Below are 55,844 nucleotides of genomic sequence, written 5' to 3'. Positions count from 1 at the left end.
CTGGAGATCGCCGTCGGAGTTGCCGAAGGCGAGAATCGGGCGCCTGCCGATGAAGCGGTTGATGCCGACCGGCTTGCCCGGTCCGTCATCGATAAACTCGACCTTTCGGTCCTTGACCAGCTCCGGCTTGCCATTGGCTCCGATCCGGAACTTGACGGCGCCGGACGAGCCGACGACCTGCTCGGGCGGGATGCCATAGGCCTTTTCGGCAAAGACCCGCATGAACTCGACCCCGCCGCCGGAGACGATGAAGGTCTTGAAGCCATTGGCGCGCAGATAGGCGAGCAGCTCGAGCTGCGGCTGGTAGACCAGTTCGTCGTAGCGCCGCTGCTTGGTCGGATGGCGGGCCGAACTCAGCCAGTTGGCGACCGAAGCTTCGAACGCTTCGGTGGTCATGCCGGAATGGGTCAGGGCCACGACCTGAAGCAGACCCTTGTTCCCGTCGGCCGCCAGCGCCTTGAGATCGCGCGCGATTACGGAACGATAAGGCTCCTTGCCTTTCAGCTCGGGCTTCTCCGCCACTTGCCGCTTGATCTCGTCGAACGCGAAAAGCAGCTGGAAATAGGCTGGCTGCTCCGCCCAGAGCGTCCCGTCATTGTCGAAGGTGGCGATGCGCTCGGCCGGCTTGACGAAATCCGGGCCGCCATCCCGCGTCACCTTGCCGACGAAATCGACGATAGCGGCCTTGGCCTTGCCGTCATTCCAGGAGGGGAGCGGGTCGTTCTGAGCCCAGGCGACCGAGGCGACCGAGAGAAACAACAACAGCGCCGCCCCGCCAAGCGAGCGCCTTGTCATCGCAGTCGGCAACTCGCAGGCCATGGCAGGCTCCTTCCCATGCGGGGCATCTGGAGCGAGCCGGCCGCCGGGGCCGGCTCGCTCGTCGGCAGGTTACTTCGTCGCCCGGCTGGCGGCCTGGTCGAGGTTGCGCATGAGCGCATCGACCATCTGGTCGACGCTGAAGCTCGCCGGCCGCTGGCTCGGCGGATACTCCTTGAAGGTCTGCAGGAAGGGCGCGACCTTCCAGACGCCGTACTGGATCAGATAGGCGTTCTTGGCGAGCCAGTCGTAATACTGGTCGGAGACGACATCCGCCCGCTCCATCGGGTCCATGCGCAGGTTGAAGACCTTGGGCGCCCGCAGGCAGGTGAACGGATTGGCCCAGACGACGAACCCACCCGGCGCGCGCTGCTCGCAGAAGACGATCTTCCAGTCATTGTAGCGATAGGCGACGAGCTCGCCGTCATCGTTGAAATAGTGGAACTCGTTGCGCGCGGATTTCGGCTGCTGGCCGGTGAGATAAGGCAGCTGATTGTAGCCATCGAGATGGACCTTGGCCTGCTTGCCGTCGAGCGGCGTGCCCTTGGCCAGCTTGTCCTTGATCTCGGCATCGCCGGCCGCCGCGACCAGGGTCGGGAACCAGTCGAGCCCCGAGATCATCTCGTTCGAGACCTCCCCCGCCTTAACCTTGCCCGGCCAGCGGATCATCGCCGGGACGCGGAAGGCGCCTTCCCAGTTGGTGTCCTTCTCGCTGCGGAACTGGGTGGTGGCGGCGTCCGGCCAGGACCACTGGTTCGGGCCGTTATCGGTCGTGTAGATGACGATGGTATTGTTGGCGACACCGAGATCGTCGATTGCCTTCAAGAGCTTGCCGACATCGCCGTCATGCTCGATCATGCCGTCGGCGTAGTCATTGCCAGGCATGCCGCTGATGCCCTTGTTGGCCTCGCGGATATGGGTGAACACATGCATGCGCGTCGTGTTCATCCAGGTAAAGAACGGCTTGTTGGCCCGGACCTGGCGCTGCATGAAATCGATCGCGCCGGCCGTGGTCTCGTCGTCGATCGTTTCCATCCGCTTGCGGGTCAGCGGCCCGGTATCTTCGATCTTGCCGTCGGACGAAGTCTTCAGCACGCCTCGCGGCGAGTTCGACTTGACGAAGGCAGTATCGTTCTTCGGGTAGTAAATGCGCTCCGGCTCCTCCTCGGCGTTGAGGTGATAGAGATTGCCGAAGAACTCGTCGAAGCCGTGCCGGGTCGGCAGATATTCGTCGCGATCGCCGAGATGGTTCTTGCCGAACTGCCCCGTGGCATAGCCGAGAGGCTTCAGTGCCTGGGCGATGGTGACGTCGCGATCCTGCAGACCGACCGTCGCGCCGGGGATGCCGACCTTGCAGAGACCGGTGCGCAGGCAGGCCTGACCGGTGATGAAGGTCGAGCGGCCGGCCGTGCAGCTGTTCTCCGCATAATAGTCGGTGAACATCATGCCTTCCTTGGCGATCCGGTCGATATTGGGCGTGCGGTAGCCCATGAGACCGTGCGAGTAGGCGCTGATGTTCGACTGGCCGATATCGTCGCCGAAGATCACCAGGATGTTCGGTCTGGCGGTGTTCTGGCTCGGCGCCGGCTGGGCCTGCGCCGGCATCGCCGACAGCCCCAACCCGACCACGAGACCCACTGCGGCGAGGAATTTATGGCGTCCCATGAGACACTCCCGGTTCCGGATCGGCGCCAGGCGCTAGGCGTCTTCAAGACCGCAAACCTGGGCACGCGCGGCGAGAAGCTCGCATGGGGGTAGGCCCGGCATAAGCGTGTAACTGTATCAGCTTTGCTGGCGGGCGGCCGACGTCACCGAAGCGCAAGCACTGCCGTGATCGATCTCGCCGCGTCCTGGGCCAGTTCATCGATCAACTCGAAACCCGCCACTGCCCTGGCGAAGTAATCGCGGAAGTCCGAAGCCAGCACCTCGCCGTTGCGCAGGTCGCTGAAGCGCCAGGAATAGCGGCTGCGCTCCGCCAGCGGACGCACCGCGATATCGAGCAGGTAGGATTCGCCGGGCTTCTCGAACAGGGCCTGGATCGAGCCCGACGCTGCCGCTCGCTCCGCCGGCGGCACGACGAGCGTCTTGAAGCGCGCCTTGCGCAGCAGAACGAGCAGTGCATCGGTGAAGAGCTCGCCGCGCAATTCGGCCTCCGGATCGGCATGGCCGGAATGGTCGTGAATCACCACGGTGGCCGCCGGCGCGGCATTGGCCTCACCCGCTGTCATAGCCTTGGCTGCGACCATGCTGTCCGCGACGTCGGGCGACCAGGCGAAGCTCGGCACATACCCCCCGCGCGGCATGGCGATCCTGATGCGGTCCCCTGCCCCGGCGCCTTCATAATAGGCCGTCAGGGCCGAGCGCAGGCGCGTCGCCTCGATCCGGACGATCGGGTCGACCGTCGGGTCGAAGCTGTCATCCCGGCCGAAGACATCGACACCGATCGAATAGGCTTTGATACGGTCCGAGCGACCTTCGATGGTCTGCGTTACCACGAAGGACAGAAAGCGCCTGTTGCGCTCCGACAATCGTAGCGCGTCGTTAGCGAGTAGAATTTGGAGCGATTCAAATATCTCGCCAGGTGGCGGCTCAGCGCCGTGGGCCGAAACACTTTCGTCCATTGCTCCGCCTCCAAAGCCTGGACTGAAAAACAGCTTCCCCGATCACTATGACAATGGCGCAACGACAGTTCACTTGGCAAGGTGCACCGCAGGTCCGGACGCTGCACCGGAAGCCGTGAAGTTAGGAAATCCTCTCCAGAATATCTTGTTCTGTCGCGGATGCGAGCGCGTTGTATTCCTCTGCCCGCTGCTTGCCGACCGCCGCGGCGGATTTCGCCCAGTAGGCAGCGGCTTCGCAGGCGGCCTCATAGGCCTCGCAAAGCTCCACGAGACGCTGATCGCGGGCAAACTTCTCGCGCAGCTCCGTGCGCCTGTTCGGCCAGCGAAGCATGAGGCGTGCGAGCCCGCGTCTTTGCGCCTGTTCCATAGCCACGCGTTCACCATTTCGTGAGGCGTAGAGGGGGAGCATATCGGTGAAGTGCCGTCGGGTGCAGCCGTAACAGTTGCGCCGCGATCGAGCTTTCAAACCCGGCCTGTTTGCGCCTCGGCTTGACGGTTACGGCCAAAGCACCCCAGGCTTCGTCACGACGCATGGGAGGCCGGTAATGCAGCGACTCAAGGCCGCTCTGCTTGGCGCATCTGCCTGCCTTTGCGGCAGCCTGATCCATACGCCGCTGGCCGCGACGGAAGGCGGGGCGAGCCTCTTCGTTCCCGGACTGCATGGCCCCGGCGCCGGCATCATTCCGCCGCCGGGCTTCTATTTCGAGAACGATTTCTACTCCTATTCCGGCCGTCTCTCGGCCCGCAAGCAGACCCAGTTCGGCGGCGCCATCCTCTCGAATGTCGAAGTCGAGGCCAGGATCAACTTCGCGACTCCGACCTGGGTGACGCCTTTCGAGATTCTCGGCGGCAACCTTGCCTTCGCAGTCTCGATCCCGTTCGGGACGCCCAGGGTCAGCGCGGGCGCAGTGATCGCGGCGCCCCGCTTCGGCCGCGCAGTCGGCCTCAGCCTGCGCGACGCGACCTTCAACATCGGCGACCCGGTGGTCACCAGCTCACTCGGCTGGCATGCCGGGAACTTCCACTGGCTGGTCGGCGGCGCCGTCAGCATTCCCGCGGGCGCCTATCAGGATGGCCAGCTCTCCAACGTCGCATTCAACCGCTGGATCGGCGACGTCTACGCCGCGGCGACCTGGCTCGATCCGAAGATCGGCCTCGATATCTCGACGACCGTCGGCTTCGAAATCAACGGCACGAACCAGGCTACCGACTACAGAAGCGGCAACGCCTTCCACGCCGATCTGGCGATCACCCAGTATCTGAGCAAGGAATTCTCGATCGGCGTCCTCGCCTCGCATTACCATCAGGTCAGCGGCGATGGCGGCGCCGGCGCCTCGCTCGGTCCCTATAAGGGGCGCGTCACCGCTGTCGGCGGCACGATCGGCTACAATCTCGACATCGCGGGAACGCCGGTGTCGACCCGCCTGAAGATCATGCGCGAGGTCAGCGTCGAGAACCGGCCGCAGGGCACGAGCGTGCTGGTGAGCGTCGCCTTCCCGCTCGGGCCTGCGCCATCGCCCAAGGCCGCGCCCGAGCCAAAAGTCGTCAAGCACTAGATCCGGCGGGACCAGGCAAGGGTCCGGCGCCGCTAGCGCCGGAAACCGCCGCCGTGGAAACCTCCTCCATGGAATCCCCCGCCATGGAAGCCGCCTCCAAAGCCCCCTCCACCGTGGAAGCCACCGCCGCGAAAGCCGCCGCCGGCGAAGCCTCCACCGCCGAAACCGCCGCCGCCACGGAAATGCTCCAGGCCCTCGCCGCGGAAACGCGCCGCCTGCTCGCGGTCGAAATGCCTGAAATCGCCGCCGCCGGCATTCTGCCAACGGCCGTTCTCGTGCCTCTGCCAACCATCGGCGCCGCGGCGCATGACCTCGCCATTGCGCCCGGCATAGAGATCGTTGGCGCGGGGATGGTTCTGCCGCAGGTTCGACGCCGCCTCGCGCGTGCGAGCCCCACCGGCGAGATTGCCGCGCTCGCCGGCACGGTTCTCGAGGCGATTGCCGGCGCGGCCATCGACCCGGTTGCCGATCCGACCGTCGGTACGATTGCCGATGCGGTTATCGATCCGCGAATGCACGGAGTTGTTGGTCCAGCGATTATAGATGTTGGCCTGGTTGAAGTTGAAATTGTTGACGACGACATTGCCGCCACCATGCCAGCCCCAACCGCCCCAGCCCCAGCCGGGCCCTGCCCAGGCCCCGCCGGCCCAGGCCGCCCCGGCAACGGCGCCCAGGGTGAAACCGGTGACGGCGCCCCAGCCGAAGGCTGAGCCATAGCCATAGGTCAATGGCGCCGGGTACCAGGCCGAGCCGATCCAGGCCGGATAGGCATAGCCGGTGCCGTAGACCACGACGCCGCCAGGCGCGACGACGGTGCCGAAATAGCCCGGCGTGTAGCCGACATAGACGGTGTCGGGCGTCGCGCGGTAGACCTTGGCGTAGGTCACGTAATGCAGCGGCGAGTCTGCCGGGATCGCATAGATCGCGGCCGGCACCTCGGTCGCGACCAGCCAGGGGCCGGAAAGACTGGCCGAGGTGAACCAGACCCCGTTCTCGACGACATAATAAGCCTCGCCAGCCTTGATGACCGGCAGCGAAGCGTTGATGACATAGTCTAGCCCAGCCCCCGGAATCGGCTTGAGCTCCGGCTTGCCGTCATAGTGAACTGTGGCCTTGGCCTTCTTGCGATCGACGGCCGCCGTCTGCGGGATCTGGTTGTCGATCAGCGATTCCTGCGCCTGTACCGTTCCGCTCACCGAAGCGAGCACCTCGCCCTTGGGATGGCTTTCGGCAATCTTGGCAAAGTCGGCCGGCAGCTTGTCGCTGGCGACGAACTCCCACGGCCCGTTCTGCAGCGACTTGCCGCGGAACCACCTGCCGGAGACCAGGAGGTAATTCTCCTGGCTGGCGACATCGACGACGAGCTGGCTCCCCGTGTTCTTGACGTAGAGCAGCTGCGTGCCGGGAATCGGCGCGTATTCGGGATGCCCGACCGTCTGGATCAGTTCGGCCGGTTCGAGACTGACATGCAGCGCCGGGGTCGCGCCCGCCGCGACGGCCTCGGCGATGTCGGGCGGCGCCTCGTCCATCAGATTGGCGCGCGAGCCCGCAGCCTTCAGCGCCGCCGCGAGGCTCGCCGGCGGCTGGCTCGCGACACTCCAGCTGCCTTCCGGCGCCTTCGCCGTCCACCAATGCCCGAGCGCGCGCAGATAATAGCTCGCGCCCGCCTCGTCGAAGAGCATCAGCGCCGGCGTATTGATCACGCGCAGCAATTTGCTGCCGGTCATCTGGCGCAATTGCGGCTTGCCGTCGACCAGGACCAGCATGGCCGGGTTCTCGCTGTAGATGATCTTCGGCGGGTCGTTCCTGACCGCGACCTCCTTCACCCCGGTCTCGGCCTCGGACACTGCGAGGCTAGCCTGCAGGCGCGACAGCGAGAGGGTTCGCAGGCCGCCGCCGGCGTGCTGGCGCAAGGCTGCGGCATAGGCCTCGGCGTTGGCTGCATCGGAGGGGAAACTCGCCCGGACAACCTCGATATTGCCGAGGGTCACCAGATCGTTCTCGCGGTCGACGTCGGTGTGGGCCTTCAGCCAGACCACGCCGAGCGTCGGCGACGCAGCACCCGGGCGCTCCACCGAAACAGCGGCCCGGGCCTCCAGCGTGCCGTCCTGCCAGCGCTCGATCTGCGGCTGATAGACGGTGATGTCGCGCTCGCCATCGGGAACGACGCGCGGCCAGCCGATCTCGGCCTCGTCTGCGACCGGGCTCGGCGCCGCGGCGGCACCTGGCGCTGCTGCGGGACGCGCGCCCTGCGCAAAGCCCGCTGTCGGCGGCAGGACGAGGCCGATGACCGCAACCAGCGCGACCGTTCCCGACAATCTGGCTCTCAAGCTGGCTCGCATCCCGGATCCCTCCTGTTTCGGCAGCCTGCCAGGAAACCCGATGGCACCTCAGGCCGGCTCGGCGCCCCTCATGTCACCCGTCGCAGCGGTGATAAGGCGTCTCGACCTCGGGAAACTCCGGATCGAAACGGACGAGCCCGCCATCGGGCTTGAAGCGGACCGAGACGCTCACATTCTCGAAGATGATCTCGCTTTCGCAGCCGAGCAGGAAGGTCAGCACATCGCCCTTCTGCTTCGACGAAATCACGTCGCAGCTCGCATTGGGGCTACGGATATGCTTGCCCGTCGCGATGAAGCCCGACCAACCCTCGGCCGAATTCTTGTTGAAGACCAACCTGCCGGTGCGCTTGGTGAAGACCTGATCGCAGGTCGCGGCATTGGTCGCCCAGGCGCCCTGCAGGCGCTCCGGCGAAGCCTGGGCCGACGCTTCCTCGGATGCGGTCGCGGCGCCGGCAAGCAGCAACACCGCCAATAGCCCTTGGCCTCGCCTCATGGTTCACCTGCCTCGCTCTCTTGCTCGAATCACGCAGCTCGCGCGGATCGCCCGAAGGCCCGCATGCCCGATGGGAACAGCCTGCAATGTCTGACGGATCGTCACAAGCGGGAAGCGAGCCTGGGGCCTGTAACGGTTACAGCCGGCGGAGGCCGCGCGGAACTCGATCGCCACATTGGCGGCCCGCCGAGGCCCAGGGCTGGATCGCCGCCCCTCCAGTCGGACGCGGGCGATCCAGCTTCTTGTCAGAGCATCGGCTCTCTGCGGAGAACGGGCTCCGCTTTTCGGCCCACGGTCCTAGAAGCCGAGGGCGATGCCATCGCCGCGCGGATCGGCGCCGCCTTCATAGGTTCCGTTTTCGTGGTCGATGCGGATCGCCTGGGCATGGCCCAGGGTGCCGTCCCAACCGTCCACGATCTTCACCGGGTGCCCACGCAGGCGCAGCTCGCGCTTCACCTCGTCGGGCATGCGGGCCTCCAGCGCGAGATCGCGCGACGCCGTCCCCCAGGTCCGCCCCATCAGCCAGCGCGGCGCCTCGATCGCCTGCTGCACGTTGAAGCCGAAGTCGATGATCCGGGTGAGCAGCGCAGCCTGGGTCTGCGGCTGTCCCTCGCCGCCCATGGTGCCATAGGCCAGCGCCGGCTTGCCGTCCTTCATCAACATCGCCGGAATGATGGTGTGGAAGGTACGCTTGCCCGGTTCGAGGCTGTTCGGATGCGAGGCATCGAGCGAGAAGAACGAGCCCCGGTTCTGCATGACGATGCCGGTATCGCCGGCCACCACCGCCGCGCCGAAGTCGTGATAGATCGACTGGATGTTCGAGACCACGAGCCCGTCGGAATCGGCGGCGCAGAAGTAGACGGTGTCGCCCGAGGGGGCCTGTCGCTTGGCCGCGCTGCCGAAGCTGATACCCGGCTCGATCGTGTCGAAGGGACGGGCGGCAACGGGATCGATCAGCTTCCTGCGCTCATCGGCGTAGTCCTTGGAGAGGAGCCGTTCGAGCGGGATGTCGACATGGGCGGGGTCGCTCAGCCACTCGTCGCGATCCGCGAAGGCGACTTTGATGGCCTCGACGAGGTGGTGGTAATAGGCCGCCGTGTCATTGCCCCAGCTCTTTACGTCATAGCCTTCGAGCAGGTTGAGAATCTGCAGGGCCGCGAAGCCCTGCGTCGACGGCGGCAGCTGGAACACCTCGTAGCCACGATAGCCGGTCGAGATCGGCTGGGCCCAGCGTGCCCGATAGCCGGTGATATCCTCGAGCCGCAGCGGCGAACCTTGCGCCTCGAGCGACCTCGCCATTTCCTGCGCGATCGGCCCCTCGTAGAAGCCTTCGCGCGGACCATGCTCGGCGAGGAAGGCGAAGGTCCTGGCCAGGTCGGCCTGGGCCAGCATCTCGCCGTCGCGCTGCGGCCTGCCCTTCGGCAGGAAGATGCGCGCCATATCCTTGTCGTTGTTGAGGATGGCCTCGTCCGTCACCAGCCAGTCGGCAAGCGAGCGGGAGATCGCCATGCCGTCGCGGGCATAGGCGATCGCGTCGGCGAACAGGTCCTTCCACGGCAGCTTGCCATGACGCTCATGCGCGAGACGCCAGCCATCGACGACGCCGGGCGCAGTCAGCGCCGCAAGCGGGCCTCGCATTGGAATCTGCTCGCTATGGCCGTTTGCCTTGTAGAATTCGCGTGTCGCAAGACGCGCGGCAGGGCCGCTCGCCTCGATCGCTTCGACGCCCTTGGCGCTGCCGCCGGCGATCAGCCAGAAGGCGTCGCCGCCAAGGCCGGCCATATGGGGATAGACCACGCAGAGCGTCGCATTGATGGCGATCGCCGCGTCGACCGCGCTGCCGCCACGGCGCAGCGCGTCCTGCCCGGAGGCGGAGGCGAGGTAGTGAGGCGAGCTCACCATTCCCCTCGCCGCGTGGATTGCCGGTCGGCCGGTCCTCGGCCCGTTCGCGTTTATCATGATGTCCTTTCTTCGCTTTTCGTGGACGAAGCAGCGTCGTCAGTTGGGCTTCGGCGGGAAGAGGAGGCGCTGCAGCGGCGGGATCACGGCCGCGATGCTGAGGGCGACCATTCCGGCGGTCGAAACCAGGCGCCAGTCATTGGTCGTTCCGATGCTGATCAGCGGCAGCGCCGCGAGGAACAGCAGGAACGAAACGCTGAGATACGACAGGCGATTCTGCAGGATTCGCTTGATCATCGGTTGTCTCCGTTCACTGGGTCACGAGGACGAGGACGACCGTGGCGACGCCGGTGACGACGAAGGCCAGGATGGTCCAGGGGATCGTCTTGCGAAGGATCGCGCCCTCCTGCCCGTTGATGCCGGTGGTGCTGGCGCCCATCACCACATTGGCCGGGGCGATGGCGTTGCCGATGGCGCCGCCGGCGCTCTGCGCGGCCAGGATCGTTGCTTCCGGCAGGCCCTTGGCGCGCGCCAGCGTGACCTGCAGCTCCGAGAACAGCACCTGGGACGACGTGCTGCTGGAGGTGATGAAGGCGCCGAGCACGCCGATGCCGTTCGCCAGGAAGGCGAAGACATAGGCCGGAGCGACTTCGGCGATGCCGAGCGCCAGCATCGTGTTCTGCCCGGAATGCTTCATGATCGAGGCCATGGTCAGGAAGGCGAGGATCGGCACCGAGGCCGGCACGGCGCTGGCGATCAGGCCCCAGACAACACCGGGCTGCGCCTTGCCGGTCCGCTGCGCCCACTGCGCGAAGTAGCCCTTGCCCGCAAAGATCATCCAGACGATCAGCGCAGTCAGCAGGATGGTCGCGCCGGGATGGCTGAGGAAGCGCAGGGCTGAGTACTGCTCCGTCGCAGCCGTGGTGACGCCGAGCCCGGTGGCCACGGCCGGGAAGGCCCAGCCAACAGCCGGCCCATCGAGGAACTGGCGCAGAGGCTCGATCAGCGAGGTGCCCGTGGCCAGCACGGTCAGCAGGCCATAGGGGGCGAGCGCCGTCAGGGTGCCCATGGGCGGCTCGGCACCGCGATCGTCCAGATGCGCGTCCTCGCGCATGGCCGGACGTTCGGTAATGCCCTCGACCGGCCGGCTGTAGCGAGACCAGCGCGACAGCGGGTAGAGCGCGAGCAGCGCGACCGTCGCCGGCAGGAACGCCGCCAGCACCGGGTCGATCCAGACCGTGGCGACCTGGCCGAAGCCCTGGATGGCGGCGATGATCAGGACCAGCGGCCAGCCGGCGCGCACGGCCGGCCAACGGCCATAGAGCCAGACGACGGCGAAGCCGCCGAGCACGGCCTGGATGACGATCAACAGGGCCGCCTGGACGCCGGTCGAGAACACGGTCGCCGCGTCGAGATCGACGACCTGCAGGGTCGCGAGCCAGCCAACGCCGAGCGTGCCGTAAAACTTCGCCCAGATATGCGCGATGATCGGGATCGCGACCGCGTAGACCGGCTTCATGCCGAAGGCGACGAGCAGCGGGGCGACCACGGCGATCGGCGTGCCGAAGCCGTCAATGCCCTGCAGGAACGAGGTGAAGACCCAGCCGAGCGCGACGATGATGAACAGCTCGTTGCGGGACATCCGGGCAATGCCATGGCGCAGCGCGTCGTAGCCGCCGGACTGGTTCATGATCTGGTAGAGCAGCAGTGCCGGCCAGATGACGTAGAGGATCGGGATCGCATCCCAGATGCCCTTGGCCGAGGCCACCGCCAGGGTCCGAGCCGGCGTCTCGAAGGAGAAAGCGGCAACCGCGGCCGCGATGAAGATGCCAGTGGTGCCCGCCTGTTGTGCCGTCCAGCCAAGGCCGACCATGAGGACAATGAGGAGCACGATGGGAACCGATGCCAGCACCCAACCCAGCAGATCAACACTCAACAATATGTAATACCTTTCTACTTTGTGATGAGATGAAAATTGATCTCGCACCAACGCAGAAAAATGATCATCCCCACCACGGTAAAACAACAAGCATGATGCTTGTTTGAATCGAGACTGAACGCAGATATGCGCTGATCCTCAGCATTGGTTACGATAGCGAGGCAAGCCATGGGTTGATTCAAATCAACCAGGGAGGCATCCATTCCTTGAGAACAACCTGACCATTGGGCAGATGGAGACGGGCGCCAGAGCCCCCCTGAACGCGTCCCGTCACAGGCCCGCCGCAGTCTTGTACCTGCAGCGCAACGGTCGGGGCGCGCGCGCCCGAGCATGAAGCGCGCTTCGCGGGTCACGACCGCCTGCGGCCTCCTGGACTAGGCCTTGCTGGAGATTTCCGGTTGATCAGCCCAGGCGGCGCGCAGGGCCTTCGGCATGACGACGCCGAAGGAGGCGCGGGCCACCTTCATCTCCGTCGGGGCGAGGCGGGAACTCCGCTCTCCTCTCAGCCTGCCGCGGCTGGAATCAGCAATGGACGAGCTACGACTGACGCATAAGGCAAGCCATGCCTAGAGGCCAAGCATCGGCGGCAGGTCTGTTAGCAATTTCAGTTATTTAGAAACGACAGCCAAAAGAATGGCTGGGGGACTAGGATTCGAACCTAGACAACCAGAGTCAGAGTCTGGGGTCCTACCGTTAGACGATCCCCCAACGGGCGCGCTGTGCGTCGCGTCGGATGGCGCGGGTCTAAACAACCTCGGCGCCGGTTGCAAGCCTTGTGTGACAGATTTCGACAAGTCGCGTGCGGGGACGGACAAGCCTCACGCCGAACGGCGCGAAACGGCCATGACGGAAAGCGCCGGGCCAGCAGGGTTCCGGCGCCGGGATTGCGGAAGGCGGTCCACAGCGCCTGCCCGGCAGGGTTCGCCGCTGCCTGCTATAGGGCCTGAAAAGGGGCACGCACGCGCAGGCGATGCGCGGGGCGCCTCCGCCGAGCCTGATTCGAAGCGCTCGCCTGCGGCCTTGCGCAACCGAGAGGAAGCGCATCCAGGCGGCTTACGCGCCTGGATGCGGGAGATCGGGCGAGACTGCGCGCAAAGCCCCCTGCCCGGCCCTGAACTGTGGCGCATCGACCCGGGTTCCGCGCGACCGAGCAGCGGCGATGGCCGCCTCATGCCGAGCGGCAAGAATCAGCTGGCGCTCAGCGTCCGGCGCACCGCATCGCGCCAGCCGGCGACGGCCGAGCGGCGTGCAGTCTCGGCCAGCTCGGGCGAGAAGCGCCGCTCCAGCCGCCAGCGATCGCCGAACTGCGCCGGCTCCGGCAGCAGGCCGGCGTCGAGCCCGGCGAGATAGGCGGCGCCCAGCGCCGTGGTCTCGAGAACCTCCGGCCGGTCGACCGGAGCCGCGAGGATGTCGGCGAGGCGCTGCATCGTCCAGTCGGAGGCGACCATGCCGCCATCGACGCGCAGCACCGTGCCGGCGCCCTCGGCTTCCGGCCAGTCGGCGCGCATCGCCTCGAGCAGGTCGAGGGTCTGGAAACAGACCGAATCGAGGGCGGCGCGGGCGAATTCGCGCGGGCCGGTGTTTCGGGTCAGGCCGAACATCGCGCCGCGCGCATTGGCGTCCCAATGCGGCGCGCCGAGCCCGGTGAAGGCCGGCACGAGATAGACATGCTGGCCGGGGTCGGCATTGGCCGCGAGCTGCCCGCTTTGCGAGGCCCGCTCGATGATCCCGAGCCCGTCCCTGAGCCATTGCACGGCCGCGCCGGCGATGAAGATCGAGCCTTCCAGCGCATAGCAGCGCTCGCCGCCGAGCTGGTAGGCGATGGTGGTCAAGAGCCGATTCTTCGAGGCAACCGCCTTGCTGCCGGTGTTGAGCAGGGCGAAGCAGCCGGTGCCATAGGTCGATTTCAGCATGCCCGGCGAGAAGCAGGCCTGGCCGACGGTGGCGGCCTGCTGGTCGCCGGCGATGCCGCGAATCGGGATGGCGCCGCCGAACAGCTCCGGCTCGCTCTCGCCGAACAGGGTGGCGCAATCGCGGACCTCGGGCAGCAGCGAGGCGGGAATATCGAGCAGGGTGAGCAGGTCCGCGTCCCAGCATCCCTTGTGGATGTCGAACAGCATGGTGCGCGAGGCATTGGTCGCGTCCGTAGCGTGGACGCGCCCGCCGGTCAGCCGCCAGAGCAGGAAGGAATCGACCGTGCCGAAGGCAAGCTCGCCGCGGTCCGCCCGTTCGCGCGCGCCGGGGACATTGTCGAGAATCCAGGCGATCTTGCTGCCGGAGAAATAGGGGTCGAGCCGCAGGCCGGTGCGGGCGGCGACAAGGTCGCCATGGCCTTGTGCCTCCAGCGCGGCGCAGCGCTCCGAGGTCCGCCGGTCCTGCCAGACGATGGCCCGGTGGATAGCCTCGCCGGTGCGCCGGTCCCAGACGAGCGTGGTCTCGCGCTGGTTGGTGATGCCGATAGCCGCGACCTCGGCCGCGCTCACCTGCGCCTTGGCGAGGGCCTGGCGGCAGACGGCGAGCGTACTCTCCCAAAGATCCTCCGGCTCGTGCTCGACCCAGCCGGAGGCGGGAAAGTGCTGTGCGAACTCCTGCTGGGCATTGGAGACGGGGTGGAGGTGATCGTCGAAGAGAATGGCACGCGATGAAGTGGTGCCCTGGTCGATCGCCAGGATCATGCGCCGCGCCGCCATACCGTCTCTCCCTAGCCATTCCCGCCGCGATGCTGATGCCCGGCGCTGCGGGAGCTTTGCCGCCAAGCCGGCTTCCAGGCAAGCGGCCAGCTTCCCCGCCTACAATGCTTTGCTTTCGCAGGTTCTGCTTGGCAGGCGCGAGGCGCTGTTGTTACGCTGCCCGAGAATGGAAACGTTCCGGCCTCGTGCCGGGCTCCCGGCAGGCTGCCGCGACGGCCTGACCGGCGAAGGATTGCAAAGTGACGGTCGAGGACCGCCAGGAATCGGACCGACCCGCCGTGGCAGCGGTCGCTGCGACGACGGATCGCGCCGCGACCACCCCCGGTGGATTCGCCACTCCGGCGTTCCAACGCCGCAGTTCTGCGACCTATGCCGCCCTCGACCTCGGCACCAATAATTGCCGGCTGCTGATCGCACGGCCGGCCCAGCACGGCTTCCGCGTCGTCGACGCCTTCTCGCGAATCGTCCGGCTGGGCGAAGGGCTTTCGGCCAGCGGCCGGCTCTGCGAGGGAGCGATGGAACGCGCCGTCGAGGCGCTGAAGATCTGCAAGAGCAAGATGGACCATCGCGGCGTCACCCGCGCCAGGCTGATCACCACCGAGGCCTGCCGCTCCGCGACCAACGGGGTCGATTTCGTGCAGCGAGTCGGCCGCGAGGCGGAACTCGAGCTGGAGATCGTCGACCAGCGCACCGAGGCCTCGCTCGCTGTCACCGGCTGCGCCGCCCTGGCAGCACCGGAAGCGAATGCGGTCATCGTCTTCGACATCGGCGGCGGCTCGACCGAGATCGTCTGGCTCGGCGGGCGCGAGTCTGGCCGCGATCCGGCCTCCCGAATCCGCGAATGGGCTTCGCTGCCGATCGGCGTGGTCTCGGTCGCCGAGCGCTATGGCGGCGTCGAGGTCGGGCGCGACCTGTTCGAGCGCATGGTCACCGATTGCAGCGCCGCTCTGAAACCCTTCGCCGACAAGGCGGCAGCGGCGCGCCAGGCGCCCGGTTTCCACCTGCTCGGCACCTCCGGCACCGTCACCACCGTCGCCGGCATCCATCTGCGCCTGCCGCGCTATGACCGGCGCCAGGTCGATGGACTCTGGATGCGCGAAGCCGACGTGCTGAGCGTGATCGATGAGCTCGTCGCGATGGACTACGCGCAAAGACAGGCCAATGCCTGCATCGGCCGCGACCGGGCCGATCTCGTGCTCGCGGGCTGCGCCATCTTCGAGGCGATCCGGCGCGCCTTCCCGAGCCCGATGGTACGGATCGCCGATCGCGGCCTGCGCGAAGGCATCCTCCTGCGCATGATGCATGAAGACCGGGCTTGGTGGCGACGCCGGCAATGAGCTAAGTCGAAGCCATGAACCCGTCAAAACCGAGCGGTGGCGCCCGCGACCTGCGCGTCAAGGTCAAGAAGCCGGCCAAGCGCAGCCATTCCTCGCAGCTCTGGCTCGAGCGCCAGCTCAACGACCCCTATGTGAAGCGCGCCCGCGAGATGGGCTATCGCTCGCGGGCCGCCTTCAAGCTCGCCGAGATGGACGAGCGCTTCAAATTCCTGAAGCCCGGCCAGAAGCTGATCGATCTCGGCTGCGCGCCGGGCGGCTGGTGCCAGGTCGCATCTGCGAAGATCGGCCTCGACAAGGGCAAGGGCCGGATCGTCGGCATCGACCTGCTGGCCGTCGATCCGATCCCGGGCGTCGAGTTGATCCAGCTCGACTTCATGGCGGAGGAGGCCCCGGCGATCCTCACCGAGAAGCTCGGCGGCAAGGCCGATGGCGTGATGTCGGACATGGCGGCCAACACCACCGGCCACAAGAAGACCGACCACCTCAAGATCATCGCGCTGGCCGAAGCCGCACTCGAATTCGCCAACGACGTGTTGGCGCCGGGCGGGTTCTTCCTCGCCAAGCTGTTCCAGGGCGGCGACAGCGCCGAGCTGCTCGGCCAGCTGAAGCGCGACTTCAGCAGCGTGCGCAATCTCAAGCCGGCGGCGAGTCGGGCGGATTCCTCCGAGCTCTACGTGCTGGCGACGGGCTTTCGCCGCAAAAGCGAGCCTGCGGCGGAAGACTGAGCCGCGCAGCGCGCCTCAGCTCTCGGCCAGCCTGCCGTCGACGAGATGGATGCGCCGGGTCGCCCTTGCGGCCATCTCGGTGTCGTGGGTCACGGCGATCACCGTCTTGCCGCGCTCGCGCACCAGCGCATCGAGGATCGCGAAGACCTGCTCGGAGTTCCGACTGTCGAGGCTGCCGGTGGGCTCGTCCGCCAGCACGAGCGGCGGATCGTTCGCGAGCGACCGGGCGACTGCGACCCGCTGGCGCTGGCCTCCGGAGAGCTGGTCGGGCCGCTTGTCGAGATGGCCGGCCAGGCCGAGCGCCTCGAGCAGTTGCGTCGAGCGCTCGCGCATCGCGCCTGCACCAAGGCGGCCGAGTCGACGCATCGGGATCTCGACATTCTCGCGCACGGTGAACTCCGGCAGCAGGAAGTGGAACTGGAAGACGAAGCCGAGCGTCGCCAGCCTGATCTGCGCCCGCTCGCGCTCGCTGAGGTCGGCAGTGTCGCGCCCGCCGATGCGCAGCGCGCCGGCACTCGGCCGGTCGAGCAGACCGAGCAGGTAAAGCAGCGAGGACTTGCCGGAGCCGGACGGGCCGGTGATCGCGACGAACTCGCCCTCGCCGATCGACAGCGTCACATCCTGAACCAGCGTCACCGGTACGGCGGCGGGCAGGATGCGGGTCAGGCCCGTGGTCTCGACGAGCGAACTCATGTCGCCCCCCGGATGATGTCGACCGGGTTGAGCCGCGCCGCCTGCCGGGCCGGCAGGTAGCCGGCGATGCCGGCCGAGGTCAGCGCGAAGCCGGCGGCGATCAGATAGTGCCAGATGCTCCAGGCCAGAGGCAGGCGCGTGATCTCCTGCGCGACCGCCGCGCCCGACAACTCGAAGCGTATGAGCGAGAGCGCAAAGCAGAGTCCGAAGCCGACGGCCCAACCGATCAGCGAGCCGCAGGCCCCCAGCGCCAGCCCTTCCAGCAGGAAAAGCCGGCGCATATCGGCCTCGGTGAACCCCAGCGATTTGAGAATGGCGATATCGCGCGCCTTCTCATGGGTGATCGTCGAGATGATGTTGAAGATGCCGAAGCCGGCGACGAGGAGGATGGCGCCGACAACGGTGTACATGATGACGTTGCGGATCACCAAAGCCTCGAGCAGCGATTCGTTCGCCTCCTGCCAGGCCACGGCCTTGTAGCCGATTTGCGCCTCGGCGCGCCGTGCCACCTGCGGCGCAGCATTCGGATCGTCGAGCTTCAGCCGGATCTCGTTGATCGCGTTCGGCCGCTCGCTCAGGATCTGGGCGTTCTTGAGCAGCACATAGCCCTCGCCCTCGTCGCGGGCGGTCGTGCCGGTATGGAACAGGCCGACGATCTTGAAGGCGCGGCTCTGGCCGGTCGCGGAGACGACCGTGACCGTCGTGCCCAGCCCGGCGCCGAGACGCTGGGCCAGCCGGCTGCCGACAACGATGTTGTTGCCGCCCGCGATCAGCGAGGCAAAACTGCCTTCGCGAAAATCCTTGGTCAGCGAGGATATCTGCATCTCGGCCAGCGGTTCGACGCCGATGATGCCGATGCCGACATCACGCCCGGCATAGCGCACCACGCCCTGCGTCTTCAGGCTGAGCGCCATCTTGCCGGGCACCCAGGCGCGCAGCATCGCGGTCGCTTCGGTCGGATTCAGGATGCCGCGCCGATCGTCCCTCGGCCGCAAACCGGCGATGTGAAGCGTCGCGAACGCGTCCTCTGCCGGCTGGCGGCGCGCCGCGCGGCGCTCGTCGGTGATGTCGACATGCGGCATGGTGTCGACGAGCTTGGCGACGAAGTCGTCCTCGCCGCCCTGCATCAGCGAGGCCATGGCGATCGAGAAGCCGACGCCGAGCGCGACGCCGAGCACGGCGACCAGCGTCTGCCGCCCCCGCCCCAGGATATGCGTCAGCGCAAGTGTCAGGATCAGCCGCATGGCTCAGCCATCCCGCAGCCGGATGCGGCTACCGTCGCCGAGCTTGTCCGGATAGGGCGCGATGACGCGCGCGCCTTCGGGCAAGCCCGACAGGACCTCGACCTCGCCGGTGCCGCGAATGCCGATCGTGAGCTCGCGACGCCGCGCGACATCGCCCTCGGCGAGCACGACGGCATTGCCCTGGACGGCGTTGACGGGCAGCAGCAGCGCGTTGCGCGCGACGCGCACGATGATGTTGAGTTCGGCGGTCATGCCGATCAGCAGCGGCGTGTCGTCAGGCAGAGCAAGATAGACGCGGTAATTCTTGGCGACCGGGTCGCCCTTGGGCGTGATGCTGTCGACGGTCGCCTCCAGCGTCCGTCCGGGAAACGCGTCGGCGCGGATCAGGGCGCGCTGGCCCGGCCTGACCTGCGGGATATCCTCCTCGTTCACCTCGGCGACGATCCGCAGAGGCTTCGCCTCGCCGATCCAGAACAGCACTGTACCGGGTTCGGCGATCTCGCCGACTTCGCCATCGCGGCGCAGGACAGTGCCGCTCATCGGCGCCCGCAGGATGTAGTTCTCGAGCCGGGCGGTCTGGCCGGCAACCAGCGCGGCGGCCTGCCCGACCTCGCTGCGGACCCGGTCGAGCGCCTGCTGGCTCATGACATTGCGCTCGACCAGAACGGCCTGGCGCTCATGCTCGGCGGCGGCCAGCTTGTGGCGCGCCTTGAGTTCGGCAAGGGCGGTCTCGGCGAGGACGCTGTCCAGCCTGGCCAGAATCTCGCCCTTCTCGACCCGGCGGCCCTCGCAATCGCAGCGCTCGACGATGCGCTCGCGCACGAGCGGCGTAACCTTGGCCCAGTTGCGAGGCTCGACCACGCCCGTCGCGTAGACGATATCGGCGGCGTCGCCGCGCTTGGCGGTCACGGTCGCGACAGCCGCGGGCCTGCTATAGGACCAGAAGGCCGCGCCCGCCCCTGACAGCGCGACGAGCACGACGAGGCTGCGAACGATCTTCACGGCATACTCCTCGCGGGCATCGACCTCAGCCTGACGAAATCGTGCTTCCAGACAGGCCACTCGATGCCGCATCGCCGTTGCATCGGGCCCTGTCTCAGACCTATCTTATATCAGACCGACCGTCGGTCATTTTACAGACCGACGGTCGGTCGTCAAGAAAATGCGAGATCGGAGCTCTATGCCGCGCATCGTCAAACATCCGGAGGATCGCAGAAGCGAGCTACTCGACTGCGCGCAGGCGCTGTTCTTCGAGCAGGGCTATGAGCGCACGACGATCAATGACGTCATCGCGAAGGCGGGGATTTCGAAGGGCGGCTTCTACCACCACTTCGCTTCGAAGGAGGAGTTGCTGGAGGCGCTCGCCGTCCGTCTGGCTCACGAGGCGGTCGCCCGGGTCCGCGACGTGCTCGACGACCCCGCCCTTGGCGCCCTCGCCCGTCTGAACAGCTTCCTCGCCCGCTCGCGCCAGACCAATCTGGAGGATGCGCCGAAGCTGCGGGCGGCATTCGACGTCGTCTTCCGCCCGGAGAACATCGTGCTCTACCACCGGGTCAACGCCGCCTCGATCGCGGTGATGCTGCCGGTGCTCGCCGGCATCATTGCGGAGGGGGCAACTGAGGGGGTGTTCGCCGTGTCGGAGCCGGAGGATGCGGCGGAGACGATCCTGCATCTGGGCGCCAGCGCCCATGATGCCTGGGCGCGCGCTATCGCGGTCTCGGGTACCGCGGAGGAGGAAGCCGCGATCGAAGCGCTGGAGCGGCGCTTCGAATTTCTGGGTCTCGCAGTCAACCGGATCCTCGGCCTGCCGGACGGCAGCGTGATCTTCGTCGAGCCGGGCTTCATGCGGGCGGTGATGACGGCGCGCTGAACCCGCCGTCATCACCGCAACCCGCGTCTCAATCGAGGTTGAACTTCGCGAATTCGCGATGCTCGCCATAGATCCGCCGGACGGTGCCGGTGATCGAGCGGTAGACAATCGTCTCGGTCTCGATCACCTCGGGCCCGAAGCGCACGCCCGAGAGCATGCCGCCATCGGTGACGCCGGTGGCGCAGACGATGACGTCGCCGGAGGCCATCTCGGCCATGTCGTACTTCTTGTTGGGGTCCTTGACGCCCATGGTAGCGGCGCGGGCCCGCTTCTCCTCGGTGTCGAGGATCAGGCGGCCCTGCATCTGGCCGCCGACGCAGCGCAGCGCCGCCGCGGCGAGGACGCCTTCCGGGGCGCCGCCGATGCCGAGATAGAGGTCGATGCCGGTCTTCTCCGGCTCGGTGCAGAAGATCACGCCGGCGACGTCGCCATCGGTGATCAGGCGGATCGAGGCGCCGGTCTTGCGGACTTCGGCGATCAGCTTCTCATGGCGCGGGCGGTCCATGATCAGCGTGTTGATCTCATGCGGCTTCACGCCCTTGGCCTTGGCCAGTGCGTTGATGTTGTCCGCGGCCGAGGCGTCGAGGTCGACGACACCGGTCGGGTAGCCCGGGCCGATGGCGATCTTGTCCATGTAGACGTCGGGCGCATAGAGCAGATGGCCAGCGCCGGCCATCGCCATCACCGCGATGGAGCCGGGCATGTCCTTGGCGCAAAGCGTCGTGCCTTCCAGCGGATCGACGGCGATATGGACCTTCGGGCCCTGCTTGTTGCCGACCTTCTCGCCGATATAGAGCATCGGCGCCTCGTCGCGCTCACCCTCGCCGATGACGATCTCGCCGTCGATCGGCAGGCGGTTGAGTTCGCGCCGCATCGCGTCGACGGCAGCCTGGTCGGCGGCCTTCTCGTCGCCATGGCCGCGCAGACGGGCGGCGGCGACGGCGGCGCGCTCGGTGACGCGCACGAGTTCCATCGAGAGATAGCGCTCGATGATCTGGTCGGGCGAGATGCGAAGATCGACGGACATGGGCTTTCCTCTGTTTCGGCAGGCGGCAACCGGGCGATCGGCAGCGGGGCGCCCCGCCGCCGGCCGGCCACGACCCTATTCGCGTTCGATGCGGATGACCTGCGGCGCTTCCGAAATATGCCCGTCGGCGCCAACCTTCTCCAGCGCGCCGCGGATCGCCTGCTCGCTGGTCGCATAGGTGATCAGGACGACCGGGACCGGAGCGCCGGAGCGCCCACCGGGGTCGCGTGCCGCGGCAGCTTCCGAGCGGCGCTGGACGATGCTCTCCAGCGAGATGTTCGCCTCGGCCATGCGGGTCGCGATGGCGGCGGCGGCGCCGGGCCGGTCGGCGACGGCGAGGCGGATATAATAGCCTCCCTCATGGCGCTGCATCGGCGCCCGCGTCGGCTGCTCGAGCCGGGCGACCGGCATGCCGAAAGGCAGGCCGGCGGTGCCGCGGGCGATGTCGGCGATGTCGGCGATCACCGCCGAGGCGGTCGGGCCGCCACCGGCGCCGGGGCCGACCAGGGTGATCTCGCGGACCGCATCGGCATCGATGGTGACGGCATTGGTGACGCCCATGACCTGGGCGATGGCAGACGACTTCGGCACCATGGTCGGGTGCACGCGCTGCTCGATGCCGGTCTTGGTGCGCTCGGCGACACCGAGCAACTTGATCCGGTAGCCGAGCTCGTCGGCCATCTTCAGATCGAGCGGCGTGATCGAGGAAATGCCTTCGACATGAATCGCTTCGGCGTCGATCTTCGTACCGAAGGCGAGGCTGGTCAGGATGGCGAGCTTGTGCGCGGTGTCGAAGCCCTCGACGTCGAAGGTCGGGTCGGCCTCGGCATAGCCTAGACGTTGCGCGTCCTTCAGACAGGCCTCGAAGGTCAGCCCTTCCAGCTCCATCCGCGAGAGGATGTAATTGCAGGTGCCGTTGAGGATGCCGTAGAGCCGGCTGACATTGTTGCCCGAAAGCGCCTCGCGCAGCGTCTTGACCACCGGGATGCCGCCGGCCGAAGAGGCTTCGAAGGCGAGCGCCGCGCCCTTGCTCTCGGCGAGTTCGGCGAGCGCGACGCCATGGGCGGCGAGCAGCGCCTTGTTGGCGGTGACGACATGCTTGCCGGCGGAAAGCGCCGCCTCGACCGCCTGCTTCGCCGGCCCGTCCGAGCCGCCGATCAATTCGATCAGGCAGTCGATCTCGGGGGAAGCGGCCAGCGCGACCGGATCGTCGAACCAGCTCATGCCGGAAATATCGATACCGCGATCGCGGTTGCGGTCCCGTGCCGAAACGGCGGTGACCCGCACCGGCCGGCCGCAGCGGGCGGCGAGCGCGTTCTCCTGACGCTTCAGGATGGTGGCGACCGCCGCACCGACGGTGCCGAGGCCGGCGATACCGACGCGAAGGGGTCGGGAGTCAGGGGGCGGAGCGTGCATGGTCATGCCGCGCGGGGTCGCATGGGGCGTGCCCCGAGTCAACGGCGCAACCGCATGCGGACTCAGTCGAAGCGGCAGATCACCTCGGCCGCGAGCCGCTTGAGCTTGCCCTCTTCGAAGCCCAGGAAGACGCGCAGCACCTGATTGCCGAAGGCCGTGATCTTGATGGTGCGCAGCGCCTCGAGGCTGTCACCGTTCGAGACGATCGAGTTCTCGTTGACCGGCTTCCAGAACCAAGGCTTCGGCGGATTGATCACCGTCTCCGCGAGGATCTTTTCGGCTTCGGCCTGGCCGATCCCGATCGGCAGATAGCGCGCAACGATCTCGGTGGCGTCGCGGCCGCATTCGCGTGCCTTGGTCGCGCTCAGCAACTCGCCCACCAGCGGCGAAGCCGATTCGGTCGCGCGTCCACGCGAGAAATCATAGGTCGCGAACAGGCAGACCAGGGCGAAGAGACCGAAGATGACTCCGATCACGCGGCCTTTCGAGACCATATCCGCCCGCCTCTCCTCAGCCGGCCACTCCGGCAGCCCCCGGTTCACATGTTTTAGGGGAGCGGTCCAGCCCCGTCACCTTCCGGGCGCGTTTAGGTCGCACCGGTTTCGCCGTGCCAGACAGATTCCGGAGCGGCGCAGGGCGCCGCTCCGTTGCCCGGAAGGCGCCAGGCGCCCTGCCCTCAGCCGGCCTTCGGAATCTGGATCACATTGTGCAGTGTCTGGTCGGCCGTCTTGAGGAAGCGCCCGATATTGCGCGCAGCCTGGCGGATGCGCTGCTCGTTCTCGACGATGGCGATGCGGACGAAATCGTCGCCATGCTCGCCGAAGCCGATGCCCGGGGCGACCGCGACCTCGGCCTTCTCGATCAGCAGCTTCGAGAATTCGAGCGAGCCGAGATGGCGGAACTTCTCCGGAATCGGCACCCAGGCGAACATCGAGGCCTGCGGCGCCGGGAAGTCCCAGCCCGCCTTGGTGAAGCTCTCGACCAGCGCGTCGCGACGCTTGCGATAGATCTCGCGCATCTCGCGGATGCAGTCGTCGGGGCCGTTGAGCGCCGCCGCGGCCGCGACCTGGATCGGCGTGTAGGCGCCATAGTCGAGATAGGACTTCACGCGCGCGAGCGCGGCGAGCAGGCGCTCGTTGCCGACGGCGAAGCCCATGCGCCAGCCGGCCATGGAGAAGGTCTTCGACATCGAGGTGAACTCGACGGTGACATCCATCCCGCCCTGGACCTGCAGCATCGAGGGCGGCGGGTTCTTCTCGTCGAAATAGACCTCGGCATAGGCGAGATCGGAGAGCAGGATCAGCTCATGCTTCTTCGCGAAGGCGACGAGGTCGCGATAGAAATCGAGCGAGGCGGTATAGGCGGTCGGGTTCGCCGGGTAGCAGGTGACGAGCGCTATCGGCTTCGGCACCGAATGCGCCATCGCCCGCTCGAGCGCCGGGAAGAAGGCGGGCGTCGGCTCGGCCGGAACCGAGCGGATCACGCCGCCGGCCATCAGGAAGCCGAAGGCGTGGATCGGATAGCTCGGATTGGGCACCAGCACGACGTCGCCGGGCCCGGTGATCGCCTGCGCCATGTTGGCGAAGCCTTCCTTCGACCCGAGCGTCGCGACCACCTGGGTGTCGGGATTGAGCTTCACCCCGAAGCGGCGCTCGTAATAGTTCGCCTGGGCGCGGCGCAGGCCGGCAATGCCCTTGGAGGCGGAGTAACGGTCGGTACGGGCCTTGCCGGCGGTCTCCACCAGCTTCTCGATGACGTGCTTGGGAGCCGGCAGGTCGGGATTGCCCATGCCGAGATCGATGATGTCGACGCCCTTGGCGCGTTCGGCTGCCTTGATCTTGTTGACCTGCTCGAAAACGTAAGGCGGCAAACGCTTGATGCGGTGAAAGTCGGTCATCTTACTAATCGGTCCCTGGCCGAGCCGGCATTGAGGCGCCAGAAATGCGGCAAATCACATTCCTTGCGTCGGGATGCTCTAGCATCGCAGCTTCCGTCATGACAGGCCCAAAAACGCAAGATTCATCGAACAGGAACGCAGGCCGCGGGCTTGCATCCGCCTCGCCGAAGCCACGGTAGCGACGCGGGCAATATCGTTGCCGCAAAGCCTGTCGGCTGCGGCCGGCGCCTGACCGAAGATTAACCCCTTGGCCAACGTCCCTATATCTGCAGGCGCCTACCAATCCGGATGGTGGGGAAGGCTCGCAGACTGCACAGTCACAGATCTGGCATCGTTCAGGCGCAGTTCGGCGACACCCTGCCGGGGATAGCCATGCGAGGAACGACCGGCATGAGATTATCCGACCGGATCCTGTACTGGTGCGGATACCGGCTCTCCGGGTTTCTCCTGCGCGAGAGACCCGGCCGAGAGCCCTTCGTTCCATCCGATCCCGACGAGATGCGCCGTACGCTGCGACCCGGCGATGTGGTGCTGGTGGCGGGCTCCAACAGGGTTTCGACCGCGATCAAATATCTGACGCATTCGACCTGGTCGCATGCAGCGCTCTATGTCGGGCCCATTCCGGGGGCGACGGACGGCCCCGAACCGCATACGCTCATCGAGGTCGTTCTGGACGCGGGCTGCCGGTCCTTTCCGCTGTCCCGCCTCGACCATTTTCACACGCGCATCTGCCGGCCCATCGGCCTGACCGACGCCGACCGCAGCAAGCTGGTCGACTTCATGATCTCGCGAATCGGCATCCGCTACGACACGCGCAACATCGTCGATCTCGCGCGCTATCTGCTGCCGACACTACCCGTGCCTTCGCACTGGCGGCGGCATATGATCGCACTCGGATCGGGAGAGCCGACCCGGGCGATCTGCTCGACCCTGATCGCGCAGGCGTTCGAGCGCGTCGGGTATCCGATCCTGCCGCGCATCGAGCTGCGCCCGGCAGCGGAGCGCGGCGCCAATGACTGGCGCCACCGGGAACTGCTGCATATCCGGCACTTCAGCCTCTATGCACCGGCCGATTTCGACATCTCGCCCTATTTCCAGATCGTCAAGCCGACCCTCGAGGAGGGTTTCAACTACAAGGCCCTGACCTGGAGCGACGAACCCTGACGGCAGGAGGCGGCAACCCTGCCCTCGCCTGACCCGTCCGCGCCGCCCCGGCTGTCTGCCCAGAGGGACCGTCCCCAAATCAGGTCAGTTGGTCGGCTGGGCCTGCGCAGGAGCCGGCGGCGGCGTCTTGCCGAGGCTCTGAGCCTGCGTGCCGGCAGCCTCGTTCGAGATCCGCTTCGCCTCGAGCTCGGCCTCGAGCTTCTTGAATTCGTCGACGGTCTTGCGCTTCGCATCGCGCTTTATGGTGGATCCGACGGGGACGTAGTTCGGGTTCTGCGGCCTCGTCTCGAGGACGAAGGGCTTCGGCTCGGCCGGCTTGGTGGCCATGTCTGTGAACTCCGCGACGCCGCGTGCGGCCTCGCAGCCACCGAGGAGCATGCCGAGCAGCGCCGCTGCGCAAACGACCTTCGGCGAGGTCCGGATCAGGGCTTGAGGCATTGCCGGGGCTTTCACGATTTTCCTTTGTCTCTCTTATCGGTTAGGTCCTTAATAGGTCCGAAATGGGGAGTTCAACTCCCGCTGGCAAGCAATCGCTAGGGAGCAATACCATGAGCCCACCTGCCGGCAGCAAGGCCAAGGGCGCACAAGGCCCGGCGGAGCCGCCGGTCTTCGATGCGCCTGCGCTGCCGGATTTCGACGCGATGGCGCAGAACATGGGCAGGCTGGTGGAACAGGCCGGCAAGGTGACCGCCGCCTATCTGAAGCCGATCGAGCGCGGCGAAGCCAAGACCGGCGCCGCCGACGAGGCGAGCGAGATGGTCAAGGTGCTGGGCCGGGTGGCCGAGCGCTGGGTCAGCGATCCCCAGAAGATCATCGAGGCGCAGGCCTCGCTCACCACCGACTTCCTGAGCCTGTGGAGCGCGACGCTGAAGCGCCTCGGCGGCGAGCCGGCCGAACCGGTGATCGAGCCGGAAAAGCGCGACGCCCGCTTCGCCGATCCCGAATGGGAGAGCCATCCGGTCTTCGATTTCGTCAAGCAGGCCTATCTGTTGTCTTCCCGCTGGGCGGAAAGCATGGTCGAGCAGGCGGAAGACCTCGACCCTCATACGCGCGACAGGGCCCGCTTCTACGTCAAGCAGATCGCCGGAGCCCTCTCCCCCTCCAATTTCGTCGCGACCAACCCCGAGTTGCTCCGCGAGACACTGGCGCAGAACGGCGAGAACCTTGTGCGCGGCATGAAGATGCTGGCGGAAGATATCGAGGCCGGCGGCGGCGAGCTGAAGATTCGCCAGTCCGACAACCGCGCCTTCGAGATCGGCGTGAACATCGCGACGACCCCCGGCAAGGTCATCTATCGCAACGACATCATCGAGCTGATCCAGTACGCGCCCTCGACCGAGAAGGTGCTGAAGCGGCCGCTGCTGATCGTGCCGCCCTGGATCAACAAGTTCTACATCCTCGACCTCAACCCCGAGAAGAGCTTCATCCGCTGGTGTGTCGCACAGGGGCTGACGGTCTTCTGCATCTCCTGGGTCAACCCCGACCATCGCCACGCCCTCAAGGACTTCGAGAGCTACATGCGCGAGGGCATCTTCGCGGCGCTCGAAGCGATCGAGCAGGCGACGGGCGAGAAGCAGGTCTCGGCGATCGGCTATTGCGTCGGCGGCACCCTGCTGGGCGTCACCCTCGCCTATATGGCGGCGACGCAGGACAAGCGCATCGCCAGCGCCACCTTCTTCACCACGCAAGTCGACTTCTCCAAGGCCGGCGAGCTCTCGGTCTTCGTCGACGAGCAGCAGATCCGCACCCTCGAGGAGCAGATGGCCGAGCGCGGCTATCTCGACGGGGCGCGCATGGCAGGCGCCTTCAACATGCTGCGGCCGAACGACCTGATCTGGTCCTATGCGGTCAACAACTACCTGAAGGGCAAGGCCCCGACCGCGTTCGACCTGCTCTACTGGAACTCGGACTCGACGCGGATGCCGGCGGCGAACCACTCCTTCTATCTGCGCAACTGCTATCTCGACAACAAGCTGACCAAGGGCGAGATGCGCATCGGCGGCAAGCTGCTCGATCTCGGCAAGGTCACCATCCCAATCTACAATCTGGCGACGCGCGAGGACCATATCGCGCCGGCGAATTCGGTCTTCATCGGCTCGCAGTCCTTTGGCGGGCCGGTCTCCTACGTGATGGCCGGCTCCGGGCACATCGCCGGCGTGGTCAACCCGCCGAGCAAGGTAAAATACCAGTACTGGACCGGGGCGAAGCCGGAAGGCGCGTTCGAGAACTGGGTGAAGCGCGCCGAGGAGCATCCCGGCTCATGGTGGCCGCACTGGGTCGCCTGGCTTCAGGAACAGGCGCCGAAGCAGGTGAAGGCGCGCATCCCCGGCGACGGCAAGCTCAAGCCGCTGGAGGACGCACCGGGCAGCTATGTGAAGGTCAAGGCCTGAGCGCAGCCCCCGCCAAGGCCTGCGCGACCTTCGCACCGCCTGCTTGAACCCGCCCCGTGGAGGCCACCATGCGGGCGGCCTCCGCGCGCTTTTCCAAGCACTCCCGCCGAACGAAAAAAGCCGGCCCGAAGGCCGGCTTTCGCGTCTCGCCTAGGCGAGGATCAGTACTTGCGGACGACCGGGCGAACCGGGACCGTCTCCACCGGGTTGTCCCAGCGATAGGTGAGTCCGGCCGAGACGATGTGAACGAAAGGCTCGGCCTCGGCGGTGTAGGAAATCGCCCGCAAGGCCGGATTCACGACCTGCTGCGGATGATTGCCGGTGTAGTTCACCTTGGCGTTGTTGACGTGGATATAGGTGTAGCCGACGTCGATTTTCAGCTTCTCGGTGAGCTGGTAGCTCGCACCGGCGCTGAGCCACAGACGATCGTTATCCGAAATGAAGATCTGGCGATTGTAATCGTTCACCGCCGAGAGCTCGTAGGCGATACCGGCGCGCAGCGTCAGGTCGCGATTGTACTTATACTCGGCGCCGGCCGAGAAAAACCAGCTGTCGTCATACTGGAAATTCAGGCTCGTGACCGGCGCTCCGTTGAGCTGGCTGACCACCGGAATGTTGCGGAAGCGGCTCCAATTGGTCCACTCCACACCGAGATGGGCCTGCCACTGGTCGTTGATGACCTGCGAGACACCGAAGACCACGGAATCGGGCAGGTTCAGGTTGGCCTTGACCGGGAAGGCCGCCGTCGGCGTCGGCCCTGTCGAGATACGCATGGTGCCGTCCAGGGTCTGCCGAACCGAGGAGCGATAGCCCAGACCGATCGTGGTGCCGTCGAACGGCGTCAGCGTGAGACCGAGGCGATAGCCGAAGTCGATCGTGTCGCCTTCGATGATGATCGGCGCGGCATTCGCAGCGATGCCGTTGGCCTGCTTCAGGCTGGCGTTGAACCACTGGATCTGCATGGCAGCACCAACGGAGAGCCAGTCATTGACCTTGTAGCCGATCGTCGGCGCGACGTTGACGGTCTGCACCTTCGCCGAACGGCCGAAGGCCTGCGCGGCGTTGACCTGGTTGTCGGGCTTCGAGCGCAGGCCGAAGGGCGCGCCGGTGGTCATACCGATCCAGAGCCGGTCGGTGAGCTGCCAAGCGGAATAGGAAGCGGGGATGAAACCGCCGTCACCGCCGATATTGCCGGTTCCGAGCGGGCTACCTCCGGCCGCCTGGATCGGCACGGGGCCGCGCGGCGTCATGACCGTGGTCGGCGAGGTCGGCTGATAGTCGCCGCTGGCATAGAGATAGGTGAAATTCCAGTTGCTGTGGCGACCGGGAAACATGGTGATCGTTGCCGGGTTCCAGGCCATCGAGGCCATGCCGATGCCGCCGGCGGCGGCGCCCGCATAGGCCATGCCGAGACCTTCTGCGCCCTGCCCGCTGCGGATCGCGAAGGAGCTGGCGGAGGCGGCGCCGGCCGTCAGCAAGGCCGCGAGCGAGACCGTGGCGGCGGCAGTGAGTTTCCGGAAGCTCGTCATCGCGGCGTCTTTCCCCAGGGTGAGGTTCTCGTTGGCGCCCATCTCGGCCAGGGCCAGACGGAATCTTCCAGCACAATGCCGACAGGTCATCTTTGCCGCAATCCCGCCGCGATCGCCCATTTTTGGCCATGCTTGGCAAGGCTTCCGCAAGGTTAACGTCGGAATCGAGAGATTTATCGCCTTTTTTCGCGGGCGAGCCTTAACGGCGCGCCGGAAAAGATCGTTTACATGAGAACTATCGCCGATTTCTCATTGTGCATCGCAACATAGGACGTTCGGTCACCTCCAATACCAACTGTTCTTTGCTGAACAGCGTTGCAAAAGCGTCACAGCCCCAGGCTCCCGGCGAAGCAGGCATGCCATGCGCACACACGGGCTTGCGCAGGAGACGCCATCCGCACAGGATCGGCGCGGCCCTCGGCCGATGCCGGCCGTCCTTTTGAAACGTTTGAATTGGGGGAAACGCAGTGAAATTGGTTCGTTATGGCGCGTTCGGTCAAGAGAAGCCTGGTCTGATCGACTCCGCCGGCAAGCTGCGCGATCTCTCAGCGCATGTTCCCGACATCGCCGGCGCGGCGCTGACCTCGGCTTCGCTTGCGAAGCTGAAGGCCCTCGCTCCCGAATCGCTGCCGCTCGTCTCCGGCGATCCGCGCATTGGCGCCTGCGTCGGCGACGTGCGCAACTTCATCGCCGTCGGCCTGAACTTCGCCGACCATGCGGAAGAGACCGGCTCGCCGATCCCGAAAGAACCGATCCTGTTCAACAAGGCGCCGAACTGCATCGTCGGCCCGAACGACGACGTCATTATCCCGAAGGGCTCCGAGAAGACCGACTGGGAAGTCGAGCTCGCGATCGTCATCGGCAATGGCGGCTCCTATATCGAGGAGAAGGACGCGATGGCGGCGATCGCCGGCTTCTGCGTCTGCAACGACGTCTCCGAGCGCGCCTTCCAGATCGAGCGCGGCGGCCAGTGGGCCAAGGGCAAGGGCTGCCCGACCTTCGGCCCGCTCGGCCCGTGGCTGGTGACGCCGGACGAGATCGCCGACGTGCAGAACCTCGCCATGTGGCTCGAAGTCGATGGCGAGCGCGTCCAGAACGGCTCGTCGAAGACGATGATCTTCGGCGCCGCCTATCTCGTCCACTACATCAGCCAGTTCATGCGGCTCGATGCCGGTGACGTCATCACCACCGGTACCCCTCCGGGCGTCGGCCTCGGCTTCAAGCCGCCGCGCTTCCTGAAGGGCGGCGAGACCGTCACCCTCGGCATCGAAGGCCTCGGCACGCAGAAGCAGAAGTTCAAGGCCTACGCAGGCTGATAAAAAAGCGCCGCCAGGGCTGTTCGACCCAGCCCGGGCGGCGCTCGTCCCGACCGCGCCTGGCGCGGCGGCGACAGTTCCGTTCGCGGCGCTATTGCCGCTCCAACCAATCGACGACCTGGGCCACCGCGGCACGCGGCGTGTCCTGGTGCCCGGCCTCGACGACGATGCGCGTGCCCGAATAGGCGGCGCGGTCGTTCATCGCCGGGCGGTCGCCGGTACCGACCACCCAGAGCGTCGCGCTGCGTACGCCACTCGCCTGCGCCGCCTGCGCGGCGGGGCCCGAGGGGTCGAAGAAACTGAGATAGGCATCGGCGGTCGTCGTGACCGGGAAGACCTTGCCCTGGTTGAAATCGAGGAAGCGGGCCTTCTGGCCGCCCTGCCCGGCCGCCGCCATCGCCTTGGCCTCGGAGATGCTGCTGCCGGTCTGGCTGGCGATGAAATCCGGCCGGTGCCCCGGGGCGAGCGCGACCACCGCATCGACCCCGCCAACACGCGCGGCATATCCCATCGAGATATTGGCGCCGAGGCTGTGACCGGCGAGCACGATATGTCTGGCGCCGTTCGCCTTGAGGCGTGAGACCGCGGCCTGCACCTCGCCCAGCGTCTGGTCGTAGGTGCGATAGCCTCCGGTCCACGACATGCGCGGCATCAGAACGGTGGCGCCGCGCGCCTTGAGCGCCTGCGCCAAGGGCTGCAAGGGCCCCTGCCCTCCAGCCTTGCCATGGATCAGCACGACACCCGTGCTGCGCAGATCGAAGGCAGCCGCGCCAGATGCAAGCAGGCATGCCGCTCCGGCGAACGCCAATCCGCTCATGAACCTGCCAACGCGCAGGTTCGCCGCCATAACGCCCCAGTTAGTCACCGGCCGTGCCTCGCCAACGGAATCGCCCGTACAAGACGAGCTATGACGCATCGGCAAGACCCTGCTCATCCCCCATTTGGGGGGAATCGCGTAAAAAAGTTCGCGGGCGAACTTCCGCTGCACATTTGAAGTGGCGCGCGCACAAATGAAAAAGGCCCGGCTACCTGCCGGGCCTCATGGCATTACCTCGCCGAGAGATCAGGCCTCCGTCAGGCCAAGCATCAGGCGGATGTTCTGAACGGCTGCGCCGGACGCTCCCTTGCCGAGATTGTCGAGCCGCGCGACGAGCACGGCCTGTCCCAGATCCTCATTACCGAAGACGCGCAGCTCGAGCTTGTTGGTGTCGTTCAGCGCCTCCGGCTCAAGCTTGCCGTCGCCGGTCGCAGGCAGCACGGAGACGAAGCTCGAGCCGGCATAGCGTGCCGCCAGAGCCTCATGCAGGTCGGCCGGCTTCGGCTTTCCCGGCAGCGTCTCCAGATGCAGCGGCACGCTGACCAGCATGCCCTGCCGGAAATTGCCGACCGAGGGCACGAAAATCGGCCGCCGCTCCAGCCGCGAATAGAGCTGCAGCTCCGGCAGGTGCTTGTGCTTCAGGCCGAGGCCGTAGAGCTCGAAATCCGGGGCGGTTCCGGCCTCGTAGGCCTCGATCATCGCCTTGCCGCCACCGGAGTAGCCGGAGACGGCATTGACCGTGACCGGATGGTCGGCGGGCAGCAGGCCGGCATCGACGAGCGGGCGCAGGAGCGCGATGCCGCCCGTCGGATAGCAGCCGGGATTGGAGACGCGGTTGGCGTTGGCGACCTTCTGCGCGAAGCCAGGCTCCAGCTCGGCGAAGCCGTAGGTCCAGTCCGGCGCGACGCGATGCGCGGTCGAGGCGTCGACGATCTTCGGGGCCTGGGCGCCGAGCTCGTCGGCGAGAGCGACCGATTCCTTCGCGGCATCGTCGGGCAGGCAGAGCACGACGAGGTCGACGCCGGCCATCATCTCCTTGCGGGCGCCCGGGTCCTTGCGCTTCTCCGGGGCGATGCTCTTGACCACCACCTCCGGCACCGCGGCCAGGCGATCGCGGATGCCGAGCCCGGTGGTGCCGGCCTCGCCGTCGATGAAGATGGATTTCAGGTTCTGGCTCATCGGACCCTCGCAAGGTGTCTGGTGGGCGCCGGCCGAAACTCCTTGGCCGGCTTCGGGCATAAAAAAACCGCGCTCTCCGGCGCGGTCGCGGGCGTTCGGACTTCTAGCCGAGCGTCATCGCGGGCGCGCCGGGGCGGCCGTGACAGTGCGACGTCGGATCGGGTTCTTGACCATGCGTCGGTATATGTTCGCTGCCCGCCCCGCTGTCAATGCGCAGGCCTGCGCGCCTCGCTGCCGGCCACCATGCATGCAGCGAAGGCGAGCATGGTGGCCGGGGATTCCGCAATGATCGGAATCCCCTGCGCAGCGTCGTTGCCATGATGATTCCGGAACTTCAGAACCCGATTCAGCGCGCAGCCTTCCTCAGCGCCAGCGCCTGGATGTAGTGCTGCGCCACCGCTGCCCCGGCGATCGCGGTCGCATCGGCATGGTCGTAGGGCGGCGAGACCTCGACGATGTCCATGCCGCGGAAGTCGAGATCCCGGATCGCCCAGACCATCTGCAACGCCTGCGCCGAGGAGAGGCCGCCAGCGACGGGCGTGCCGGTGCCGGGCGCGAAGGCCGGGTCGACCGCATCGATGTCGAAGGTGAGATAGGCCGGCCCCTGCCCGACCCGCGCCTTGATCCGGGCCGCGACGCCTTCAACGCCCAGAGCATGGGCTTGGTAGCCATCAAGCACCTCGATGCCGCAATCGCGCGGCGCGACGGTGCGGATACCGATCTGGATCGAGCGCTCGACGTCGATCAGGTCCTCGCGCACCGCCTCGAGCACGAAGGTGCCGTGGCTGATCGCGCCGACGCCGTCATCCCAGGTGTCCTGATGCGCGTCGAACTGGACCAGAGCGAGCTTGCCGTGCCGGGCGACATGGGCGCGCAGCAGCGGCAGGGTGATGAAGTGGTCGCCGCCGAGCGTGACCAGATGGGCGCCGGTCGCGATGATCGCAGCGGACTCGTTCTCGATCGCCCTGGCGCAGCCCTGAAGATCGCTGCGCGGCAGGAGGCAGTCGCCATAGTCGACGGCTGCCAGGATCTCGAACGGGTCGATGCGCGAGGGATACTGCGCGTCGCCGTCGAAGATCGAACTGACACGGCGCATCGCCTGCGGCCCGAAGCGGGTGCCGGGCCGGTTCGAGACGGCGAGGTCGAAGGGAACGCCCCAGATCGCGAGGTCGCAGCCGGCAACGTCCTTGCTGTAGCGCCGGCGCATGAAGGAGAGCGCACCGGCATAGGTCGGGTCATGGGCCGGTCCCTTGCGGCCGCCGGTGAAGGCGTGGTCGATCGTCGGGGTTTCGGCGGGTTCGGTCATGGTCGGTTCCTGAAGGAGGCTCAGCGGCGGCCGCTCAGCCAGACATGAAGGCACCAGGGCAGGATCAGGGCGAGCCCGGTGAGAACGAGGCGAAGGGTCGTCCAGGCGATCGGATATTGCAGTGCCCGGCCGTCGAGCTCGGGCACGCCATGGATCAGCCCGAGCGCGAAGGCCGGTGCCAGGAAGATCACCAGCGCATTGAAGATCCGCCGCCCGCGCGGCAGGTCGGTGCGTGCCAGTGCGAGCAGCGCCGGCGCGGCGACCATGCCGAAAGCGATCAGGACGAGCAGGACGCGCATGGGCTGCCTTCGGCCAGGGGAACGAGCAGCCGCTTTAGCACGCCGGCCGTCCGGTTCCAGCCATGAACGGTCCGGCGCGTGGCCGAAACCGCCCTCTCCGGCCGGCTAGCGGCCGCCGCCGACCCGGATGATCGAGCCGACCATGTAGGACGCCGCCTCCGAAAGCGCGAAGAGCACGGCCTCGGCGATTTCCTCCGGCTGGGCCACGCGCTTCAGCGGGATTGTCGGCGCGATGCGGGCGACGCGACCGGGATCGCCGGTGGAGACGGCATGGATATCGGTCTCGGTCATGCCCGGCGCGACCGCATTGACGCGGATGCCCTGCGGCGCGAGCTCCTTGGCGAGACCGACGGTGAGGGAATCGACCGCTGCTTTCGAGGCCGCATACCAGACATATTCGTCGGGCGAGCCGAGGCCAGCGGCGATCGACGAGATGTTGACGATCGCGCGGTTCTCGGCGCCCTCGTTCGCGAGCAGGGCGCGGGCGGCCTCGCGGGCGACCAGGATAGCGCCGGTGACGTTGAGATCGATGCAGGCGCGGATGATCTCCGCCTCGGCCGCGACGAGCTGGCTCGACTTGCCGGTGATCGCGGCATTGTTGACGACGGCGGTCAGCGGCCCGAGCGCAGCCTTCGCCTCGGCGAAGACGCGGACGATATCGGCCTCTTTCGCCATGTCGCCTTGTAGCGCGATGGCCTTTGCCCCTGCCCGCTCGCAAGCCGCGACGACCTCCGCCGCAGCCGCCGCATTGCCCTGATAGTTGACGGCAACGTCATAGCCGCGCTCGGCGGCGAAGCGGCAGATGGCGGCGCCGATGCCGCGGCTGCCGCCAGTGACGAGAAGGACGGGACGGGACATGGGGGCTCCTTGGCGCGGTCTCTGTTCGGACGCTGCGCGTCATCGTGAGTGGCGAGCCATCAAAACGAAAAAGGGCGGCTCTTGCGAGCCGCCCTGATGCATGGCCGACAGGAAGCCGGCGAGTGCCAAAGATATCAGCGCTTCGAGAACTGGAAGCTGCGGCGGGCCTTGGCCTTACCGAACTTCTTGCGCTCGACGACGCGCGCGTCGCGGGTCAGGAAGCCTTCCTTCTTGAGCGGGCCACGCAGCTCGGGCTCGTAGAAGGTCAGAGCCTTGGAGATGCCGTGGCGGACCGCGCCGGCCTGGCCGGAGAGGCCGCCGCCCTTGACCGTGACGATGACGTCGTACTGGGTCATGCGATCGACCAGCATCAGCGGCTGCTGCAGGATAAGGCGCAGCACCGGGCGGGCGAAATAGACTTCCTGATCACGGGTGTTGACCGTGATCTTGCCGGAGCCGGGCTTGATCCAGACGCGGGCAATGGCGTTCTTGCGCTTGCCGGTGGCATAGGCGCGGCCGTGGGCATCGACCTTCTTGACGTGCACGGGGGCGTCGGGCTGGGTGCCCTTGGCGACCTGGCCGAGCTGATCGAGCGACTGCAGGACTTCGGCCATCGTCAAACCCTCGCATTCTTGCGGTTGAGCGCCGAGACATCGAGAGCCTCAGGCGACTGGGCGGCGTGCGGATGCTCCGAACCCTTGTAGACACGCAGGTTCCCGAGGATCTGGCGGAACAGCGGGCCACGCGGCAGCATGCGCTCGACGGCCTTCTCGACGATGCGCTCCGGGAAGCGACCCTCGAGGATGAAGCGCGCGGAGCGCTCCTTGATGCCGCCCGGATAACCGGTGTGGTGATAGTAGTTCTTCTGCTCGCGCTTGCGCCCGGTCAGGACCACCTTCTCGGCATTGATGACGATGATGTTGTCGCCGCAGTCGACATGCGGGGTGTAGGCGGCCTTGTGCTTGCCGCGCAGACGCATCGCCACAACGGAGGCGAGACGGCCGACGACGAGCCCGGAGGCGTCGATCACAACCCACTTCTTTTCGACATCGGCGGGCTTGAGCGAGATGGTCTTCATCGCGGCACCCTTCGGCTGCTTGAAAAAAGGACAAGCCGCCGGGAGGCCGGCGGCGGTGTGTGGCGGTGGATAGGTGGCAGGCCTTACGATGTCAAGCGACGATAACGCCGATCATTGCCAAAAACCGCATTGTTTTCAGCGCAGTGCCAGAAACGGTATTTAGATACCGCACTTATTGTTTCAATGTCGTGGTCGGGCTTTGCCAGGCCACCCCTGCAACCAGGAAAATCCGGCCAGGAGCTTCTCGGGTCTCCGCTGCGCTCCGCCCAGAATGACGTCAGTCAGCGCTCGGCCGGAATCGAATAGGTCCCCGTGGCGTGGCAGACGATCTCGCTCTCGCCTTGCGAGTAGAGCGAGACCTCGCCGATGGCGAGCCGCTTGCCGAGCTTGAGCAGCCTCGCCTGCGCGATCAGCGCCGCCTGGCCGGGCTTGCGCAGGAAATTATAGTTCAGGCTGGTGGTCACAGCGAGCGCAACCGGGCCGATCTGCCCGAGGATCGCGACATAGAGCGCGAGATCGGCGAGAGCCATCATGGTCGGGCCGGAGATCGTGCCCCCCGGCCGCAGGTGCCGCTCATGATAGTCGCAGCGCATGCGGGCGCTGAGCGGCCCGACCTCCTCGACGAAATAGGTCCGTCCGCCATAGTGGAGCTGCGGGAAAATCCGGTCGAGATAGGCCTCGATCTCCGAGGCGCTCATACGTGTCGTCATCGTGCGAGAAACCGAAGGCTGGCAGGACGCTACTCCCCTTGCAGCATGGCCGCGGCACTCCGACAATAGGTGGAACTTCGAAAGGCCCATGCCATGAACGCCCATATCCGGCCCGATGCCGCGCCGGTGCTGCTCCGCCAGGATGCCGACGGCATCGCCACGCTGACGCTGAACCGGCCGCAGGCCCGCAACCCGCTGAGCGAGGCGATGCTGGCCGCGCTCGCCGAGAACTTCGCCGCTATCGCAGCCGACCGCAGCGTGCAGGCGGTGGTGCTGGCGGCGGCCGGCCCGGTCTTCTCGGCCGGGCACGACCTCAAGGAGATGAGCGCGCGGCGCGCCGATCCCGATCGCGGCCGCGCCTATTTCGCCGACATTCTCGGGCGCTGCTCGCGGGTGATGCAGCAGATCACCGCCCTGCCCCAGCCGGTCATCGCAGCCGTCGAGGGCACCGCCACAGCGGCCGGTTGCCAGATCGTCGCCAGCTGCGACCTCGCCGTAGCCGGCGAGGATGCAAGGTTCAGCACCCCCGGCGTCCATATCGGCCTGTTCTGCTCGACGCCGATGGTCGCGCTGTCGCGCAACCTTTCGGCCAAGCACGCAATGGAGATGCTGCTGCTCGGCGAAATGGTGCCGGCGCGGGAAGCGGCCCGGATGGGGCTGGTGAACCGCATCGTTCCGGCAGGAGAGGCCCTCGCGGGGGCAAGGGCGTTTGCGGCGATCATCGCCTCCAAATCCGCCGCCACGATCAAGACCGGCAAGCGCACCTTCTACGAGCAGCGCGAAATGGGGCTCAAGGCGGCCTATGACCATGCCAGCGCAGTGATGGTCGAGAACATGCTGGCGCGCGATGCAGAGGAAGGCATCGGCGCCTTCATCGAAAAGCGGCCGCCGGTCTGGGGCCAGTCGTGACGCGGCAGGCCAGCCTTGGTCGACCGGCCTGCCGGAAAGGCGGCCGCCGGAACCTCCGGCGGCCCGGTTAGCGCGATGCGCCCGTCAGAAGCCGAAGGAGATGAGCGCCATCTCCGACGCGGGCCTCGTCTCCTCCTGCGGCTGCGTCCTCGGCTCCGCATCGGAGGTCTGATCCGCCGGCAATTGCAGGACGGTGGCCGTCTGGCCATCCGACAGGTTGGTCACCAGAACGATCTGCCCATCGGGCAGTTCGAGCGCGTCATGGTGGACATAGGGCTTGTCGAGATCGACCTGGCGGAAGCGCGCGACCCTGGCCGCAAACTTGCGATGCGGCAGGAAGCCGACAAGGCGGTCGCATTCGATATCGGCCGCGAAGGCCAGTTCCGTGCCAGGCAGGACGCAGACCGCAACATTCGGATCGCCCGCGGCGCAGAAGCCGCGCGTGCTCGAACCGATGAAGCTGGTCGTCTTGAGGACATCGCCGACCTTGGCCGGGGTCGACATCACATGCTGCAGACTATAGTCGCACATGGCAGGCCCTCCTCGCTGAGAAGACTGGGATTGCCCCTCCAGTCCCTATCGACCAAACGACCATGGCGAAGCTGTGTTCCAGGCGCCGCCCCGCCGGGCCGGAAAAACCGCCGATGCTCGCAACCGCCTCGATTTGCTAGGATTTTCGTGCCGTGAACCATGATTCCTATGATGATGCGCTCATTCGCCGCATTCTGCGCGAGGTGAAGACCGTGGCCCTGGTCGGCGCTTCCGCCAACGAGGCGCGGCCGAGCTGGATCGTCACCAAATATCTGCTCGACCGCGGCTACGAGGTGATCCCGGTAAACCCCGGCCTCGCCGGCCAGACGCTGCTCGGCCGGACGGTCTATGGCGCGCTGAAGGACATCCCCGGCCCGGTCGACATGGTCGAGATCTTCCGGAACTCGGAAGCCGCCGGCCCGATCACCGACGAGGCGCTGACGCTCGATCCCTTGCCGAAGGTGATCTGGATGCAGCTCTCGGTGCGCAATGACGAAGCCGCGGCCCGGGCCGAAGCGAAAGGCCTCACCGTGATCATGAACCGCTGCCCGAAGATCGAATACGGCCGGCTCTCGGGCGAGATCGGCTGGCAGGGCATCAATTCGCGCATCCTCTCATCGAAGAAGCCGGTGCTCGCCGGCAAGGGCTTCCAGAAGCTGACGATCAACCGGCCGGGGACGTGAGGCCACAGGCTCGACAGAGCCGCTTGATCACGAGTGTCTTGATCTCCACTCTTCGGGTCGTCCCGGGCGACCGAAGGGAGACCCGGGACCCATTCCGGAACCTCTCTCGGAAAGGCTCCGGAATGGATCCCGGATCGGCGCCGCTGACGCGGCTTGTCCGGGATGACCACGATGTTTGTGAGCCATCCCGTGGAGAAGGCCGATGCCCCCTCTCGATCGCCGCACCCTCCTGCTCGCCGGCCTCGCCAGCGCGCTCGGCGCCGGCGGCGCCCGTGCCGCTTTCCCGGAACGGCCGATACAGCTCGTCGTGCCCTTCGCCCCGGCAGGTGGTACCGACATCGCGGCGCGCCGCCTGGGTGAGACACTGGCCGGCAAGCTGGGCGGCTCGGTGATCATCGACAACCGCCCGGGCGCGAGCGGCATCGTCGCAGGGCAGGCTGTGGTGAAGGCGCCGGCCGACGGCCACACCCTGCTCATCGCGACCGCCGCGAGCTTCGCCGCAGCCCCGGCGCTCGGCCAGAAGCTGCCCTATGACGTCGCATACGACTTCGCGCCGGTCGCGATGCTCGGCCTGTTTCCGCTGGTGCTGAACGCCTCGCCGACGCTCCCGGTCAGGACGCTGTCCGAGTTCATCGACTATGCCAGGCAGCGGCCGGAACAGCTCAATTTCGCCTCGGCCGGGATCGGGGGCACCAACCACCTCGTCTTCGAGATGATCATGCAGGCGACCGGAATCCGGCTGGCGCATGTGCCCTATCGCGGCGCCGGCCTCGCCGCGGCCGATCTCATCTCCGGCCAGGTCCAGGTGATGATCGACAGCCTCGCAGCCAGCCTCGGCAATCTCCAGGGCGGGAAGCTCAAGGCGCTCGGCGTCACGACCGCCGCGCGCCAGCCGCAACTGCCCGATCTGCCGACGCTCAGGGAACAGGGCGTCGACGTGGTCTATCCCGGCTGGGCCTCGATCGTCGCGCCGGCCGGCATACCGGCCGAGACGATGCGCACCCTCAACGGTGCGATCAACGAGGCGATGGCCGATACGACGCTGGTCGCCCGCTATCGCGAGCTGGTGATCGAACCGGTCGCATGGAGCGCCGAGGAGACCGGCGCCTTCATGGCCCGCGACCGCGCGGCGCTGAGCGAGCTGGTGGCAAAGACCGGCATCAAGCTCACCGAATAGGTGGAGCAATGGCCATGCTCCGCGAGAGGACGACCTGCTGCATTGCCGGGGGCGGCCCGGCCGGGATGATGCTCGGCTTTCTGCTCGCCCGGGCGGGGGTCGACGTCGTCGTGCTGGAGAAGCACGCCGATTTCCTGCGCGATTTCCGCGGCGACACCATCCATCCCTCGACCATGGAGGTGATGCACGAGCTCGGCCTGCTGGAGGAGTTCCTCAAGCTGCCGCACGTACGCGAGGACGATCTCGTCGCCCGCTTCGGCAAGGAGGACATCACCGTCGCCGATTTCAGCCATCTGCCCGTCAGGGCACCCTTCATCGCCTTCATGCCGCAATGGGATTTTCTCGACTTCCTCGCCGATCACGGCCGGGCTTGCCCGAACTTCAGGCTGCTGATGCGAACGAAGGCGACCGGGCTGGTCGAGGAGAACGGCCGCGTCGTCGGGCTGAAGGCGGAAGGTCCGGACGGCCCTATGGAGATCGCCGCCGATCTCGTCGTGGCGGCGGATGGGCGGCGCTCCGATGTGCGCGCCGCCGCGGGCTTCGCGGTCACCGAACTCGGTGCGCCGATGGACGTGCTCTGGTTCCGCCTGAGCCGGCGGCCGGACGAGCCGGCGCAGGCCTTCGGCCAGGTCGCAGCCGGGCGCTTCTTCATCCGGCTCAACCGCGGCGACTACTGGCAATGTGCCTTCATCATCCCGAAGGGCTCGCTGGAGCGCCTGCAGGCCGCCGGGCTCGATGCCTTCAAGGCCGGACTGCTCGCGCTCGCGCCGGAACTTGCAGACCGTACCGGCGAACTGGCCTCCTGGGACGACATCAAGCTGCTCTCGGTCGCCGTCGACCGGCTGGAGCGCTGGTGGCGGCCGGGCCTCATCTGCATCGCCGATGCCGCGCACGCCATGTCGCCGATCGGCGGCGTCGGCATCAACCTCGCGATCCAGGATGCGGTCGCGACGGCGAACCTGCTGGCCAGGCCGTTGCGCGATCGCCAGCTGACCGACAGCGACCTCGCCGCGGTCCAGAAGCGACGCGAATGGCCGGCGAAGGTCACGCAGACCGTGCAGATCGCGATCCAGAACCGGGTGATCACGCCGCTGCTGGCGGCGGACAAGCCGATCGCACCACCCTGGCCGCTCAGGCTGCTGCAACGCTTCCCGCTGCTGCGGCGCCTGCCGGCGCGCATGGTCGGCATGGGCGTGCGGCCGGAGCATCTCGGGCCGGAGCTGAGCCCTCGACGCTGATTTGACGCCCTGCGAGGCGTTCGTTAAATCGAACAAGACGTCCGAGATCAGAAGTTTCGAGGGAGCACGCCATGACCGACCGCATTCCGGGTTTCAACACGCTCGCCATCCATGCTGGCGCAGCCCCCGACGCGGCGACCGGCGCGCGCGCCACGCCGATCTACCAGACCAGCAGCTTCGTCTTCGACGATGTCGACCACGCCGCCTCGCTGTTCGGCCTGCAGGCCTTCGGCAACATCTACAGCCGCATCGGCAACCCGACCAACGCCGTGCTCGAGGAGCGCGTCGCGGCGCTCGAAGGCGGCACCGCGGCGCTCGCCGTCGCCTCCGGCCATGCCGCCGAGTTCCTCTGCTTCCATGCCCTGCTGCAGCCCGGCGACGAGTTCGTCGCGGCCAGGAAGCTCTATGGCGGCTCGATCAACCAGTTCAACCATTCCTACAAGAACTTCGGCTGGAACGTGATCTGGGCCGATTCAGACGATCTCGAAGCCTTCGCCGCGGCGGTGACGCCGAAGACCAAGGCCATTTTCGTCGAGTCGATCGCCAATCCGGGCGGCGTCATCGTCGACCTCGCCGGCATCGCGGCCATCGCCAAGAAGCACAACATCCCGTTCATCGTCGACAACACGATGGCGAGCCCCTATCTCGTCCGGCCGTTCGAGCATGGCGCCGACATCGTCGTGCATTCGGCGACCAAGTTCCTTGGCGGCCATGGCAACTCGATCGGTGGCCTGATCGTCGACGGCGGCTCGTTCAACTGGGTCGGCGACGAGCGCTACCCGATGCTCTCCAAGCCGCGGCCGGAATATAACGGCATGGTGCTCGGCGAGACCTTCGGCAACTTCGCCTTCGCGATCGCGACCCGCGTGCTCGGCCTGCGCGACATGGGCCCGGCGCTCTCGCCCTTCAACGCCTTCATGATCCTGACCGGCATCGAGACCCTGCCGCTGCGCATGCAGCGCCATTGCGAGAACACGCTGAAGGTCGCGACGCATCTTGCCCAGCACCCGGCGGTGGAATGGGTGAACTATGCCGGCCTGCCCAACAACAAGTACCATGCGCTGGCCCAGCGCTATTGCCCCAAGGGCGCCGGCGCGGTCTTCACCTTCGGCCTCAAGGGCGGCTACGACGCCGGCGTCAAGCTGGTCTCGAACCTCCAACTGTTCTCGCATCTCGCCAATATCGGCGACACGCGCTCGCTGGTGATCCACCCGGCCTCGACCACGCATCGCCAGCTCAGCGACGCGCAGAAGACGGCTTCGGGCGCCGGGCCGGAAGTCGTGCGGCTCTCGATCGGCCTCGAGGACGTCGAGGACATCATCGCCGATCTGGAGCAGGCCCTGGCCTGAGCCAAGTCGACGTAAGATCCTGCAGTATGGCCGGCCTCGCGCCGGCCATTTTCGTGTCCGCCCCCAGCGCGCGCACTCAGGGCAGGATAATCGCTGCCGAGGCGCGGCCAAAGGCGCGTTCAGGCGCTTTCCGGACGCAGGCCCTGTTCGGTGCGGGTGAGATGAACGACGCCCATGGCGAGCACGGCGAAGCCGAGCGCCTGATGGGCGAGGCCGGCCCAGAGCGGCACCACCAACAGCAGCGTGACGATGCCGAGCGCCGATTGCGCCAGGACGAGACCGGTGATCGCGCTCGCGCGCTTGGCGCCGCCCGAGCCCGGCGCAACGCGGCGCAGGCTGGCGAGGTGCCAGAGCGCCAGCGCCAGCAGCAGATAGGCGCCGATGCGGTGGTTGAACTGCACCAGCGCGACATTGTCGACGAAGTTCTCCCAGAAGGGCGTTCCGGCGAAGAGCGTCGAGGCCGGCGGCATCAGCGCCCCGTCCATCAGCGGCCAGGTGTTGAAGGTGAACCCCGCCTTGGAGCCGGCGACGAGCCCGCCGAGCGCGATCTGGACAAAGAGCATCAGCAACAGGAACCGGGCGCCCGCCCCGCCCTGCCGCGCCTCGACCCGGCGCAGCGGCGTCAGCCAGGTGGCGAAGGCGATGACGCTGGCGAAGAACAGGCCGGCGAAGGTGAGATGCAAGGTCAGCTTGACCGGGGCGACGGCGACCATGCCGGGCTCGAGGCCAGAGGCGACCATGATCCAGCCGATCGTGCCCTGCAGGCCGAGCAGCAGGCCCATGCCGAACAGCACCGCAACCTGCGGCCAGGGCAGCAGGCGGCGCAGCGCCACGACGAAGAAGCCGGCGAGATAGAACAGGCCGATGAAACGGCCGAGCTGGCGGTGGCCCCATTCCCACCAGTAGATGAACTTGAAGTCGGCCAGGGCCATGCCGGCATTGAGCAGCTGGTATTGCGGGCTGGCGCGGTATTTGTCGAATTCGAGCGCCCAGGCGGCATCGGTCAGCGGCGGCAGCGCGCCGGTGACCGGCCGCCATTCGGTGATCGAGAGGCCGGAGCCGGTCAGACGCGTCGCGCCGCCGACCACGATCATCACGAAGACCAGGAAGGCAGTTGCCCAGAGCCAGCGGCGGATGCCGGGGTGGCCGGAAGCAGCGGCGGCCTGCCGGGGGTGTTCGAGCGCGATCGTCACGGAAGCGGGACCTCGGGTCGCAGGTGAAAGGCCGGAATGCGCTTCACAAGCGCGGCGTCGGGTGACAGATAGTCCGGCGGGCAAGCCCGAACAACGCCCGCAATGCCGCAGCCGGAAAGCAAGACCCATGACCCAAAGCCATCGCAAGCTCGTCGGCACGGTCGTGATCCTGGTCTTCGTCTGCGTCTACGCGCTGGTCGCCATGGCCCTGGCGCAGGGACGCATCACCGAAGCCTCGAAGCCGGTGCAGACCATCGCCTATATCGTGCTCGGCCTCGCCTGGGTGCTGCCGCTGCTGCCACTGATCAAGTGGATGGAGCGAAAGGACGGCTAGCCGTCATTCTCGGCCGGAGCGCAGCGCAGAGCGGCGAAGCTACGGCCGAAGATGCCCGGGGCAGGCCCGGACATGACGCCCCTCAATCGACATTCAGCTTCCGGCCCCGGTTCCAGAGCAGGAAAGGCAGGCCGGAAAGCAGCGGCCTGAGCGCCGCCTCGCTCTGATGCAGCCCGTTGAGCGACACGCGCGGCAGCGCGTGCAGGTGCTCGGCATGCTCGGCAAAGAGGTGTCCCGGCCGTGTCGTCACGGCGCTGGCAAAGCCTGCCTCCTTTGCCAGCGCGAATTCGCGCGGCCCGGCCGAGCCGGGATCGCCGACGGGATAAGCGAAATGGCGGATCGTCAGGCCGAGCTTTTCCTCGAGCCAGGCCTTGCTCGCGACGATCTCGCGGCGCGCCTCGTCTTCCGGATGCTTGGCGAGCATCGGATGGCTCATCGTATGGGCGCCGATGGTGACGCCGGGGGCGCCGGCGAGCGCACGCAAAGTCTCCAACGGCAGGCATTCGCGCTCGACCAATGCGACCGGGTCGACGCCGGCCTGGCGGCAAAGATCGGCGATCGCCGACAGCAGGACCGCTTCCGGCCCCCTGCGCAGGCGCCAATAGAGTCGGTCGAAGGCCTTTTGCTTCTCGGCGTCGGAGCCGGCGAGCGCACTGAAGCGGCCATCGGGCAGATCGAGCGCGATCCGCGGCAGCGCGCGAATCGCCTCCTCAAGCTCCAGCCACCAGAGCCGCGCCGTGCGCTCGGCGAAGCCCGGCGTCACGAAGAGCGTCCAGGGCGCCTGATGTTTCGCCAGCACCGGCCAGGCATGGTCGAGATTGTCGCGATAGCCATCGTCGAAGGTCAGCGCGACGAAGAACCGGCCGGGCCTGGGGTCGGCGAGCCGCGCCGGAACCTCGTCGAGCGGGATGATGTCGTAGCCCTCTGCCCGGATCAGCCTGAGGGCGCGGGCCAGGAAGCCGGGCGTGATCTCGAGCAGGCCGTTCGGCCGGAAGCCCCCGGCCCGCGCAGGGCGGACGTGGTGCAGCATCAGGATCGCGCCCCGCCCCTGCGCCAGCCCCCTGCCCCAGCGATCGGCGCCGGTCAGCGCGATCGCCTTGAAGGCGGTGGAAAAAGCCTTGTGGCGCAAACTCATGCCAGGCCTATCGAAGAGTTTGATTCAACCGATCGCTAACGCTGTTCGGCGATCGCGGGATGCGATGGTTCCGATAGTGGCAGGTCCGTTCACAATGCGGGGTTAAGGAAGCCCGTCACGAAGAGCCGGGAACCGATCGAGGAATGTCAGCCGTCGCATGTGCACCGGGCCTGCCAGCCGCCGCCGCTTCGCAGCGGGCGGGCGCGCGCGGCTGGAGCCGGATCTGCGTCGGCAGCGAGATCGGCGCGCTCGAAAGCGAATGGCGCCAGCTGGAAACGAGCGGCCTCGCCACCCCCTATCAGGCCTATGACTGGATCCGGCCTTTCGTCGAGACCGTCGGCCGCGCCGAGGCGATGGCGTTCCGCTTCGTGCGCATCTGCGACGCCGAGGGCGCGACGCTCGCCCTTCTGCCGCTGGTGATCACGCGCCGGCACGGCACCCGCTTCGCTGAGTTCATCGGCGGCAAGCATGCCAATTATCACATGGGCCTCTACCGGCACGATTTCGCGGAGAGCCTAGACGACGACATGACCAGGCAGTTACTGGCCGAAGCCGGCGCCGCGATCGGCGAGGTCGACGCCTTCGTCTTCGTCAACCAGCCCACCTCCTGGCAGGGCATCGAAAACCCGATGGCCCGCCTTTCCGCCGGTGCGAGCCCGAGCCGAGCCTACAAGCTCGCGCTCCAGCCCGGCGACTGCGACGGCACCTTGCGCCGCTCGATGAGCAAGCACGCCCGCAAGAAGCTGACCACCAAGCGCAACCGCTTCGCCGAGTTCGGCCATTCGGAGCTGGTGCAGGCGCAGGACCCACTCGCAGTTGATCGCGTGCTCGATGCCTTCCTGGCGCAGAAAGCGGCCCGCTTCGCCCAGATGCGCCTGCCCGACCCCTTCGCCGATCCGGCGATCCGTAGCTTCCTGCGCGTGGCCGCCCTCGGTACGCCCGGGCGCCCGCCGGTCGTCGAGCTCTATTCGCTCGATCTCGAAGGGCAGCCGGTCGCGACCTATGTCGGCGCGGTCCATGGCGCGCGTTTTTCAGGCATGGCGACGTCTTTCGACCTCGCCTCGCCTGCGGCACGTACCAGCCCCGGCGAGATCCTGCTGGTCCAGCTGATCAAGCGCAAATGCCGGGCGGGGCTGACGATGTTCGATCTCGGGGTCGGCGAGGCCCGCTACAAGACGACGATCTGCGACGACCGGGACGACCTGGTCGACACCTTCTTCCCACTGACCGCCAAGGGCCGCGCCTATGCCGGCTTCAGCCAGGCGAAGCGGGCGCTGAAGCGGCGGATCAAGGCCTCGCCGCTGGCATTGAAGCTGTCGCTACGCGTGCTCGGCTGGCTGAAGCGTAGGCCGTCGCCTGGCGACGACGACTGAGGTCGCCGTCGCGAGGCTTTGCAACGCGTCTTCAGGCCATGACCGGGCTGGGCTCGCGCGTGATCTCGCCGGCGCGTCCCTCCCCTTCGACCATCACCAGCGCGATCGGCGCCTTGGTCAGATCGGAGAGGCGGTAGGCGGCTTCGACCGCATGCCCGTTGCCGACATGGCCGGCCATGACCAGCGCTGCCTGGGCCTGGGCGACGAGCGGCGCCAGCACCGCGGCCTCGTCGGTCGAGGCGGCGACGACCAGAACCCAGTCATAGGTTTCGCAGAGCGCGTCGAGCGCGACCTCGACGATATCGGGCGCGGCGAGCACAGCGGCGCGGCCGGCATAGCCCGGCCCGATCTCGTGCAGGCGCGAGTTCGGCCTGCGGGTGATGATGTCGGAGAACAGCGCCTCGCCGGAGAGCAGCTCCGAGAAGCCCGGCTGGTGACGCTCGGCATCGCTGCCGAGATCGATCAGGACGCAGCGGCAGCGCTCGGAAAGCAGGGTCGCCAACTCCCGGGCCGAGGCATCGCCCGGCGCCGCGCCGTCGAGCACGACGACGAGCGGGGCATAGCCAGGCCGGCCGTCATCGACCCGCGCCGACAGGTCGGCGAGGCTGCGGTCGGGATCGGAAAGGTCGAGCTGCATCTGGCCGACGCGGCCGCCATGGGTGAGCAGGCCGGCGACGCGGGCTTCCCGCGGATCGACGGCCTTGTCGCCTCCCGCTTCCGGCTGCGTGTCAGGACGGCAGGCGGCGGCGCCGACCCAGCCCGGCGGCTTGCGGGGCGGCCGCGAGGTGCCCGCCCCTCCGGGTCCCGCCGCCCCGTTCAGCAGCTCACGCGAGATGATGGCCGCGAGCGCGATCAGGAAGGTCGCGAGCGTCGCGACGATCATCGTCGGAATCTTCTTCGGGAAGGAGGGCTGCGTCGGCTCGACGGCGCGCGAGATGATGCGGGCGTCGGCCGGGGTCGCATTGTCGGCATCACGCGCGAGCGCCTCGCGATAGCGCAGCATGTACTGTTCGAGCTGCTCGCGCTGGGTACGCGCCTCGCGCTCGAGCGCGCGCAGCTGCACCTCGCTGTCATTGGCGCCGGAGACGGTCTTCTTCTGCCCCTCCAGGGCGGCGGTGAAGCTCTCGACGCGCTGGCCGGCAATCTTGGCCTCGTTCTCGAGCGTCCGCACGGCGCGCTCCGAGGCGGCGCGCAGCTGGCCTTCGAGATCGGCGAGCTGGGCGTTGAGTTCCTTGATGCGCGGATGCTCGGAGAGGAGATTGCGCGATTCGAGCGCGATCTGCGCGCGCAGATTGACGCGCTGCTCGATGAGGCGGCGCACCAGCTCGTTGTTGGCGACATCCGGAATCTCGAAAGTGCGCCCGGTCTTCATCGCGTCGCGGATGATCGAGGCCTTGGCCTGCGCCTCGGCCTGCTGGGTGCGGGCGTTGGAAAGCTGGCTCGAGAGATCGGCGAGCTGCTGGGAGGTGATCGTCGTATTGTTGGTGCCGACCAGCAGGCCGTGGCGTGAGCGGAAATCCTCGACCTTGGCCTCCGATTCCGCCAGCTTCTTGCGCAGCGGATCGATCGTGGTCGAGAGCCAGGACGAAGCGCTGCGGGCTGTGTCCTGCTTGGCCGCGCCCTGCATCTCGAGATAGGTGCTGGCAATGACGTTCGCAGCCCTGGCCGCGAGCTCGGGGTCCTGCGAGGTGAATTCGATCGCGACGATGCGCGAGCGACCGACGGGGTAGACCAGCAGCCGGTCGTAATACTTCTCCAGCACACGTTCCTCGGGCGAGCGGTCGGCCGGGTGCGCGCCAAGACCAACCAGCACGCCGAGCTTCTTCAGCGCGCCGAGCGCACCCGCGCCGGAATCGAACTCGGGATTGCCGACGAGGCCGATGCGCTTGATCGCCTCGCGCGCCAGATCACGCGACATCACCACCTGGACCTGGCTCTGGACGCCCTCGCTGTCGAACTGCGCGCCGTAATTATCGGCTGTCGGCCCTGGGCGCGTGTAGAAGCTGTCGCCGTTCTCGAGCAGCAGCCGTGCCTCGCCGGTATAACGCGGCGGGATGACATTGACGGCAACGAAGGACAGGCCAAGCGCCGCCAGCGTCGGCCCGATGATCCAGGCCTTCCTCGCCTTGATCGCGGCCCAGAGGGCAGTCAGATCGAGCATGTCACCGGAGCGGCCTTCGCCGGCAGCCGGGGCAGTGTCATCGCGAGCGGTCATGACTCTTCCATTCACGCAGAACTCTCGCGTCCTCGGCAGGACGCAGCGTCAATGAAAGCGGATTAAGGTTATTGGTCGGTAAACGCGGCCCGGCGACAGCGTATGATCGATACCGGCCACAGCTTCAGCGCCGCGACAGTGGCAACCTCCCACGAGAATGCGGCAGCACGGCCGACATGGTTAATCGGGAGCGAATTTTAACCTGCTCTTAAGCATGTCCGCATAACCCTGACCCTGGCTTTTTCGATGGGTTCAGCACGCGATGATGAGTAGACGCCCCGTCTGTCTTGCGCTGGCGGTCGCGCTTGCGGCGGCAAGCTGCGCGCCTCGCATCGTCGCGCCGGAATTCTCCGTCGAGAGCGCGGGCCCCTATCAGCTCGCCAGCGGCGATCGGCTGCGCATCATCGTTTTCGGCCAGGACAACCTCTCCAACGTCTATGCCGTCGACGGCAGCGGCCGCATCTCGATGCCGCTGATCGGCGCGGTCGACGCCAATGGCCGCACCACCGCGCAGCTCGAGCGCGCGATCGAGGCGCGGCTGCGCTCCGGATATCTGCGCGAGCCGAGGGTTTCGGTCGAGGTCGACGCCTACCGGCCGTTCTTCGTGCTCGGCGAAGTCACCAATTCCGGCCAGTTCCCGTTCGTCAACGGCATGACGGTGCAGACCGCCGTGGCGATCGCCGGCGGCTTCACGCCGCGCGGCCAGCGCAACTACGCCGAAGTGACACGACTGATGGACGGCCAGCTCGTCACTGCCACGGTGCCGATTACCTATGCGGTGCGCCCCGGCGACACCATCGTGATCAAGGAACGCTGGTTCTAATCCCGGCGCGGAGCTCGACCCCATGCCCGCCGCGACCGACGCCGGCCCCTTGAAGATCCTGCATGTCTTCCGCGCCCCGCTCGGCGGGCTGTTCCGGCATGTGCTCGATCTCGCACGCGGCCAGGTCGAACGTGGCCACGAGGTCGGCATCTTCTGCGATTCGACGACCGGCGGCGCCCGGGCCGACGAGGTTTTCGCCGAGCTCGGACCGAAGCTCTCGCTCGGGGTGACGCGCGTGCCGATGTCGCGCTATCCGAGCCTGACCGACGCCAGAGCTCAGCTTTCCGCGGCCGCGACGCGGCGCAGGGTCGCGCCGCAGGTCGTGCATGCCCACGGCTCCAAGGGCGGCGTCTATGCCCGCCTGCCGGCGCTGATCTCTCCCGGGCGCAGCTACATCACGGCCTACACGCCCCATGGCGGCAGCTTCAACTACAAGCCGGGCAGCACGGAGCACCGCGTCTATATGGGCGTCGAGCGCCTGCTCGAGCCGGCGACGGACATGTTCCTGTTCGAGAGCGCCTTCATCGCCGGCCGCTTCCAGGCTTGCACCGGCCATCTGCCGCGCACCGACCATCGCATCGTGCTGAACGGCATCTCGGATGCCGAATTCGCGCCGATCGACCATACCGCCGCGAGCTTCGATCTCGTCTATCTCGGCGAATTGCGCTCGGCCAAGGGTGTCGACACGCTGATCGAATCGCTGGAGATCCTGAAGGCGCGCGACGGGCTGACCCCACGCGTCCTGATCGTCGGCTCCGGCCCGGACGAGGCGCTGCTCAAGCAGATGACGGTCGAGCACGGCGTCTCGAAACAATGCGTCTTCGAGCCGCCCGGCCCGATCCGCGCCGCCCTCGCCAAGGCCAGGATCATGGTGATTCCATCACGCGCGGAATCGCTGCCCTATGTCATTCTCGAAGCCGCGGCCGCAGCCCAGCCGCTGATCGCGACCGATGTCGGCGGCATCAAGGAAATCTACGGCCCAAAGCACGCACCGCGCCTGATTCCGCCCAATGACCCGACGATCCTTGCCGACACGATTCGCGCGACGCTCGCCATGCCGGAAGCGGCGCGCAGGGCCGAAGCGACCGATCTCGCGAGCTATGTACGGGCGAATTTCTGCCTGAATGCGATGGTCGACGGCGTGCTCGGCGCCTATCGCAGCGCGCTGGCCAAGCGCCTCGGCTGAGCGCCGGCGCCTTCCCGCGAGGGCTTCGAAAAGCCGTTCGACTTTCGCGCCCCCTGCGCTATACGCTGGCCTTTCCCTCACTGCGGCGGACCGGCGATGGCCTGATCCCTCCGCACGAGAACTGGTTCGGATGGCGCGATCATGTGGCGCGACGGACGCAAGTCGACGCGCAATGCGCGGCTCGAACGCGAATGGACTCGGCTCTTCCGCTATGCCTGCGCCCTGACGCGGGATCGCGAACGGGCCGGCGACGCCGCCCAGGAGGCGGCGCTGCGCGTACTCAGCGCGAAGAGTGAGCCCGCAGACGACGTCGCCTATCGGCGCTGGCTCTACTGCATCCTGCGCAACCTGCTGGTCGATCAGAGCCGGCGGCAAGCGCGCGAGACAGGCAGCGAAGCGCCCGAACCGATCGACTGGCGTGTCGCGGAGCGCGCGCTCAACGCCATCACGGTGCGGCAGGCGCTGGAGCAATTGCCGCTCGCGATGAAAGAGGTGGTGGTCTTGGTGGATCTCGATGGCTTCAGCTATGCGGAAGCGGCGGCGATCATCGGCGTGCCGACCGGCACGGTGATGAGCCGGCTGGCCCGTGCCCGGGCCGCCATGCTCGCCGTCATCGGCGAGACCAATATCCGCATGCTGCCGCAGCGCCATGTCTCGGCGCGCTGACATGCCCGGCCCGGCCGACTGGGAGCGGCTCAACGCCTTTGCCGATGGCGAATTGGCGGTCGCCGATCAGCGCGAGGTCGCGGCCCTGCTCGGCGCCTCGCCTCCGGCGGCGCAGTCCCTGCGCGGCATCATCGGGCTGAAGGAGCAGTTGCGGGCGCTGCCGATCGGTGATGCACCGCCCTTCCCCCGCGCCAAGGCGCCGCCGCAGCGACGCCATCGCAACCTCGCCGCCGCAGTCGCCCTGGCACTTGTCGCCGGCGCAGCCCTTTTCGCCCTTGGACCGGCGGGCAGTCCGCCGGACGACCGCTTCCTGGCCGCATCGCTCGCCGCCCATGAGCGCCATGCGGACACCGTCCCCGCCGAGGGCGTGGTGCAGGTTTCGGCCGATCCGATCGCGAGCGAGCTGGCACGGCTCGGCCTGCGGCCGGCCTGGCGCAATGTGGCGACACGCGGCGAGGAACATGCCGGCTTCACCGGGACGCGCGGCTGCCGCCTGAGCCTGCACGTCACGACGCAGCTTCAGCCCGAGCGCCCGCCCGGCCGCAGCGAGACACCCCATGCGCTCGCCCGCTGGAACGCCGACGGCAAGAGCTATCTTCTGATCGCGACGGGCATGCCGGCGGCGCGTTTCGCCATCATGGCCGGCTTCCTGAGAGACCTGACGTCGCATCCCGGTCCCGGCATCGAACCCCTGCGCACCGCGCTTCGCCAGGACTGGAGCGCCGCGCCGTCCTGCCTCGCCTGAGGTCCCATCCCAAAAAGACGGGACAGCATGGAATTATTCCAGACGCTCGAACGTCTCATCCTCCAGTGGCGCCCTTTTCGTGATGCGCCTGAAGGAGGAAACCGATGGCGAAGGCTGAACGCTCCCTGGCGGAACTTTATCGCGACGATCCAGAGCGGGCCGATGCGCAGGCCTTCGACCGGCGTACCGATTCCTCGCGACGCGGCTTCCTGGGCGGCGCCGGTCTCGCGGCGATGGGCGCGGCCGTCGGCGGCGCGATCCCCTTCTCGGCCAACATGCCGGCCGGGCTGATCCCGGCCGCGATGGCGCAGGGCACCGCGGCCCCGGCGGGCGCCCCGCCCGCTGCCGCGCCCAAGGGCCCGCAGCTCCTCGACTTCCCGGGCAAGGCCAAGGGCCTCGTCCTGCTCGGCGACCGTCCGCTCGTCGCCGAGACTCCCGAGCACATGCTCGACGACGACACCACGCCGACCGAGAAGTTCTACATCCGCAACAACGGCCAGACCCCGGAAGGCTTCACCGAAGGCGATGCCTGGGAGTTCAGCATCGACGGCGAGGTCAACACCCCGCTGAAGATGAAGCTCGGCGAGCTCAAGCAGAAATTCGCCGCCAAGACCTATCGGATGGTGCTGGAATGCGGCGGCAATGGCCGCTCCTTCTTCCAGCCGACCGCGCGCGGCAACCAGTGGACCAATGGCGGCGCCGGCTGCGCCGAATGGACCGGCGTCTCGCTGGCCGAGGTGCTGAAGAGCGCCGGGCTGAAGCCGAGCGCGGTCCACACCGGCAATTACGGTGCCGACCAGCATCTCTCGGGCGATCCGAGCAAGGACGTGCTCTCTCGGGGCGTACCGATCGAGGCCGCGATGGAGCAGCACGCGCTGCTGGTCTGGGCGATGAACGGCCAGCCGCTCAACAACATCCATGGCGGGCCGCTTCGGGTGATCATTCCCGGCTTCCCGGCTTCCGTCTCGCATAAATGGCTGAAGCGGATCGCAATCCGCGACAAGGTCCATGACGGCCAGGGCATGGGCGGCACGTCCTATTCGGTCGCGATCAAGCCGATGATCCCCGGCGGCAAGACCGACGAATCCAACATGCGCACCATGACCTCGATGCCGGTGCGCGGCATCATCACCAACCCGGCCAATGGCACGCGCCTTCCGGCCGGAACGCGCAAGCTCGCTTTGCGCGGCGCCGCCTGGGACGGGCATGACGGCGTCTCCCGCGTCGATGTCTCGATCGATTTCGGCGCGACCTGGCAGCAGGCCAAGGCGGCCGAGCCTCGCAACCGCTTCGACTGGCGCCGCTGGACGGCCGAGGTCGAGCTGCCCTCCGATGGCTATTACGAGCTCTGGGTGCGGGCGACCGACGGCAAGGGCCGGGCGCAGCCGCACGTCGCCGGCGGCTGGAATCCGCAGGGCTATGGCGCGAACCCGATGCATCGGGTGGCGGTGCTGGTCGGATGATCTCGATGGGTTCGTTGTTGCGCCGCGCCGGGCTCACGCTCGGCGCGGCAGTATTGCTCACGGCTTCGCTGGCGCTGGCGCAAGCGCCCACCCCCGCCGAGGAGACTCCCGAGATGTTCCCGGAGGCGCCTCATCGCGAGGAGGCGTTCTATGCCTGCGTCGCCTGCCACAACTTCAAGCTGGTCGCGGCCCAGGGCATGAGCCGCGACAAATGGGAGGAGACGCTCGCCTGGATGGTCAGCAAGCACAACATGCAGCCGCTCGGGGACGAGGACCGCAAGAAGGTGCTCGACTATCTCGAGGCGAGCTTCCCGCCCAAGGCGCCCGCCCAGCAGGGCGGCTGGAAGAATCCGTTCCTGCAGTGAGGAGCGGGCTCAGGCCAGCTTGAGCGCCACCACGCCGGCGACGACCAGCGCGATGCCGAGCCAGCCGGCCGGCCGGATGGCCTGGCCGAAGGCGAGCGCGCCGACCACCGCGGTGATGACGAGACCCGCCCCGCCCCAGGCGGCATAGGCAACCGAAAGGTCCATGCCGCGGATCGCCTGGGCCAAGGCGCCGAAGGCGCCAATGACGAGGATGACGCCGGCGCCGCCGATCAGGCGGCGCTTCAGCCCGTCCGAGAGCTTGAGCAGCGCCGTGCCGGCGACCTCAAGCCCGACCGCGAGCACGAGCCAGAGGATGGCCAGGCCTTGCGGAGAGAAGGTGGCGCTCATGCGACCCTCCTCTGCTGTTCATGGCCGACCTCGTCATGGTCGGGCTCGTCATGGCCGACGCCGCGCTCGAGCAGCACGATGCCGGCGACGATCATGGCCAGCGCCACAAGGCGCTCCGGCGTCAGATGCTCGGCGAACAGGACATGGCCGATGACGGCGATGCCGACGATGCCGAGCCCTTCCCAGACCGCATAGGCGACCGCCATCGGAATGACGCGCAGCGCCAGGCTGAGCAGGGCAAAGGAGAGGCCGATCAGCACGAGCGGCAGAAAGGCCAAGAAGAGCGGCGCTGAAACGAAGACCTTCAGCGCCGACGTAGCGAGAACCTCGACGGCAACCGCCGCGAGCAGAACAATCCAGTGAAAAGACACAGGTCACACAATTGGCGCGGGCCCAAGGCGCCGGCGACGCGGGTGCGACGTCGACGGGGTGCGCATCGTTGGCGTTTTAAAGACGAAGCAAGAGAGTAAAAGGAACGCTTCGATTGTCACCGAAGGTCAGCACAGCATCTCACCCTGTTTCCGGAAATCCCGGGGGCGGAGGCCTTCAAAAATGTGCTTCTCAGTCGCTCATCGCGACCCTTGAATGCCTGAAACGGGGCCTTTTGTCAACGCTACGCTGGATTTTGACGCTGAAAACTGTATTTTCAGGGTATTTTCTGGCCAGCGAAAACTATGGCTATCGCCTTGAATGCCTTCGCTAAATTCTATCCCCGCCGCGGGCGCCGCCGGAGGGGCGAGGCATGCCGGTTAAACACCCGGAAACCGCGCTCGAACTCCCTCAAATCGCTGCACCTTTCGCAGCGGCGGGTTAAACCTTCCGAGAGCAATTTGCGCTAGTCGACAGCCGATGCTCGAACCTCTGGTCCGGGCAGGCGGAGAGGACATGACGAGATGGGCG

54 protein-coding genes and 1 tRNA gene (2 of these 55 cut by a window edge) are annotated in these 55,844 nt (G+C 67.0%); 21 read left to right on the top strand and 34 right to left on the bottom strand.

Translation table 11 applies throughout. The annotated features are described in order from the left end of the window. The 4 genes from AC1REK_RS18680 to AC1REK_RS18665 form a co-directional block, all read right to left on the bottom strand. Positions 1–819: the 5' portion of an HAD family hydrolase gene (locus tag AC1REK_RS18680; protein ID WP_492268905.1), read on the bottom strand. 201 nt of this gene lie to the left of the window's left edge; the window shows 819 of its 1,020 coding nt (coding positions 1–819); its start codon is at positions 817–819; its stop codon lies off the left edge, out of view. Between the two features lie 69 nt (positions 820–888). Next, complete coding sequence (locus AC1REK_RS18675) at positions 889–2,481, bottom strand: arylsulfatase (RefSeq protein WP_492268906.1); 1,593 nt, start codon at positions 2,479–2,481, stop codon at positions 889–891. Between the two features lie 143 nt (positions 2,482–2,624). Next, on the bottom strand, positions 2,625–3,311 hold the full coding sequence (locus tag AC1REK_RS18670) for a hypothetical protein (RefSeq protein WP_327520361.1): 687 nt from the start codon (positions 3,309–3,311) through the stop codon (positions 2,625–2,627). Between the two features lie 247 nt (positions 3,312–3,558). Beyond that, positions 3,559–3,804: a hypothetical protein gene (locus AC1REK_RS18665; protein ID WP_327520362.1), complete on the bottom strand. Its 246-nt coding sequence runs from the start codon at positions 3,802–3,804 to the stop codon at positions 3,559–3,561. Between the two features lie 178 nt (positions 3,805–3,982). Here AC1REK_RS18665 and AC1REK_RS18660 point away from each other — a divergent pair, with 178 nt between their 5' ends. Next, on the top strand, positions 3,983–4,993 hold the full coding sequence (locus AC1REK_RS18660) for a SphA family protein (RefSeq protein WP_492268907.1): 1,011 nt from the start codon (positions 3,983–3,985) through the stop codon (positions 4,991–4,993). Between the two features lie 32 nt (positions 4,994–5,025). Here AC1REK_RS18660 and AC1REK_RS18655 read toward each other — a convergent pair whose 3' ends face one another. The 7 genes from AC1REK_RS18655 to glpK all read right to left on the bottom strand — a co-directional run bounded on the left by AC1REK_RS18655 (position 5,026) and on the right by glpK (position 14,356). Continuing rightward, positions 5,026–7,311, bottom strand: a complete 2,286-nt coding sequence (locus AC1REK_RS18655) for a hypothetical protein (RefSeq protein WP_492268908.1) — start codon at positions 7,309–7,311, stop codon at positions 5,026–5,028. Positions 7,312–7,408: 97 nt separating this feature from the next. Then, positions 7,409–7,828, bottom strand: a complete 420-nt coding sequence (locus tag AC1REK_RS18650; protein ID WP_327520365.1) for a hypothetical protein — start codon at positions 7,826–7,828, stop codon at positions 7,409–7,411. Positions 7,829–8,125: 297 nt separating this feature from the next. Continuing rightward, positions 8,126–9,730 (bottom strand): gamma-glutamyltransferase, encoded by a 1,605-nt coding sequence (ggt, locus tag AC1REK_RS18645; RefSeq protein ID WP_492268909.1) that lies wholly within the window; start codon positions 9,728–9,730, stop codon positions 8,126–8,128. Positions 9,731–9,826: 96 nt separating this feature from the next. Further along, positions 9,827–10,024, bottom strand: a complete 198-nt coding sequence (locus tag AC1REK_RS18640) for a hypothetical protein (protein ID WP_316017882.1) — start codon at positions 10,022–10,024, stop codon at positions 9,827–9,829. 13 nt (positions 10,025–10,037) lie between these two features. Further along, positions 10,038–11,639 carry an L-lactate permease gene (locus AC1REK_RS18635; RefSeq protein ID WP_492273818.1) on the bottom strand — a complete coding sequence of 534 codons (1,602 nt, stop codon included), beginning with the start codon at positions 11,637–11,639 and terminating at the stop codon, positions 10,038–10,040. A gap of 661 nt (positions 11,640–12,300) precedes the next feature. Continuing rightward, positions 12,301–12,374 (bottom strand) — tRNA-Gln (locus AC1REK_RS18630). Between the two features lie 479 nt (positions 12,375–12,853). Continuing rightward, entirely contained in the window at positions 12,854–14,356 is a 1,503-nt protein-coding gene (gene glpK / locus AC1REK_RS18625; RefSeq protein WP_492268910.1) for a glycerol kinase GlpK, read from the bottom strand. A 278-nt stretch (positions 14,357–14,634) separates the two neighbouring features. Between glpK and AC1REK_RS18620 the strand changes: the two genes are divergently transcribed. Together AC1REK_RS18620 and AC1REK_RS18615 are read left to right on the top strand one after the other, a co-directional pair. Then, positions 14,635–15,693 carry a Ppx/GppA phosphatase family protein gene (locus AC1REK_RS18620; RefSeq protein WP_492269125.1) on the top strand — a complete coding sequence of 353 codons (1,059 nt, stop codon included), beginning with the start codon at positions 14,635–14,637 and terminating at the stop codon, positions 15,691–15,693. A gap of 14 nt (positions 15,694–15,707) precedes the next feature. After that, complete coding sequence (locus AC1REK_RS18615; protein WP_316017885.1) at positions 15,708–16,418, top strand: RlmE family RNA methyltransferase; 711 nt, start codon at positions 15,708–15,710, stop codon at positions 16,416–16,418. A gap of 15 nt (positions 16,419–16,433) precedes the next feature. On the opposite strand, the gene AC1REK_RS18610 is transcribed toward AC1REK_RS18615, so the two are convergent. The 3 genes from AC1REK_RS18610 to AC1REK_RS18600 are packed head-to-tail and all read right to left on the bottom strand — an operon-like array spanning position 16,434 to position 19,357. Further along, complete coding sequence (locus tag AC1REK_RS18610) at positions 16,434–17,111, bottom strand: ABC transporter ATP-binding protein (protein ID WP_492268911.1); 678 nt, start codon at positions 17,109–17,111, stop codon at positions 16,434–16,436. Then, positions 17,108–18,355, bottom strand: coding sequence for an ABC transporter permease (locus AC1REK_RS18605; protein WP_492268912.1), 1,248 nt, complete (start codon positions 18,353–18,355; stop codon positions 17,108–17,110). The genes AC1REK_RS18610 and AC1REK_RS18605 overlap by 4 nt, the downstream gene beginning before the upstream one ends. Before the next feature lie 3 nt (positions 18,356–18,358). Next, positions 18,359–19,357 (bottom strand): efflux RND transporter periplasmic adaptor subunit, encoded by a 999-nt coding sequence (locus AC1REK_RS18600; RefSeq protein ID WP_327520436.1) that lies wholly within the window; start codon positions 19,355–19,357, stop codon positions 18,359–18,361. Positions 19,358–19,535: 178 nt separating this feature from the next. On the opposite strand from AC1REK_RS18600, the gene AC1REK_RS18595 reads away from it, so the two are divergent. Continuing rightward, entirely contained in the window at positions 19,536–20,225 is a 690-nt protein-coding gene (locus tag AC1REK_RS18595) for a TetR/AcrR family transcriptional regulator (RefSeq protein WP_492268913.1), read from the top strand. Between the two features lie 28 nt (positions 20,226–20,253). Here the strand turns inward: AC1REK_RS18595 and glpX are convergent, their stop codons facing one another. The 4 genes from glpX to AC1REK_RS18575 form a co-directional block, all read right to left on the bottom strand. Next, complete coding sequence (gene glpX, locus AC1REK_RS18590) at positions 20,254–21,252, bottom strand: class II fructose-bisphosphatase (RefSeq protein ID WP_327523872.1); 999 nt, start codon at positions 21,250–21,252, stop codon at positions 20,254–20,256. A 75-nt stretch (positions 21,253–21,327) separates the two neighbouring features. Then, positions 21,328–22,668: a homoserine dehydrogenase gene (locus AC1REK_RS18585; protein ID WP_316017984.1), complete on the bottom strand. Its 1,341-nt coding sequence runs from the start codon at positions 22,666–22,668 to the stop codon at positions 21,328–21,330. Between the two features lie 62 nt (positions 22,669–22,730). After that, positions 22,731–23,144, bottom strand: coding sequence for a hypothetical protein (locus tag AC1REK_RS18580; RefSeq protein WP_316017891.1), 414 nt, complete (start codon positions 23,142–23,144; stop codon positions 22,731–22,733). Between the two features lie 200 nt (positions 23,145–23,344). Beyond that, complete coding sequence (locus AC1REK_RS18575; RefSeq protein WP_492268914.1) at positions 23,345–24,565, bottom strand: LL-diaminopimelate aminotransferase; 1,221 nt, start codon at positions 24,563–24,565, stop codon at positions 23,345–23,347. Positions 24,566–24,853: 288 nt separating this feature from the next. On the opposite strand from AC1REK_RS18575, the gene AC1REK_RS18570 reads away from it, so the two are divergent. Further along, positions 24,854–25,729, top strand: a complete 876-nt coding sequence (locus AC1REK_RS18570; protein WP_492268915.1) for a C40 family peptidase — start codon at positions 24,854–24,856, stop codon at positions 25,727–25,729. Positions 25,730–25,813: 84 nt separating this feature from the next. Here AC1REK_RS18570 and AC1REK_RS18565 read toward each other — a convergent pair whose 3' ends face one another. Then, on the bottom strand, positions 25,814–26,167 hold the full coding sequence (locus AC1REK_RS18565; RefSeq protein WP_316017894.1) for a hypothetical protein: 354 nt from the start codon (positions 26,165–26,167) through the stop codon (positions 25,814–25,816). A gap of 110 nt (positions 26,168–26,277) precedes the next feature. Here AC1REK_RS18565 and phaC point away from each other — a divergent pair, with 110 nt between their 5' ends. Next, positions 26,278–28,119 carry a class I poly(R)-hydroxyalkanoic acid synthase gene (gene phaC / locus AC1REK_RS18560; protein ID WP_390893295.1) on the top strand — a complete coding sequence of 614 codons (1,842 nt, stop codon included), beginning with the start codon at positions 26,278–26,280 and terminating at the stop codon, positions 28,117–28,119. 161 nt (positions 28,120–28,280) lie between these two features. On the opposite strand, the gene AC1REK_RS18555 is transcribed toward phaC, so the two are convergent. After that, complete coding sequence (locus AC1REK_RS18555; protein WP_492268916.1) at positions 28,281–29,648, bottom strand: OmpP1/FadL family transporter; 1,368 nt, start codon at positions 29,646–29,648, stop codon at positions 28,281–28,283. Positions 29,649–30,115: 467 nt separating this feature from the next. Between AC1REK_RS18555 and AC1REK_RS18550 the strand changes: the two genes are divergently transcribed. After that, positions 30,116–30,964, top strand: coding sequence for a fumarylacetoacetate hydrolase family protein (locus AC1REK_RS18550; protein WP_492268917.1), 849 nt, complete (start codon positions 30,116–30,118; stop codon positions 30,962–30,964). Between the two features lie 91 nt (positions 30,965–31,055). Here AC1REK_RS18550 and AC1REK_RS18545 read toward each other — a convergent pair whose 3' ends face one another. The 8 genes from AC1REK_RS18545 to AC1REK_RS18510 all read right to left on the bottom strand — a co-directional run bounded on the left by AC1REK_RS18545 (position 31,056) and on the right by AC1REK_RS18510 (position 37,211). Next, the gene (locus AC1REK_RS18545; RefSeq protein ID WP_492268918.1) at positions 31,056–31,781 is read right to left on the bottom strand and encodes an alpha/beta fold hydrolase; all 726 of its coding nucleotides are present in this window, start codon (positions 31,779–31,781) and stop codon (positions 31,056–31,058) included. Between the two features lie 246 nt (positions 31,782–32,027). Then, positions 32,028–32,960 carry an N-acetyl-gamma-glutamyl-phosphate reductase gene (gene argC / locus AC1REK_RS18540; protein ID WP_492268919.1) on the bottom strand — a complete coding sequence of 311 codons (933 nt, stop codon included), beginning with the start codon at positions 32,958–32,960 and terminating at the stop codon, positions 32,028–32,030. A gap of 346 nt (positions 32,961–33,306) precedes the next feature. Continuing rightward, a complete protein-coding gene (gene speB / locus AC1REK_RS18535; protein WP_316017899.1) occupies positions 33,307–34,266 on the bottom strand; it encodes an agmatinase in 960 nt (319 codons plus the stop codon). A gap of 20 nt (positions 34,267–34,286) precedes the next feature. Further along, positions 34,287–34,565, bottom strand: coding sequence for a hypothetical protein (locus tag AC1REK_RS18530; protein ID WP_316017900.1), 279 nt, complete (start codon positions 34,563–34,565; stop codon positions 34,287–34,289). Positions 34,566–34,670: 105 nt separating this feature from the next. Further along, the gene (locus AC1REK_RS18525) at positions 34,671–35,423 is read right to left on the bottom strand and encodes an SDR family oxidoreductase (RefSeq protein ID WP_492268920.1); all 753 of its coding nucleotides are present in this window, start codon (positions 35,421–35,423) and stop codon (positions 34,671–34,673) included. A gap of 134 nt (positions 35,424–35,557) precedes the next feature. Further along, on the bottom strand, positions 35,558–36,037 hold the full coding sequence (gene rpsI / locus AC1REK_RS18520) for a 30S ribosomal protein S9 (RefSeq protein WP_316017902.1): 480 nt from the start codon (positions 36,035–36,037) through the stop codon (positions 35,558–35,560). 2 nt (positions 36,038–36,039) lie between these two features. Further along, positions 36,040–36,501 carry a 50S ribosomal protein L13 gene (gene rplM / locus AC1REK_RS18515; RefSeq protein ID WP_066474843.1) on the bottom strand — a complete coding sequence of 154 codons (462 nt, stop codon included), beginning with the start codon at positions 36,499–36,501 and terminating at the stop codon, positions 36,040–36,042. A 281-nt stretch (positions 36,502–36,782) separates the two neighbouring features. Further along, on the bottom strand, positions 36,783–37,211 hold the full coding sequence (locus AC1REK_RS18510; protein WP_066474589.1) for a PaaI family thioesterase: 429 nt from the start codon (positions 37,209–37,211) through the stop codon (positions 36,783–36,785). 93 nt (positions 37,212–37,304) lie between these two features. On the opposite strand from AC1REK_RS18510, the gene AC1REK_RS18505 reads away from it, so the two are divergent. Then, positions 37,305–38,120, top strand: a complete 816-nt coding sequence (locus AC1REK_RS18505; protein ID WP_492268921.1) for an enoyl-CoA hydratase — start codon at positions 37,305–37,307, stop codon at positions 38,118–38,120. An 84-nt stretch (positions 38,121–38,204) separates the two neighbouring features. Here the strand turns inward: AC1REK_RS18505 and AC1REK_RS18500 are convergent, their stop codons facing one another. After that, positions 38,205–38,651 (bottom strand): hypothetical protein, encoded by a 447-nt coding sequence (locus AC1REK_RS18500; RefSeq protein WP_492268922.1) that lies wholly within the window; start codon positions 38,649–38,651, stop codon positions 38,205–38,207. Positions 38,652–38,803: 152 nt separating this feature from the next. Here AC1REK_RS18500 and AC1REK_RS18495 point away from each other — a divergent pair, with 152 nt between their 5' ends. The 4 genes from AC1REK_RS18495 (at position 38,804) to AC1REK_RS18480 (ending at position 43,098) form a co-directional block, all read left to right on the top strand. Continuing rightward, positions 38,804–39,334, top strand: a complete 531-nt coding sequence (locus tag AC1REK_RS18495) for a CoA-binding protein (protein WP_492268923.1) — start codon at positions 38,804–38,806, stop codon at positions 39,332–39,334. A gap of 202 nt (positions 39,335–39,536) precedes the next feature. Continuing rightward, complete coding sequence (locus AC1REK_RS18490; RefSeq protein WP_492268924.1) at positions 39,537–40,511, top strand: Bug family tripartite tricarboxylate transporter substrate binding protein; 975 nt, start codon at positions 39,537–39,539, stop codon at positions 40,509–40,511. A 14-nt stretch (positions 40,512–40,525) separates the two neighbouring features. Further along, positions 40,526–41,749: an FAD-dependent oxidoreductase gene (locus AC1REK_RS18485; RefSeq protein ID WP_492268925.1), complete on the top strand. Its 1,224-nt coding sequence runs from the start codon at positions 40,526–40,528 to the stop codon at positions 41,747–41,749. A 71-nt stretch (positions 41,750–41,820) separates the two neighbouring features. Further along, positions 41,821–43,098, top strand: a complete 1,278-nt coding sequence (locus AC1REK_RS18480; RefSeq protein WP_492268926.1) for an O-acetylhomoserine aminocarboxypropyltransferase — start codon at positions 41,821–41,823, stop codon at positions 43,096–43,098. Positions 43,099–43,217: 119 nt separating this feature from the next. Here the strand turns inward: AC1REK_RS18480 and AC1REK_RS18475 are convergent, their stop codons facing one another. Continuing rightward, on the bottom strand, positions 43,218–44,291 hold the full coding sequence (locus tag AC1REK_RS18475) for a COX15/CtaA family protein (protein ID WP_492268927.1): 1,074 nt from the start codon (positions 44,289–44,291) through the stop codon (positions 43,218–43,220). A gap of 127 nt (positions 44,292–44,418) precedes the next feature. On the opposite strand from AC1REK_RS18475, the gene AC1REK_RS18470 reads away from it, so the two are divergent. Continuing rightward, positions 44,419–44,625, top strand: coding sequence for a DUF2842 domain-containing protein (locus AC1REK_RS18470; protein WP_066474570.1), 207 nt, complete (start codon positions 44,419–44,421; stop codon positions 44,623–44,625). Between the two features lie 82 nt (positions 44,626–44,707). On the opposite strand, the gene AC1REK_RS18465 is transcribed toward AC1REK_RS18470, so the two are convergent. Further along, positions 44,708–45,760, bottom strand: coding sequence for a polysaccharide deacetylase family protein (locus tag AC1REK_RS18465; RefSeq protein ID WP_492268928.1), 1,053 nt, complete (start codon positions 45,758–45,760; stop codon positions 44,708–44,710). 143 nt (positions 45,761–45,903) lie between these two features. Here AC1REK_RS18465 and AC1REK_RS18460 point away from each other — a divergent pair, with 143 nt between their 5' ends. Beyond that, a complete protein-coding gene (locus AC1REK_RS18460) occupies positions 45,904–47,133 on the top strand; it encodes a GNAT family N-acetyltransferase (protein WP_492268929.1) in 1,230 nt (409 codons plus the stop codon). Positions 47,134–47,164: 31 nt separating this feature from the next. On the opposite strand, the gene AC1REK_RS18455 is transcribed toward AC1REK_RS18460, so the two are convergent. Then, positions 47,165–49,348: a GumC family protein gene (locus tag AC1REK_RS18455; protein ID WP_492268930.1), complete on the bottom strand. Its 2,184-nt coding sequence runs from the start codon at positions 49,346–49,348 to the stop codon at positions 47,165–47,167. Between the two features lie 265 nt (positions 49,349–49,613). Between AC1REK_RS18455 and AC1REK_RS18450 the strand changes: the two genes are divergently transcribed. The 6 genes from AC1REK_RS18450 (at position 49,614) to AC1REK_RS18425 (ending at position 54,596) form a co-directional block, all read left to right on the top strand. Beyond that, positions 49,614–50,171: a polysaccharide biosynthesis/export family protein gene (locus tag AC1REK_RS18450; protein WP_316017914.1), complete on the top strand. Its 558-nt coding sequence runs from the start codon at positions 49,614–49,616 to the stop codon at positions 50,169–50,171. Positions 50,172–50,193: 22 nt separating this feature from the next. Then, positions 50,194–51,357: a glycosyltransferase gene (locus AC1REK_RS18445; protein ID WP_492268931.1), complete on the top strand. Its 1,164-nt coding sequence runs from the start codon at positions 50,194–50,196 to the stop codon at positions 51,355–51,357. Between the two features lie 141 nt (positions 51,358–51,498). Continuing rightward, positions 51,499–52,023 (top strand): RNA polymerase sigma factor, encoded by a 525-nt coding sequence (locus AC1REK_RS18440; protein WP_492268932.1) that lies wholly within the window; start codon positions 51,499–51,501, stop codon positions 52,021–52,023. A gap of 1 nt (position 52,024) precedes the next feature. Further along, on the top strand, positions 52,025–52,768 hold the full coding sequence (locus tag AC1REK_RS18435) for an anti-sigma factor (RefSeq protein ID WP_492268933.1): 744 nt from the start codon (positions 52,025–52,027) through the stop codon (positions 52,766–52,768). A gap of 104 nt (positions 52,769–52,872) precedes the next feature. Next, positions 52,873–54,231 (top strand): sulfite oxidase, encoded by a 1,359-nt coding sequence (locus AC1REK_RS18430; protein ID WP_492268934.1) that lies wholly within the window; start codon positions 52,873–52,875, stop codon positions 54,229–54,231. A 5-nt stretch (positions 54,232–54,236) separates the two neighbouring features. After that, positions 54,237–54,596 (top strand): hypothetical protein, encoded by a 360-nt coding sequence (locus tag AC1REK_RS18425; protein WP_492268935.1) that lies wholly within the window; start codon positions 54,237–54,239, stop codon positions 54,594–54,596. A 9-nt stretch (positions 54,597–54,605) separates the two neighbouring features. Here AC1REK_RS18425 and AC1REK_RS18420 read toward each other — a convergent pair whose 3' ends face one another. Beyond that, positions 54,606–54,944 carry an SMR family transporter gene (locus AC1REK_RS18420; RefSeq protein WP_316017920.1) on the bottom strand — a complete coding sequence of 113 codons (339 nt, stop codon included), beginning with the start codon at positions 54,942–54,944 and terminating at the stop codon, positions 54,606–54,608. Next, positions 54,941–55,315, bottom strand: a complete 375-nt coding sequence (locus tag AC1REK_RS18415) for a DMT family transporter (protein ID WP_492268936.1) — start codon at positions 55,313–55,315, stop codon at positions 54,941–54,943. Before AC1REK_RS18415 ends, AC1REK_RS18420 begins: the two co-directional genes overlap by 4 nt. A 522-nt stretch (positions 55,316–55,837) precedes the next feature. Between AC1REK_RS18415 and AC1REK_RS18410 the strand changes: the two genes are divergently transcribed. Further along, positions 55,838–55,844: the 5' end (the start) of an undecaprenyl-phosphate glucose phosphotransferase gene (locus AC1REK_RS18410; protein ID WP_316017922.1), read on the top strand. It continues 1,538 nt past the right edge of the window; 7 of the gene's 1,545 nt are visible here — the first part of the coding sequence; its start codon is at positions 55,838–55,840; the stop codon falls past the right edge of the window.

Source organism: Allobosea sp. GW823-FHT02B03 (assembly GCF_058797755.1).
Note: the sequence above shows the minus strand (reverse complement) of the source record. Positions and strands in the feature narration are given on the sequence as shown.

Excerpts from the sequence above, each read along its gene's own strand:
- speB (WP_316017899.1), bottom strand. The coding sequence starts at position 34,266 with ATGACCGAACCCGCCGAAACCCCGACGATCGACCACGCCTTCACCGGC.
- AC1REK_RS18440 (WP_492268932.1), top strand. The coding sequence starts at position 51,499 with ATGTGGCGCGACGGACGCAAGTCGACGCGCAATGCGCGGCTCGAACGC.
- AC1REK_RS18525 (WP_492268920.1), bottom strand. The coding sequence starts at position 35,423 with ATGTCCCGTCCCGTCCTTCTCGTCACTGGCGGCAGCCGCGGCATCGGC.
- AC1REK_RS18425 (WP_492268935.1), top strand. The coding sequence starts at position 54,237 with ATGGGTTCGTTGTTGCGCCGCGCCGGGCTCACGCTCGGCGCGGCAGTA.
- AC1REK_RS18565 (WP_316017894.1), bottom strand. The coding sequence starts at position 26,167 with ATGCCTCAAGCCCTGATCCGGACCTCGCCGAAGGTCGTTTGCGCAGCG.
- rplM (WP_066474843.1), bottom strand. The coding sequence starts at position 36,501 with ATGAAGACCATCTCGCTCAAGCCCGCCGATGTCGAAAAGAAGTGGGTT.
- AC1REK_RS18505 (WP_492268921.1), top strand. The coding sequence starts at position 37,305 with ATGAACGCCCATATCCGGCCCGATGCCGCGCCGGTGCTGCTCCGCCAG.
- AC1REK_RS18420 (WP_316017920.1), bottom strand. The coding sequence starts at position 54,944 with ATGAGCGCCACCTTCTCTCCGCAAGGCCTGGCCATCCTCTGGCTCGTG.
- AC1REK_RS18570 (WP_492268915.1), top strand. The coding sequence starts at position 24,854 with ATGGTGGGGAAGGCTCGCAGACTGCACAGTCACAGATCTGGCATCGTT.
- rpsI (WP_316017902.1), bottom strand. The coding sequence starts at position 36,037 with ATGGCCGAAGTCCTGCAGTCGCTCGATCAGCTCGGCCAGGTCGCCAAG.
- AC1REK_RS18490 (WP_492268924.1), top strand. The coding sequence starts at position 39,537 with ATGCCCCCTCTCGATCGCCGCACCCTCCTGCTCGCCGGCCTCGCCAGC.
- AC1REK_RS18610 (WP_492268911.1), bottom strand. The coding sequence starts at position 17,111 with ATGAGTTCGCTCGTCGAGACCACGGGCCTGACCCGCATCCTGCCCGCC.
- AC1REK_RS18445 (WP_492268931.1), top strand. The coding sequence starts at position 50,194 with ATGCCCGCCGCGACCGACGCCGGCCCCTTGAAGATCCTGCATGTCTTC.
- AC1REK_RS18640 (WP_316017882.1), bottom strand. The coding sequence starts at position 10,024 with ATGATCAAGCGAATCCTGCAGAATCGCCTGTCGTATCTCAGCGTTTCG.
- AC1REK_RS18650 (WP_327520365.1), bottom strand. The coding sequence starts at position 7,828 with ATGAGGCGAGGCCAAGGGCTATTGGCGGTGTTGCTGCTTGCCGGCGCC.
- glpK (WP_492268910.1), bottom strand. The coding sequence starts at position 14,356 with ATGGCGGCGCGGCGCATGATCCTGGCGATCGACCAGGGCACCACTTCA.
- glpX (WP_327523872.1), bottom strand. The coding sequence starts at position 21,252 with ATGTCCGTCGATCTTCGCATCTCGCCCGACCAGATCATCGAGCGCTAT.
- AC1REK_RS18485 (WP_492268925.1), top strand. The coding sequence starts at position 40,526 with ATGCTCCGCGAGAGGACGACCTGCTGCATTGCCGGGGGCGGCCCGGCC.
- AC1REK_RS18530 (WP_316017900.1), bottom strand. The coding sequence starts at position 34,565 with ATGCGCGTCCTGCTCGTCCTGATCGCTTTCGGCATGGTCGCCGCGCCG.
- argC (WP_492268919.1), bottom strand. The coding sequence starts at position 32,960 with ATGAGCCAGAACCTGAAATCCATCTTCATCGACGGCGAGGCCGGCACC.
- AC1REK_RS18575 (WP_492268914.1), bottom strand. The coding sequence starts at position 24,565 with ATGACCGACTTTCACCGCATCAAGCGTTTGCCGCCTTACGTTTTCGAG.
- AC1REK_RS18470 (WP_066474570.1), top strand. The coding sequence starts at position 44,419 with ATGACCCAAAGCCATCGCAAGCTCGTCGGCACGGTCGTGATCCTGGTC.
- phaC (WP_390893295.1), top strand. The coding sequence starts at position 26,278 with ATGAGCCCACCTGCCGGCAGCAAGGCCAAGGGCGCACAAGGCCCGGCG.
- AC1REK_RS18460 (WP_492268929.1), top strand. The coding sequence starts at position 45,904 with ATGTCAGCCGTCGCATGTGCACCGGGCCTGCCAGCCGCCGCCGCTTCG.
- AC1REK_RS18545 (WP_492268918.1), bottom strand. The coding sequence starts at position 31,781 with ATGAGCGGATTGGCGTTCGCCGGAGCGGCATGCCTGCTTGCATCTGGC.
- AC1REK_RS18615 (WP_316017885.1), top strand. The coding sequence starts at position 15,708 with ATGAACCCGTCAAAACCGAGCGGTGGCGCCCGCGACCTGCGCGTCAAG.
- AC1REK_RS18465 (WP_492268928.1), bottom strand. The coding sequence starts at position 45,760 with ATGAGTTTGCGCCACAAGGCTTTTTCCACCGCCTTCAAGGCGATCGCG.
- AC1REK_RS18430 (WP_492268934.1), top strand. The coding sequence starts at position 52,873 with ATGGCGAAGGCTGAACGCTCCCTGGCGGAACTTTATCGCGACGATCCA.
- AC1REK_RS18660 (WP_492268907.1), top strand. The coding sequence starts at position 3,983 with ATGCAGCGACTCAAGGCCGCTCTGCTTGGCGCATCTGCCTGCCTTTGC.
- AC1REK_RS18500 (WP_492268922.1), bottom strand. The coding sequence starts at position 38,651 with ATGTGCGACTATAGTCTGCAGCATGTGATGTCGACCCCGGCCAAGGTC.
- AC1REK_RS18555 (WP_492268916.1), bottom strand. The coding sequence starts at position 29,648 with ATGACGAGCTTCCGGAAACTCACTGCCGCCGCCACGGTCTCGCTCGCG.
- AC1REK_RS18480 (WP_492268926.1), top strand. The coding sequence starts at position 41,821 with ATGACCGACCGCATTCCGGGTTTCAACACGCTCGCCATCCATGCTGGC.
- AC1REK_RS18450 (WP_316017914.1), top strand. The coding sequence starts at position 49,614 with ATGAGTAGACGCCCCGTCTGTCTTGCGCTGGCGGTCGCGCTTGCGGCG.
- AC1REK_RS18595 (WP_492268913.1), top strand. The coding sequence starts at position 19,536 with ATGCCGCGCATCGTCAAACATCCGGAGGATCGCAGAAGCGAGCTACTC.
- AC1REK_RS18455 (WP_492268930.1), bottom strand. The coding sequence starts at position 49,348 with ATGACCGCTCGCGATGACACTGCCCCGGCTGCCGGCGAAGGCCGCTCC.
- AC1REK_RS18605 (WP_492268912.1), bottom strand. The coding sequence starts at position 18,355 with ATGCGGCTGATCCTGACACTTGCGCTGACGCATATCCTGGGGCGGGGG.
- ggt (WP_492268909.1), bottom strand. The coding sequence starts at position 9,730 with ATGGTGAGCTCGCCTCACTACCTCGCCTCCGCCTCCGGGCAGGACGCG.
- AC1REK_RS18585 (WP_316017984.1), bottom strand. The coding sequence starts at position 22,668 with ATGCACGCTCCGCCCCCTGACTCCCGACCCCTTCGCGTCGGTATCGCC.
- AC1REK_RS18675 (WP_492268906.1), bottom strand. The coding sequence starts at position 2,481 with ATGGGACGCCATAAATTCCTCGCCGCAGTGGGTCTCGTGGTCGGGTTG.
- AC1REK_RS18665 (WP_327520362.1), bottom strand. The coding sequence starts at position 3,804 with ATGGAACAGGCGCAAAGACGCGGGCTCGCACGCCTCATGCTTCGCTGG.
- AC1REK_RS18510 (WP_066474589.1), bottom strand. The coding sequence starts at position 37,211 with ATGACGACACGTATGAGCGCCTCGGAGATCGAGGCCTATCTCGACCGG.
- AC1REK_RS18435 (WP_492268933.1), top strand. The coding sequence starts at position 52,025 with ATGCCCGGCCCGGCCGACTGGGAGCGGCTCAACGCCTTTGCCGATGGC.